General features: G+C 39.9%; 32 protein-coding genes and 2 pseudogenes. 28 read left to right on the top strand and 6 right to left on the bottom strand.

The window, feature by feature from the left end:
- From G5B12_RS14125 to G5B12_RS14075, 11 genes and pseudogenes are all read left to right on the top strand, one after another.
- Nucleotides 1-452, top strand: a pseudogene (locus G5B12_RS14125) (VirB4-like conjugal transfer ATPase, CD1110 family); the annotation flags it as partial.
- Complete coding sequence (gene srtB, locus G5B12_RS14120) at nt 418-1239, top strand: class B sortase (RefSeq protein ID WP_334297805.1); 822 nt, start codon at nt 418-420, stop codon at nt 1237-1239. The pseudogene G5B12_RS14125 and the gene srtB, both read left to right, overlap by 35 nt.
- Before the next feature lie 70 nt (nt 1240-1309).
- Complete coding sequence (locus G5B12_RS14115) at nt 1310-1675, top strand: hypothetical protein (RefSeq protein ID WP_147397701.1); 366 nt, start codon at nt 1310-1312, stop codon at nt 1673-1675.
- 5 nt (nt 1676-1680) lie between these two features.
- Nucleotides 1681-4110: a C40 family peptidase gene (locus G5B12_RS14110; protein WP_174088575.1), complete on the top strand. Its 2430-nt coding sequence runs from the start codon at nt 1681-1683 to the stop codon at nt 4108-4110.
- 16 nt (nt 4111-4126) lie between these two features.
- The gene (locus tag G5B12_RS14105; protein WP_029730842.1) at nt 4127-4462 is read left to right on the top strand and encodes a DUF4315 family protein; all 336 of its coding nucleotides are present in this window, start codon (nt 4127-4129) and stop codon (nt 4460-4462) included.
- On the top strand, nt 4452-5117 hold the full coding sequence (locus G5B12_RS14100) for a CD1107 family mobile element protein (RefSeq protein ID WP_117636429.1): 666 nt from the start codon (nt 4452-4454) through the stop codon (nt 5115-5117). The genes G5B12_RS14105 and G5B12_RS14100 overlap by 11 nt, the downstream gene beginning before the upstream one ends.
- Nucleotides 5118-5189: 72 nt before the next feature.
- The gene (locus G5B12_RS14095; protein WP_174088573.1) at nt 5190-7304 is read left to right on the top strand and encodes a type IA DNA topoisomerase; all 2115 of its coding nucleotides are present in this window, start codon (nt 5190-5192) and stop codon (nt 7302-7304) included.
- 27 nt (nt 7305-7331) lie between these two features.
- Nucleotides 7332-15785 (top strand): Eco57I restriction-modification methylase domain-containing protein, encoded by an 8454-nt coding sequence (locus G5B12_RS18110; RefSeq protein WP_174088571.1) that lies wholly within the window; start codon nt 7332-7334, stop codon nt 15783-15785.
- A 58-nt stretch (nt 15786-15843) separates the two neighbouring features.
- The gene (locus G5B12_RS14085; RefSeq protein ID WP_174088569.1) at nt 15844-20580 is read left to right on the top strand and encodes a DUF3849 domain-containing protein; all 4737 of its coding nucleotides are present in this window, start codon (nt 15844-15846) and stop codon (nt 20578-20580) included.
- A complete protein-coding gene (locus tag G5B12_RS14080; RefSeq protein WP_029730849.1) occupies nt 20577-20810 on the top strand; it encodes a transposon-transfer assisting family protein in 234 nt (77 codons plus the stop codon). Before G5B12_RS14085 ends, G5B12_RS14080 begins: the two co-directional genes overlap by 4 nt.
- Nucleotides 20807-21658, top strand: a complete 852-nt coding sequence (locus tag G5B12_RS14075) for a YodL domain-containing protein (RefSeq protein ID WP_117650084.1) — start codon at nt 20807-20809, stop codon at nt 21656-21658. Before G5B12_RS14080 ends, G5B12_RS14075 begins: the two co-directional genes overlap by 4 nt.
- Before the next feature lie 82 nt (nt 21659-21740).
- Here the strand turns inward: G5B12_RS14075 and G5B12_RS14070 are convergent, their stop codons facing one another.
- Nucleotides 21741-21941 (bottom strand): helix-turn-helix domain-containing protein, encoded by a 201-nt coding sequence (locus G5B12_RS14070; protein ID WP_029730851.1) that lies wholly within the window; start codon nt 21939-21941, stop codon nt 21741-21743.
- A gap of 100 nt (nt 21942-22041) precedes the next feature.
- Here G5B12_RS14070 and G5B12_RS14065 point away from each other — a divergent pair, with 100 nt between their 5' ends.
- A complete protein-coding gene (locus G5B12_RS14065; RefSeq protein WP_174088568.1) occupies nt 22042-22479 on the top strand; it encodes a hypothetical protein in 438 nt (145 codons plus the stop codon).
- Nucleotides 22480-22542: 63 nt separating this feature from the next.
- Here the strand turns inward: G5B12_RS14065 and G5B12_RS14060 are convergent, their stop codons facing one another.
- Both G5B12_RS14060 and G5B12_RS14055 read right to left on the bottom strand, forming a co-directional pair.
- Nucleotides 22543-24195 (bottom strand): relaxase/mobilization nuclease domain-containing protein, encoded by a 1653-nt coding sequence (locus G5B12_RS14060; RefSeq protein ID WP_174088566.1) that lies wholly within the window; start codon nt 24193-24195, stop codon nt 22543-22545.
- Nucleotides 24167-24556 (bottom strand): plasmid mobilization protein, encoded by a 390-nt coding sequence (locus tag G5B12_RS14055; RefSeq protein ID WP_029730854.1) that lies wholly within the window; start codon nt 24554-24556, stop codon nt 24167-24169. Before G5B12_RS14055 ends, G5B12_RS14060 begins: the two co-directional genes overlap by 29 nt.
- Before the next feature lie 362 nt (nt 24557-24918).
- Between G5B12_RS14055 and G5B12_RS14050 the strand changes: the two genes are divergently transcribed.
- The 7 genes from G5B12_RS14050 (at nt 24919) to G5B12_RS14020 (ending at nt 33571) form a co-directional block, all read left to right on the top strand.
- Nucleotides 24919-25179 carry a DUF6870 family protein gene (locus tag G5B12_RS14050; RefSeq protein WP_055282511.1) on the top strand — a complete coding sequence of 87 codons (261 nt, stop codon included), beginning with the start codon at nt 24919-24921 and terminating at the stop codon, nt 25177-25179.
- Nucleotides 25180-25353: 174 nt separating this feature from the next.
- Nucleotides 25354-27009 (top strand): recombinase family protein, encoded by a 1656-nt coding sequence (locus tag G5B12_RS14045; RefSeq protein ID WP_174088564.1) that lies wholly within the window; start codon nt 25354-25356, stop codon nt 27007-27009.
- Nucleotides 26997-28496 (top strand): recombinase family protein, encoded by a 1500-nt coding sequence (locus G5B12_RS14040; protein WP_174088562.1) that lies wholly within the window; start codon nt 26997-26999, stop codon nt 28494-28496. Before G5B12_RS14045 ends, G5B12_RS14040 begins: the two co-directional genes overlap by 13 nt.
- A gap of 2 nt (nt 28497-28498) precedes the next feature.
- Nucleotides 28499-30193 (top strand): recombinase family protein, encoded by a 1695-nt coding sequence (locus tag G5B12_RS14035; RefSeq protein WP_174088560.1) that lies wholly within the window; start codon nt 28499-28501, stop codon nt 30191-30193.
- Entirely contained in the window at nt 30186-31796 is a 1611-nt protein-coding gene (locus G5B12_RS14030; RefSeq protein WP_174088558.1) for a recombinase family protein, read from the top strand. The genes G5B12_RS14035 and G5B12_RS14030 overlap by 8 nt, the downstream gene beginning before the upstream one ends.
- Entirely contained in the window at nt 31793-32128 is a 336-nt protein-coding gene (locus tag G5B12_RS14025; RefSeq protein WP_021860386.1) for a DUF6050 family protein, read from the top strand. Before G5B12_RS14030 ends, G5B12_RS14025 begins: the two co-directional genes overlap by 4 nt.
- Nucleotides 32129-32251: 123 nt before the next feature.
- Nucleotides 32252-33571, top strand: coding sequence for a hypothetical protein (locus G5B12_RS14020; RefSeq protein WP_174088556.1), 1320 nt, complete (start codon nt 32252-32254; stop codon nt 33569-33571).
- A gap of 97 nt (nt 33572-33668) precedes the next feature.
- On the opposite strand, the gene G5B12_RS14015 is transcribed toward G5B12_RS14020, so the two are convergent.
- Entirely contained in the window at nt 33669-34292 is a 624-nt protein-coding gene (locus tag G5B12_RS14015; protein WP_174088554.1) for a helix-turn-helix domain-containing protein, read from the bottom strand.
- A 253-nt stretch (nt 34293-34545) separates the two neighbouring features.
- On the opposite strand from G5B12_RS14015, the gene G5B12_RS14010 reads away from it, so the two are divergent.
- From G5B12_RS14010 to G5B12_RS14000, 3 genes are all read left to right on the top strand, one after another.
- Nucleotides 34546-35481 (top strand): ParM/StbA family protein, encoded by a 936-nt coding sequence (locus tag G5B12_RS14010; RefSeq protein ID WP_021860389.1) that lies wholly within the window; start codon nt 34546-34548, stop codon nt 35479-35481.
- Between the two features lie 12 nt (nt 35482-35493).
- Entirely contained in the window at nt 35494-35847 is a 354-nt protein-coding gene (locus G5B12_RS14005; RefSeq protein ID WP_021860390.1) for a hypothetical protein, read from the top strand.
- 143 nt (nt 35848-35990) lie between these two features.
- A complete protein-coding gene (locus G5B12_RS14000; RefSeq protein WP_173772208.1) occupies nt 35991-36800 on the top strand; it encodes an HNH endonuclease in 810 nt (269 codons plus the stop codon).
- 112 nt (nt 36801-36912) lie between these two features.
- Here G5B12_RS14000 and G5B12_RS13995 read toward each other — a convergent pair whose 3' ends face one another.
- Nucleotides 36913-37266 (bottom strand): helix-turn-helix domain-containing protein, encoded by a 354-nt coding sequence (locus G5B12_RS13995; protein ID WP_021860392.1) that lies wholly within the window; start codon nt 37264-37266, stop codon nt 36913-36915.
- Nucleotides 37267-37444: 178 nt separating this feature from the next.
- Between G5B12_RS13995 and G5B12_RS13990 the strand changes: the two genes are divergently transcribed.
- The 6 genes and pseudogenes from G5B12_RS13990 (at nt 37445) to G5B12_RS13965 (ending at nt 42373) form a co-directional block, all read left to right on the top strand.
- Nucleotides 37445-38416 carry an AAA family ATPase gene (locus G5B12_RS13990; RefSeq protein ID WP_021860393.1) on the top strand — a complete coding sequence of 324 codons (972 nt, stop codon included), beginning with the start codon at nt 37445-37447 and terminating at the stop codon, nt 38414-38416.
- Nucleotides 38413-40266: a recombinase family protein gene (locus G5B12_RS13985; protein ID WP_049946457.1), complete on the top strand. Its 1854-nt coding sequence runs from the start codon at nt 38413-38415 to the stop codon at nt 40264-40266. Before G5B12_RS13990 ends, G5B12_RS13985 begins: the two co-directional genes overlap by 4 nt.
- Nucleotides 40259-40975: a hypothetical protein gene (locus G5B12_RS13980; protein ID WP_049946458.1), complete on the top strand. Its 717-nt coding sequence runs from the start codon at nt 40259-40261 to the stop codon at nt 40973-40975. The genes G5B12_RS13985 and G5B12_RS13980 overlap by 8 nt, the downstream gene beginning before the upstream one ends.
- Nucleotides 40976-41015: 40 nt before the next feature.
- On the top strand, nt 41016-41387 hold the full coding sequence (locus G5B12_RS13975; protein ID WP_114001415.1) for a hypothetical protein: 372 nt from the start codon (nt 41016-41018) through the stop codon (nt 41385-41387).
- A gap of 131 nt (nt 41388-41518) precedes the next feature.
- A pseudogene (locus G5B12_RS13970) lies at nt 41519-41776 on the top strand (sugar transferase); the annotation flags it as partial.
- Nucleotides 41777-42082: 306 nt separating this feature from the next.
- Nucleotides 42083-42373: a VanZ family protein gene (locus G5B12_RS13965; protein ID WP_330597733.1), complete on the top strand. Its 291-nt coding sequence runs from the start codon at nt 42083-42085 to the stop codon at nt 42371-42373.
- 170 nt (nt 42374-42543) lie between these two features.
- On the opposite strand, the gene G5B12_RS17310 is transcribed toward G5B12_RS13965, so the two are convergent.
- Nucleotides 42544-42727, bottom strand: a 184-nt coding sequence (locus G5B12_RS17310; protein ID WP_207719571.1) for a hypothetical protein, incomplete at its 5' end; no start/stop codon positions are given.

Raw genomic sequence — 42727 nt, 5'->3', positions numbered from 1 at the left:
CTTGCACGGTGTGGCTCGGGGCGAAAGGCGTGAAAGCGTCTGACCTATCGAGATTTCTCTTAAAAGAAGAACAGACAGCAGCCTACAGCGTGGAAATCTGGAAGCGATTCCGTAAATGGGGCGGTATTCCGACAGGAATTACCCAGAACATTAAGGATCTTTTAGCTTCCAGGGAAATCGAGAATATTTTTGAAAACTCTGATTTTATTCTGATGCTTAACCAGGCATCCGGGGACAGACAGATTCTTGCCAAACAGCTTAACATCTCTCCGCATCAGCTTTCCTATGTGACAAACAGTGGAGCAGGAGAAGGCTTGATTTTTTATGGAAATACAATTATTCCGTTTAAGGACAGATTTGATAATTCTCTTATGCTGTATGCGTTAATGTCATCGAAACCGGAAGATGTGGAAAAACGTGAAAAACTTGGCATCAAAGACAGGGACGATTAACAGGAGGAGTGGCAGAGTGAGGCGGTTTATAGCAGGAATATTGATGATTGTTTCGATTATTTTGCTTACTATCAGTATTTACTTTCTGATGGGAATGTTCATACAGGAAAGACAGGACAATCAGTTACAGCAAGAGTTGCAGGAACTTATGCAGGAGAAAGAGGACGAGCCGGGAGAAAATTCTTCCGGCGATTCTTTTATAGAAGTAGATGCTGGAATACTGGCATTGCATGAGGAAAATCCAGATTGTATTGGGTGGCTTACGATTGAGGGAACAAAGATAGACTACCCAGTTATGTACAGGCCCGGAGATAAGAATTATTATCTGCATCGGGATTTTAATGGGGACTACTCAGCAAATGGCTGTCTGTTTCTTGCTGAGGAATGTGTGCCGGGAGATTCAGACAACCTGATTATCTATGGGCATCATATGAACAGTGGGAAGATGTTTGCTGATCTTGAAAAATATAAAGACAAGGGATTTTATGAGGAGCATCCAACAATCCTGTTCCGTACCATATGGGGAAATGAACAGTATCAGATATTATCAGCATTTACAACACCGGTTTATACCGGAAATGACTTTAACTATTACAGTTTTATAAAAGCACAGAAAGGGGCAGGTTATGAGTACTTTATTAGAGAAATTAAGCGAAAAGCAATCTATGAAACCGGAATCACAGCAGAATATGGGGACAAGCTGCTTACATTGTCCACATGCGAATATTCACAGCGGAATGGGCGTATGGTCGTGGTTGCAAAAAAAATTCAGCAAAATGAAAGCTGAGAAAGAACCGGAAGAATTTGAATTTGGCTGCGAAGATCTGACGAAGGACTGGTTTGATGAGATAAGTGATATGGAAGAACCGGAAGAGAAAATTAAGTGCGATGAAAATGATTTTTTTGATAATGAGCAGGACAGTGTAGAGCCGGATTCTAAACCAGATAAAGCAAGAACAGGAGGTATCTGGGACTGGGACAGCGAAGACTACTGGGCTTATGGGGAATCTGAAAGATCACTTTTAGAAATGGCGCATAAGGATATGCTTTGCATTGCTGGTCTGTTAGAAGTAATGGATTCATTGGCTCTGCTTGCAGATACGCAGGGGCGAGAGTTACAGAGTGGTCTTTCTGATGTTTCAGTGAAATTAAAGGATAAGGCGATTGCCATTGAAAACAGATGGAACACGTTTCTGAACAAAAATTATGAAATCAGGAGATGATGACCATGCAGGAGCATGAATATAAAGCAAGGGATAAAACTGTCCAGAAGATGAGCCGGGATGGACTTCGGGAAGAAAATCTTCGCAGTAAAAAGGAGAAGCGAATTACCAGACGTGAGGCAGATGAGAAGAAAACAGCCGGACACAGGGAACAGGAGCTGGATTTTGGAAAGGCAAGAAAAGCTCATACTGCAGAAGAACCAGTAGAGGAAGGAACAGAGGGAAAACACAGGTTACAGTCAAGACACGCTTTTCTGGAACAGGAAAAAATTGCGGAAGCGGATGAAATGGAAAACTCAGAAATGAGTGAGGATAAGGCAGACGGGGAGAAATCTCCGTCTGTTTCACGTTCCAGACTTCGTAAAGAAAGTATCCGGGGACATCCGGGACAGGATGCCGAACGTGATTCTGAAACACCGGAACCAGACAGGCAGAGCCGAAAGAAAAAGATGGTCACAGCCTATGCAGCAAAAGAGCAGAAACGCTACCATGAAAAGTCAGAAGTTGATGAAAAATCAATGGAAGATTTTCGGGAAGAGATCAAAGGCAAGACGAAAAGGGAACAGACGCTAAAAGAACAGAAGAAATCAAAATCCCGTCTTTCCTTTGAAGATGAAGGCAAAGGTATGATTCCAGGCAGTGGAATGGCAAGAAAGGGTGCAACCGTTGTTTCTGAAACGGCATCTGCCTATGGTCAGAAAAAGATCAGAGAGGATACCGACGATAATGCGGCTCTTGATGCAGCAGAGCAAATGGAACTTGCGGGAGAAAGTCTTGCAAGAAAGTCAATTTACGTCCGGGAACGGTTAAAAGAGAACCGGCAGAGAAATAACCGGTTAAGGGAATCTGTGCTGGAAGAAATGGAAAAATCCCGCTTGCAGTTTGGAACTAGTGCTTCCAATGAGGCAAAAAAGGCGGTTCAGAAAGAAGCAGAGCAGAAAAAACAGTCTGCCTTAAAGAAATTACTGCAGAAAAAGCGTTACCAGAAACAGTATCAGGCTGCGAAACAGGGAAAGGCTGCGAAAGATGCAGTGTTTGTAAATGCACAGCGATTTACGGAGAAAGCCAAGGCAGCAGTCAAGGAGATTGTGGCGCAGAACCGGAATATCCTTCTGACGATAGGAGTTATGGTTCTGCTTTTTGCATTGATGGCAACGAGTCTGTCAAGTTGCGCTGCATTATTCCAGGGAGGTTCCAATGCCATTATTTCTACCAGTTATTCCAGTGAGGATGAAGATATTTATGCTGCGGAAAATGCTTATGTAGCATTGGAAAATGCACTGAATGAGCAGATCAATCAGATGAAGGCAAACCATTCCGACTATGATGAGTTCCAGTTCCAGATTGATGAGATTGGACACAACCCGTATCAGCTTATTTCTTACTTGACAGTCAAGTATGGCGGTTTTACCTATGCAGAGGTTGCGGATGAGATCCAGGAGATTTTTAAGGAACAGTATGGGTTGTATACGGACTCGACACGAGAAACTGTAACAGAAAAGAAAAAGGTCAGGGTTGGGGAATCACTGGGACAGGTGGTGACCAGCGGATATTGTAACTGTTCAATCTGTTGCGGGCAGTGGAGTGGTGGTCCGACTGCAAGTGGCGCATATCCACAGGCTAATCATACGATTGCAGTAGATGCTTCCAATCCATTTGTGCCAATGGGAACCCATGTCATTATGAACGGAGTGGAATATGTAGTAGAAGATACGGGAGCATTTGCAAAATATGGTGTTCAGTTTGATGTATATTATGGTGATCATGCTTCTGCATCAGCACATGGGCATCAGACCTGGGAAGCGTACATAGCAGACAGCAACGGAAGTCAGGAAGTAGAAGTAACAACGACAAGAGAAGTGAACCGTTTGGATGTAACACTCACGAACCATAATCTGGATGCAGTTTTAAGAAACCGTATGACAGATAAGGAACAGGAGCAGTATGACGCTTACAACAAATACTATGGAAATCGTGATTATCTGTTTGACCTTAACTCAATTCCGACAGGCGGGGCAGGCTTTGGATATGATATTCCGGCAGAAGCACTTTCTGATCCGCAGTTTGCCAAGATGATTCGGGAAGCAGAAAAATATCTGGGTTATCCGTATGTGTGGGGCGGTGCATCTCCATCTACCAGTTTTGATTGTTCCGGTTTCGTATGTTGGGTAATCAATAACTGCGGAAATGGCTGGAATGTAGGAAGAACAACGGCAGATGGGCTTCGGTCTTATTGCTCCTATGTATCTCCATCTGATGCAAAGCCGGGAGATCTGATCTTTTTCCAGGGAACTTATGATACGCCGGGAGCGAGCCATGTTGGAATTTATGTAGGAAATAATATGATGATCCATTGTGGAAACCCGATTCAGTATACGAGCATTGCAAGCTCTTACTGGCAGCAACACTTTATGGCATTTGGAAGGCTTCATTAGAAGGGAGTGATGGAATATGAACATGCGATTAAAAAAGGTTCTGGATGATATTCAGAAAACTGAAGATAAGATTCTGGAATTACAGGAATATGTAAAGAAACTAAAAATCCAGAAAAAGCAGATGGAGGATGCAGAAATTATCAAGGCGATTCGTTCCATGAAAATGGATAGTCGAGAGATGTTGACTTTTCTGGATGGGATTCAGAACGGAACAGTTACCATGCAGTTTGATGAGGAGGGCAATCTCTCTATGGATAGTTCCGAAACAGATGCAAAGAAAGAAGAGAGTCTGGAGAGAAATGTGGCAACCGGACAGGTAGAAGAAAGTGAGGATTTGGAAGATGAAGAATAAGGTAATGAAAAAAATTTTGATGGTCATGCTGTCAGCTACGATGCTGATTGGTTCTGCCAGTGTGACTGCTTTTGCACAGGCAAATGAAAATGCAGAGCAGACCGAAGCAACAGAGCAGGTCATAGAAGAACAGCCTGCAGAGCAGCCTGCCACAGAAGGAACACCGTTTTCTACACCGGGAAACGGACAGCTTGTGGATGATAAGGAGAATGACAGTACCAAGCAGTTTCTGACTGTACAGACAAAGAATGGAAATACCTTTTATATGGTCATTGACCGTTCCGGTACTTCTGAAAATGTGTACATGATGTCACTTGTGGATGAAAATGACCTGGCAGAGTTCTTAGATGAAACCAAAGAAACGGAAAAGAAAGAGGAATCTGCGGTTGTTCTTCCAGAAACGACTACAACACCAGAACCGGAAACTACAGCACAGCCGGAAACAGAGGCAAAGCAGGAATCTGGCATTAACAAGATGATTGGATGGATTGCTTTGGGAGCAGTTGCAACGCTGGCATTGGGTGGTCTTGGCATGTTCGCTTTTGGAAAATTGAGAAAGAAAAAAGAGGACGGCATTGTAGAGGAAGGGCTGGAATTTGCTGATGACAGTTACATCAATGAAGATGAAGAAAATGCAGAGAATCAGCAGAAATAACAAAAAATCATAAGGTATGGAGAAAGGGCAGTTCTTTTGGGACTGCCTTTTTGACAGGAACAGGAGGAAAATATGGCAAAATTTTTAGTGATTGCAGAGAAACCAAGTGTAGCACAGAGCCTTGCAAAGAATTTATCTGCATATCAGAGAGAGGACGGCTATCTGGAGGGGAACAGTTGCATTGTCAGTTGGTGCCTGGGACATCTGGCAGAATATGCACCACCAGAAATTTATGATGAAAAATATGAAAAATGGCAGTTTGAGGATTTACCGATCATCCCGGAAGTATGGAAAGTGCAGGTATCAGAGGATAAAAAGAAGCAGTTTGAAGTATTGCGCAGCTTAATGAATCGGGAAGATGTGGCGTATCTGGTCAATGGCTGTGACGCCGGGCGAGAGGGAGAACTGATTTTTAAAAGAGTTTATGATCTGGCAGGCTGTCAAAAACCAGTGAAGCGTCTGTGGATCAGTTCAATGGAAGATGAAGCAATTCAGAAAGGCTTCCAGACCTTAAAGGACGGGAAAGAATACGCAGGTCTTTGTAATGCTGCGGTGTGCAGAGCGCAGGCAGACTGGCTGATCGGAATGAACGCAACGAGAGCCTATACAACCAGATATTTTAAACGCCTGGTGGTCGGCAGGGTACAGACACCAACGCTTTCCATGCTGACAGAAAGAAAAGAGAAAATCGAGCATTTCAAGAAAGAAGCCTATTATAAGGTTTCTCTGTCAGATGGGAAACTTACAGTAACATCAGAAAATATCCAGTCTGAAGCAGAAGCAGACGAATTAAGAAAACTTTGTGATGGGGAAGAAGCAATGGTTACAAAAGTAAAAAAGGCGCAGAAACGAATTTCACCGCCGAAACTTTATGATCTGACCAGTCTGCAGAGAGAGGCGAACCGTTATTTTGGATACACCGCTCAGAAAACACTGGATATGCTGCAGGAACTGTATGAGGAAAAGATGGTTACATATCCGAGAACGGATAGCCAGTATGTAACGGAAGATATGAAAGAAACGGTAGAAACACTTGCAGATGAAATGACAGATTTTCTCCCATTTTTGAAATCTGAACAGTCTGGAGGAAATGCAGAGCGTGTAATCAATAATACAAAAGTATCAGACCACCATGCAATCCTGCTGACAAAAGAGGCAGTAGAAAAAGGTATGGGAGGACTTTCAGATGGAAAGAAAAATCTTATGATGCTGATTGGACAGCAGCTTGTACAGGCAACCGGAGAAGATTACCTTTATGAGCAGACTGAAATTTCTGTACAGTGCAAAGAACATGAATTTGCTACGAAAGGAAAGCTGCCTGTGCAGATGGGATTTAAAGAAGTGGAAGAAGCCTTTCGGAAATATTGTGTGAAGGATAAGAAATCTGATGAACCAGATAATAAGACAGGACTTCCAGAAGTGTATGAGGAGGGAATGATTCTTGTTTCTGTGAAAGCAGAGAAGAGTACCCATTACACTTCCCCACCGAAGATGTTTACCGAAGATACTCTGCTTGCTGCGATGGAAACAGCGGGAAATAAGGAATTTGATTCTGAAACAGAGAAAAAGGGACTTGGGACACCGGCAACCAGAGCTAATATTATTGAGAAACTGGTATCTTCCGGGTATGCAGAACGTAAAGGAAAACAGATTCTTCCTACGGCGGCAGGCTGTGAGCTGATTCATGTGATGCCGGAGAATCTGAAATCTGCAAGCCTGACAGCAGAATGGGAGAATCAGCTTCTGATGATGGAAAAGGGAAAAATTCGGGATGATGAATTTATGGATGGGATTGTATCTATGATTACTGAGATCCTTTCTGTATGCAGGGCGATTCCGGAAGAAGAACGAAGTCGTTTTCAGATTGCAAGGGAAGTAATCGGGAAATGTCCAATATGCGGTTCCGATGTATATGAGGGTAAGAGCAATTATTACTGTTCTGACAGAAGCTGTCCGTTTGCTTTATGGAAGTCAAATAGGTTTCTGGAAAGTATGAAAAAATCAATGGATAAAAAGATGGCTGTGGAGCTTCTGAAAAGGGGACGTACTCATGTAAAAGGACTGTATTCCAAGAAAAAAGACAGCAAATTTGATGCTGACCTTGTACTTGGGGTGGAAGATGGAAAAGCCAGATTCAGTCTGGAATTTCCTAAAAAGAAAACAAACAGCAACAAAAAGAAAAAATAAAGAACTGACGGAAGGAGGAATAAGGTTATGGCTCGATTGGAAGATATAAGAGGTCTTGCAGAAGCACATGCATCCAGTATCAGCAGTTCGCCCAGGGACTGGATGAACTATCTGGATACCGCAGCCAGATTATACCGATACCCATTTATGGATCAGCTTCTGATTCATGCACAGCGTCCACAGGCAACTGCCTGTGCGTCGCTGGAATTATGGAATCAAAAAATGTTTCGGTGGGTAAACAGAGGGGCAAAAGGAATTGCCCTTATAGATGAAACCACGCAGAAAACAAGACTTCGATATGTATTCGATGTTCAGGATACCCATATGGTAAATGGTGGAAGAACACCGTATCTGTGGAAACTACAGGAAGAACAGCAGGAAGAGGTATTGCTTCACCTGGAAGAAGTTTATGGATTGGAAGCGAAAGATACGAAAAATCTTTCTGACGCTTTGATGGCAACCGCTAGGTATATGGTGGAGGAAAATCTGGAGGAGTATCTGGATGGTCTGTTGTATGTGACAGAGGGAACCTATCTGGAAGAACTGGAGGAAGATACCATCCGCAGTGAGTTCCGAAGTCTGTTGACGGACAGCATTTATTATACTCTTGCTTCCAGATGCGGACTTGATCCAATGGAATGGCAGGAGGAAATGGATTTTGTACATATTACAGATTACAATCGCCTCTCTGTGCTGACATTCATTGGAAATGCCACAAGCAGAGCGAGTGAATCAGTTCTGGTGGATATTGGAAGATATGTACATCGCATTTCATTAGAAGAAATGAAAAAAGGTATTGAAAATTCAGAAGAAAGGAATTATAATAACTTTAACACGTTAATTCGTGAAAGCAAAGAAAACAACGATACTATTACAGAAAAAGAATATTCACAGGAAAATGAAGGAGGAAATGAGTATGGCACTGACATATCATCGAAAAGGGGATTATCTGTTTCCAAACCTGACAATTCAGGAAACAGAAGCACAGATCGGGAAATACGGAATGCTGCGGAGGACATTTCTGAAGGAGTACAAGAACAGCCTGTACCAGAGCCTGTTGCTGACCGGGAAATTGAACAGCCATCTGGAGGAGATCGAGAAAGCGGCACAGGAGAGATTGGAAGTACTGATGGAGAAACTGTTGGAGAAGAATCCGGCACCGTCGAAAGAGGAGAACCCGATGGCGTGGACAGCACATATGAACAGTCTGACGGCAACAGCGGAAGAGAGCATCTTGACGGAATTGGTATACAGTTAATTGAAGATACAAGTGAAGATCAGTTAAGTAAAGCAGAGGAAGAAATTGCCTCTGCTTTATCTTTGCCAGAACTTCCGTCTGTAAATGAACAGAAACGAGAAATTGAAAACAGAGTAGCTGCCCTTTATGCAGGAGAGATTGCCATTCCAAATGAAGTGGTCGATGAGGTTTTAAGAACCGGAGGAAACCGAAGCAAGAGCCAGCTTCGTATTATCTATAATTTTATGAGCGAACAGACACCGGAGGAATATACGGAGTTTGTGAAGCGGGAGTATGGGACTGGTGGAAAAGGCTTTGAAATCAATGGTATGGAGTATTCGGTCTGGTTTGATGAAACCGGATTGCAAATTGCAGTAGGACATACGGTTACGGATCAGATTCTGGATAAGGCGTTTTTATCCTGGGAAGATGTGAGTGGACGTATCCATCAGCTTTTGAAACAGGGTGAATATGCACCGCAGTCTGTACTCGATGTTGCAAGGGAGAACGCAGTAAAGGAACATGCCCAGGCACTTGCCTATATGAAAGCGGATATGGCAGAGGGTGTAGCGGAACTTGTTTTTGATGAAGAGGATTTACCATATCTTCGCAGTATTTATCCGGAAATAACAGATTATCTGGAAGAAAAGTTGTCAGATTCGCAGTGGCTGTCAGATATGAATGAGCGTCTGGAAGGACTGGCAATGGCTTATGAGGAAGATAGAAGCATTATGCGGTTCCGTACCTATAACCCAGTCAGAATATCCAGTCAGTTCCAGAAATTTGCAGCAGAAGTGGTTCCATACAGTGCCAGGGAGGAATTTGCATGGCAGGAACATAAGGTGTTTATTACTCAGGATGAAATAGACGCTTTTCTTGCCGGTGGAGGCCCTTATTCTGATGGCAGGCTTTCTACCTATTCGTTTTATCTTCTGAATGAAGATGATAAAGCGAGAACAGATTTTATTAAGGAAAAATACGGTACAGGTGGTTGTAGCCACGCTTTATGTGGTGCAGATAATTCCCATGCAGATTATGACGGAAAAGGGTTGAAACTGGAGAGAGGAACCTATGGGAATCCAGATACTTCGGTGTTGCTTCCCTGGGCAAAAGTGGCGAAAAGAGTCGGTTATCTGATTGATAATCAACAGTTTTTACATTCTGCTGATTATTCCCGTATGCCAGATTATGAAAGGGAACGAATTGCAGGGAAAGTGATCAGCTTTTATGCAAGACTGCCAGAAGAAATTGAGCGTCCATTTAAACAGGATTTCTTCAATGAAGAAGCAAAAAAAGAATTACCTGCTATGCTGAATGATTCGGAACAGGCACAGAAACTGTTACAGGCGATGGACGATGCACTGGCAATGCTGCCATTGGATTTTGAATCAGTAAATGAAACTTATGAGAAGAAATTACAGCTTTTAACAGAAGTACATCAGTATGTGGAGGGAAGCTATACGATTTTCCCGGCACAGGAAGTAGCAGAGCAGACGGAAGGCTTGACAGGATACCAGATGTCTTTATTTGACATTATGAGTAATTCTGAACCAGAGGAAATTACGGAAGAACCGGAAGTAGAAGAATCGGTTGCAGAAGTGGAAGAGATACAGAATGAAGAACCAGAGGCAGATTCGCATATATCCTTTGAAGAAGCAAAAGAATTGTGGGAAGATGGCTTTTATGAGGATGATTATGTATTAAAAAGTCGTGTAGGCGAACTGATCTATGACAGTATGGATACAGTTGGAAAATCTGTAGAGGATTTTTCCGAGGAACAGATGGCTGTTATCCGAAAGCTGGCTGAACAGGAGCGTATGTTAGAACCAGTACTGAATCCAGACTTTTCACCGGAACAGATACAGTTGGTTTCTGACATTTCAGAAAAAATCTGGAATGATAATGGCAGATGGCAGGAGGATATGATCGAGCCATATACAGATCATGTCATGAATCCAGAAGAAATTACCAGAGTACGACAGGAACTGGATTTACAAGAATCAGAATCTGAGCCGGAATCTGTAATTGTACAGGAACAGTGGGACGAGAATGTATTTGAATATCAGGGGTATCATTTTGAAGCAGTGGGGATTCTTCCGCAAGGTCTGGAAGGGAAAGAACTGGTAAACCAGACAAGAGGAAATACAGAATTGCACTTGACCACCTACGAGCGAGAAGATGATATTTTATATTCCTATGCAGGATTCTACGAAGCGAGTGGTTCATCAAAAGCTGATATTTTCCGGTGTATGGAAACCGGACGAAATTATATTCCAGGGGAGAACGAACTGTTTGGCTATGAGGGAGAATTTTTACCATATCTGCAGAATGAACAGGTGCAGGAACAGGAACCTCATAATTTCCATATTACAGACGATGACCTTGGTGCTGGCGGTCCGAAAGCAAAGTTTAAAGCAAATATGGAAGCTATCCGGCTGCTGAAAGAACTGGAACAGGAGCAGAGATTAGCAACACCGGAAGAACAGGAAGTGTTGTCAAGATATGTTGGATGGGGCGGTATTCCACAGGCTTTTGAAGAAAGAAACAGTGCCTGGGCAGAGGAATACACGCAGTTAAAAGGAGTCCTCACGCCAGAAGAATACAGTGCAGCAAGGGCATCAACGCTGAATGCTTTTTATACTTCTCCGACAGTTATCAAAGCAATGTATGAAGCACTTGGAAATATGGGACTGAAACAGGGAAATATCCTGGAACCGTCTTGTGGAGTAGGTAACTTTATGGGACTTTTACCGGAAAATATGAGTAATGCAAATATGTATGGTGTAGAGCTTGATCCGATTTCCGGGCAGATTGCAAAGCAGCTTTACCAGAAGAACAGGATTGCAGTACAGGGATTTGAGGAAACCAGTTACCCGGACAGCTTTTTTGACTGTGTAATCGGAAATGTACCGTTTGGGGCATACCAGGTCAGTGACCGCAAGTATGACCGATACCATTTTATGATCCATGACTATTTTATTGCAAAATCTTTAGACCTGGTACGTCCCGGAGGAGTGGTGGCAGTTGTCACATCAAGCGGTACGATGGATAAACAGAATCCGGAAGTCCGACAGTATTTTGCAAATCGGGCAGACCTGCTTGGGGCGATTCGCTTACCGAACAATGCTTTCCAGAGAAATGCCAATACCAGTGTGGTTGCGGATATTCTGTTTTTCCAGAAAAGGGACAGGGCTGCGATCACAGAGCCAGACTGGGTACAGTTAAAAACCACACCAGAAGGATATACGGTCAATTCTTATTTTGCTGACCATCCGGAAATGTTGCTTGGGGATTTTACAACAGAAAGTACCCAGTACGGAAAACAGGAAGTAACGGTAAAGGCAAAAGAGGGAGCAGATCTGGCTGAGCAGTTAAAAGAAGCGGTGAAGCATATCCAGGGAACTATTACAGAGCAGGAGATTTCGGATACGGAATTGGAAGAACAGGTAGTATCCATACCGGCAGATCCGAACATTAAGAACTTCAGCTTTGCACTTGTCGGAGAGGATATTTATTACAGGGAAAATTCTGTTATGAATAAGATGGAACTTCCCGTTGTGACAGGCGAACGTGTCAGAGGTATGGTTGCCATCCGGGATGCAACAAACAGGCTTCTGGAACGGCAGTTGGATGAATGCAGTGATGAAGAGGTTGCCAGCTTACAGGCTGAGTTGAATCAGGTTTATGACAGTTTTACTTCCAAGTATGGACTACTCAGCAGCAATGCAAATAAAAGAGCGTTCAGCATGGACAGCAGCTATTGCCTTTTGACTTCCCTTGAATTTCTGGATGAAAAGGGCGAGTTGAAGCGAAAAGCAGACATATTTACGAAAAGGACGATCCGCAGGGCAGAGCCGGTAACATCGGTAGATACTGCAAGTGAGGCATTGGCGGTATCTATCGGGGAAAAGGCGAAAGTGGATATTCCTTATATGATGGAGCTTACAGGGAAAACAGAGGAAGAGGTCACAGAGGAGCTTACGGGTGTTATCTTTAAGAATCCTCTTACGGATAAATGGGAGCCATCCGACGAGTATCTTTCCGGGAATGTCAGGGAGAAGCTGAACATTGCAAGACAGTTTGCAGAAAACCATTCAGAATATATGGTCAATGTGCAGGCGCTGGAACGGGTACAGCCAAAAGATCTGGATGCTTCTGAAATTGAAGCAAGGCTTGGCGCAACATGGATTTCTCCGGACTATATTACAGAGTTCATGGCAGAAACATTCCATACACCACGACACCATATCAATTATGAGCGTATTAAAGTGCAGTATGCGGAAGTGACTGGACAGTGGAATGTAAAGGGAAAGAATGTGGATAGCAGCAATAATCCACTTTCCACATCAACTTATGGAACACAGAGGGCAAATGCTTATCGCTTGTTGGAGGATGCACTGAATCTGCGTGACACAAAAATTTATGACACAATACATGATGCGGATGGGGAACACCGGGTACTGAACCGAAAAGAAACTACTCTGGCGCAGCAGAAGCAGGAACTGATCCGGGAGGAATTTAAAGAGTGGATTTTTAAGGATATGAGCCGACGGGAAACGCTCTGCAAAATTTATAATGAACGGTTTAACAGTGTAAGACCAAGAGAATATGATGGCAGTCATATCCAGTTTGTCGGAATGAATCCGGAAATTAAGCTGATGGAGCATCAGAAAAATGCAGTGGCACATATCCTTTATGGAAATAATACACTGCTCGCACACTGCGTAGGTGCAGGTAAGACATTCCAGATGATCGCAGCCGGTATGGAGAGCAAGCGTCTGGGACTGGCACAAAAGAGCCTTTATGTGGTTCCAAACCATTTGCTGGAACAGTGGGGAAGTGATTTTTTACGCTTATATCCGGGAGCAAATATTCTGGTGGCAACGAAGAAAGACTTTGAACCGGCAAACAGAAAACGGTTCTGTTCCAGAATCGCAACAGGAGATTATGATGCGGTCATTATTGGACACAGCCAGTTCGAGAAAATCCCGCTTTCCAGGGAAAGACAGATTGCATTGCTGGAAGATCAGATTGCAGATATTACATTTTCTATTGAATCAGCAAAGACGCAGGTCGGGGAGCAGTATACCGTTAAACAGATGGAAAAGACGAAGAAAACCCTGAAAGCAAAACTGGAAAAATTAAATGACCAGACACGAAAGGATGATGTTGTGACTTTTGAGCAGTTAGGCGTGGACAGGCTGTTTGTGGACGAGTCACATTATTACAAAAATCTTTTTTTATACACTAAAATGCGGAATGTGGCAGGCATTTCACAGACCGATGCACAGAAAAGTTCAGATATGTTTATGAAATGCAGGTACATGGATGAGATTACCGGGGGAAAAGGAATCACGTTTGCAACGGGAACACCCGTATCAAACAGTATGACCGAATTATACACCATTATGAGATACCTCCAGTATGATACTTTAATGAATATGGGAATGGGACATTTTGATTCGTGGGCAGCGACTTTTGGAGAAACAGTTACAGCAATCGAATTGTCACCGGAAGGGACGGGCTATCGTGCAAAAACACGATTTGCCCGTTTTTTTAATCTTCCGGAACTGATTTCCATATTTAAGGAAACAGCAGATATTCAGACTGCGGACATGTTGAATCTTCCTGTACCGGAAGCAGAATATATCAATGAAGTATTAAAACCGAGCGATGAGCAGAAAGAAATGGTGGAAGCATTTTCAGAACGTGCAGAGCAGGTTAGGGGAGGTGCGGTAGATCCAAGGGTAGATAACATGCTCAAAATCACCAATGATGGAAGAAAATGTGCATTAGACCAGAGGCTTTTAAATGATATGCTGCCAGATGCAGGGGAAAGCAAGGTAAATGCCTGCGTGGAGAATGCTTTCCAGGTATGGGAGGACGGAAAAGATACACAGGCTACCCAGCTGATTTTCTGTGACCTCAGCACACCGAAAACTGACGGAACATTCAATGTTTATGATGATGTGAGAAATAAGCTGGTGGAACGGGGAATCCCGAAAGAGCAGATCGCATTTATCCATGAGTACAATACGGAGGTGAAAAAAGCGGAGCTGTTTGCAAAGGTGCGGGCCGGGCAGGTAAGAATCCTGATGGGTTCCACTCCAAAACTCGGTGCTGGTACCAACGTCCAGGACAGACTACTTGCACTGCATCATCTGGACTGCCCTTGGAAACCGTCAGATCTGGAACAGCAGGAGGGACGTATTCTCAGGCAGGGAAACCAGAATGACAAGGTAAAAATCTTCCGGTATGTAACGGAAAATACGTTTGATTCGTACATGTGGCAGATTCTGGAAAACAAGCAGAAGTTTATTTCACAGATCATGACCAGTAAATCCCCGGTGCGTGCCTGTGAAGATGTAGATGATACAGCCCTGTCCTATGCAGAGATCAAAGCACTGGCAACAGGAAACGAGTACATCAAAGAAAAAATGGATCTGGATGTGCAGGTAAGTAAACTGAAACTTCTGAAAGCAAACCACACCAGTCAGATCTATCGTCTGGAATCGGATATTGCAAAGCGGTATCCGGTACAGATTGCAGCATTGAAGGAGAAAATTGCCGGTATGCGTGTGGATGCAGATGTGGTAAAAGAAGTAGATTTACAGGATAATGACCACTTTGCAATGACAGTCGGTGGAAAGCTGTATACCGATAAAAAGGAAGCGGGAGTTGCACTGATTTCAGCAGCATCCGGTTTGAAGTCCGTAAAATCAGCCGGGCAGATTGGGGAATATCATGGTTTTGCACTTTCTTCAGAATATAATTTTCTGTCGAATACTTATACCATGACGATCAAGGGAAAATGTTCTTATAAGATTGAGTTCGGAAAGGATACTCTGGGTAATATCCAGAGGATTCATAATGCACTTTCTGCAATCGAGAAAAAGCTGGCAGATACCGAGCAGAATCTGGAAACGGTACAACAGCAGTTAAAGACCGCACAGGAAGAGGTGCAGAAGCCATTCCCGAAAGAAGCGGAACTGAGTGAAAAAATGGAACGTCTGGCAGAACTAAATGCCATGCTGAACATGGATGAGAAAGGGGGAGAAAATCTTCTGGCAGACGAGGGAATCGGGGAAAACCCGGAAGTAAACGTGCCGGAGGAACGACAGGACAGAATTGCTGACAGTGTTCATAAAACATCTATTCTGGAAAGAATGAAAGAACAGAAACAGCAGGAGCAGACAGGCGAAAAACAGCAGAAACCAAAAAAGAAACATGAACAGGAGTTATAAAGGGTATCCCGTCAGAGTGACAGAGCTTTGGCGGGATTTTTCTATGGAGGATTTGATTATGGCAAACAGAGAAGAACAGTTAAAGCAGATTACAGAGCAGTTGGAACAGGGTGTTGCAGAAATATTCACATCAGAAAAATATACGGAATATCTGAACACAATGGCAAAGTTCCATAATTACAGTTTTAATAATACATTGTTGATCGCTATGCAGAAACCGGAAGCAACACTGGTAGCGGGGTATCAGGCATGGCAGAAGAAATTCAACCGACAGGTAAAAAGAGGGGAAAAAGGCATCCAGATTATTGCCCCGGCTCCGTTTAAAGAGAAACAGGAGATTGAAAAAACTGATCCGGAAACAGGCGAGATTGTGATTGGAAAAGATGGACAGCCGGAAACAGAAGTAGTAGAGCGTGTCATTACAAAATTCCGGGTTACGACAGTATTTGATGTCAGCCAGACCACAGGAGAACCGATTCCAGAGTTTGAGGTATCAGAACTGGAGGGAGATGTTTTGATCTACCATGATTTTATGGAATCATTAAAAATGGTTGCCCCGGTTCCTATCCGTTTTATTGAGATTGATGGGGAGGCGAAAGGCTTTTATCAGCTTGTCGATAAATATATTGCGATTCAGCCTGGCATGAGTGAGGCACAAACCATGAAAACAGCGGTGCATGAAACCGCACATGCAGTATTGCATGATCGTGATCAGATGGAAGCAGAGGGCATCGTAAAAGATCAGCTTACAAGGGAAGTAGAAGCAGAAAGTGTTGCCTATGTGGTATGTAATCATTTCGGACTGGACACATCGGAGTATTCTTTTTCCTATATTGCAAGCTGGTCTTCCGGTAAAAATATGAAAGAGCTTCGTGCTTCTATGGACACCATCCGTAAGACTTCTGCTGATATGATTGGACAGATTGAGGAAAAACTCAAAGAACTTCAGATAGAAAGAGCAGAGCAGGAAGCAGATGTTGTGGAGCAGACAGAAGAAATGAGTGCCATGCAGTATGCAGAACAGACTATTAATCGTCTGGAGCAGGAACGGACGATTTTCAGCAATGACCAGAGAAATCTTATCGTGAATTTTGCTTATAAACTGGATGACAGGGAAGCAACGGAAAAACTGGCAGAGAATCTTGCGGAATCTATTCTGGATGGAAACAGAGAAGCGGTACTAAATCTGATTGGAGAAGCGGAGGAACAGATTGACAATCTGCCGGATTCGATGATCGGGTTATCTGAACTGCATGAGGCTGGATTCTATTCGGAAAGTATGCTGCCGCTTACCAGGGAACGGGCAGTGGAGCTGCACCATGAGGGAGTAACGGTTTACGGACTGACCGGAGCAGTTGGCGGTCAGGAGCAGTCGCAAAGGGTTATGGATCTGGAACTGGATATTTTACAGCATGACGGATTATTCGGAGTGACAAAATTTGAATGGAAAAATTACCGGAGAAGTCAGGAAACGGTTATGACACCGGAAGAAAAAGCAAAGATCAAAGAAACGCTTCTTCTGGAAAGTGATGGAAAACGTTATGGTATTTATCAGATTAACAGTGGACAGGAAGAAAGAGGGTATCAGTTTTTAAGTCTGGAAACGGCAAAAGAAATGGGATTTACCGTAGATGGCAAAGACTATCAGATGGTTTACAGTGAAAGACTGAGAGATGCTACGACACTGGACAATCTCTTTGAGCGATTTAATATAGAGCGTCCAAACGATTTTACCGGGCATTCCATGTCAGTCAGTGACGTGATCATTATGAATCGGGGTGGCAGATTAACCGCATACTATGTGGATTCCTTTGGATTTACAGAACTGCCGGACTTTGTGGCACAGAGAGTTGAAATGTTAAATGCCAATTCTGTAAAAGCGTATCCGGATGTTTATATGGGAACTTTGGAAAATGCTATGCAGGAAAGAAATATAGACGCTTACCTGGATTCCAGAAAACTGAATATTGACTGTAAAAATGCAATCGAACAGGCAATCACTGAAAACTTTGATGGCATGAGCCTGACCCCGGATACTGCGACAGGGGTGATTGAAAAATATGGAGAAGAACGGGTTGCCTTTGTTCTGGCAAATACATTGAAACAGCTCTCCTATGATGGAAGATTTTCTGATGGCAATAAACGGTGGGCTGATGGTATTGATGTTCCAGAAAATATCAGCCGGGGAATAGATTTGAACAGGGATTACATTGTGAGCAGCCACCCTACAGTCTTGAATGGCTTCATTGATATGGCAAGAAACGAAATCCGCACCCGGAAACTGGAAGAGATGCTTGGCGTGAAAAATCAGCATATCACTGAAAATACAAGAGGGTATGAAGCAGACGGACATACAGGCACCTGGTATGCAGTGGATATGAAAACGTATCATGGTGAGCGATTCTTCCAGATGCGAAGTGAGGAATACGGTCAGGAAGTGGCAGATATTATTGTGTCGGAGAATGGAACACTGGTGGCAGAGGACATCTGGCATGGATTTGATGAAGGAGCCAGGGAAGCTATTTCAGAATATCTGGAAGAAAAAGGTGCAACAGTATATGACCTGATGAATATTTCGGACCAGGCAACAGTTATCTTAGCAGACGGGACAGTTATGAAAATAACGGAACAGCAGACGATCAGTAAAGATACATGGGAACCGACACTGACCGGACAGAATCTGCAGGGGGAAGAACAGAAATTTAGTTTCTTCGAGATACATAAAGTCAGAGAAAAAAATGGCATTGACCTGAAAATGCCAGAAAATCATTATATTGACCAATATTATGTGATCGAAGATCTGGCAGTAAAAGGTGGATTGAAGATTGAGCGATATAAGGATTTGGGAGCTGCCCTTGGAGCATATTACTCTCTGCCAAACCATAAAATGAAAGCTCTTGGAATTGAAAATACAGCACCGCTGCGAGGCAGTCTTGATTTTATCCAGTGCAAGAATGGAATAGATACGCTGATCTATGATTGTCAGAAAGTGGAGGGATGGCTGAATCCGCAGATATACAATACTTTTAAAGAGATAGGTAACAGTCTGGAAGTGCATGATACAGAGATAGCATACCAGATTGGAGAGCGGTATTTTACAATTCAGACAGTAGAAGATGGTTATGATTATACATTTTATGATAAGGATTATCTGGAACTGGATGGCGGCGTTTATGATGATCCGACTATTTCTATTACTGAAGCAATGGAGAATATTTTGGAAGAGGAAGGACTTTCGATAGAAGATGCAAGCGTGATGGATTATGAAGAAATGTATGCAGAAATTGAATATGCAGAAGAAGAGAGACTGGAGAAGATACAATTTGAACGTACTTGCCCAAAGGCTTTTTTTGATGGTTATGACAGGGAAGCGGCATTAAAAAGTTATGAGGGAATAACCGTACAATTTAAAATGTCTGGTATGTATTTAACAGTGCAACCGACGGAGGATGGCTATAAATACCTGGTTTATGATCAGGAACTTCATGAAATTTCAGGAGATGCTTGTGGAAATCCAGAAGATTCTATTCAGAAAGCAATGTATGCCAGCTTGAAAAATGAAGGATTGGAAGATGTTGAATGTGTAAAAGTTGATGACAGGGAGTTTCGGGATAAGGTAATCAGTCATTCTAAAGAAGTGCTGGCCAGTGGAGATGTTCGATTCACTTCGGAACTTGGCAGATGTGAAATAGCATTGAATGGGATGGACAGGGCAGAAATTGAATATGAAGTTTTATTTCATGCAAGAGCTGTTCTGGAAGAAATGGGACTGGAAAATGAAGTTACGCTGATCGGGGCGAGAGTGTATGGTTCCAGAAGCAGGGATGGTCTGTATTGTGAAGATTCTGATCTTGATGTGGTGCTTTCTTATCGAGGAAATCTTCGAGAAGATAGTTTTTTTGACAAATTGAATTCCTATGGTATGGCAATAGCAGGCATTAAAGTAGATATTAACCCAATTTCAGAAGAAAGGATTACTCTGGCAGAGTACATAAAGGAATCAGAAGCTTATCTTGATCAGCAGGAAATCAAGAAACTAGCAGTGGACTTGGATAATTTTAGTTACGAGTATGATACTTATGAATATAAGGATACTGTTGAAAATAGGGACGAACAGGTTGAGAAAATCACAGAAGATATTTTGCACAGGGAAACAGCTGGTTTAAAAGACTGGCTGACTGAGGTGTCAAAAGAATCGAATATAGACAGTGATGTAATTACTGCCCGGTCATTACTTTCACGTCTGGAAAATGCAGAAACACTCTCTATTTTTGCTAGACCGTTAGAGCAGGAGCAGACAGAAGCTACGATCACTTTTTATGTTGCAGAGTGCATGGAATTTCCAGTTATGGGTGAGTACCACGAAAATCTTACTTTGGAAGAAGCCTTACACATTTATGAAACCATTCCCGCTGAACGTATGAATGGGATAAAAGGTGTTGGATTTGAACTGCACGATGGAAGTGATTATGACGGACCGTATGATCTTATGCGACTTGGAAAAGTTGACAGGGAAGGTGTGGAGATGATTAAACACTATAAGGAAAGTCCATTAGTTCAGAAAGCAATGGATGATGTGGAAAAATATTTTGCCAGGAAGCAGGAACTTACAAAAAGAACAGAACAGGCAGTTGGAGATAAGCCTATACAGAAAGAAAATGTTTCACATCCAAAGAGCAGAAAAGAATCTGTTCTTCAGGCACTCCGGGAACGTCAGGCAAAAATAAAAGAGCAGGAACAGACTACAACGAAAGAAAAATCCAGAACACATAAGAAGGGAGAGGTGTCATTATGATGGTAAGATTTGAGGAAGATGAATATATTGCTGTTGCGATTTTTGATGCGGGTGACAGGATTCAGACAATGAATGCTATGGATGAAATTTTTTCCTATCTGGATGAAGATATGAAGTATCTGATATTTACAACAATCCAGAAGCTGTATTATCTTAGCGATGAAGGATACAAAGAGCTGGAAAGAACCGTAGAGATTTATAAAGCAGACTTGGAGGTGGATGGAGAATGAGTAGAAGTCAGTTTGCAGTTTATCAGTTAAAAAAGAAGCCGGAATTGAGAAACCTTCTTTTCCGTACCTATGAAGAACTTGCACAGGATCAGATTCCTGTGCAGGTGAAAAATTATGAACAGGTGTATCTTGGAACAATGAAACCGGGAGAAACGCCAGAGCAGATAAAAAAGGAGCTGGAGAAGAAACAACCACATAATTATAAAGGTCATGCAATCAGTACCAGTGACGTGATGATCTTGAATGATAATGGTATCACGACTGTTTACTATGTAAATAAAGATGCTTTTATAGAGATTTCTGATTTTATGAAAGTTGCATCTTCGGAAAACGGTGGACTTACGAAGGATACGGTTGGCTATGAAATAGAGGGAAAAGACGGATCATGGGAAGTAATAGATTATCTGCTGGTAGAAGGCAAGAATTATTTCCTTATGGAACATGAGCAGTATGGGAAAGATGTTGCGTATGTAGTCTTGAACCAGGACGGCAAAGTGATTGTAGATAGCACATATAATGGATTTGATGATGCGGTAAAACAGAAAATTCTTGATTCTCTGCATCCGCCAGTGCAGGAACAGACAGAAAATAGTAAACCGAAACTGGATAACTGGCAGAAGTATCTGGAAAATGGGGAATACCTGAGAAGTGCGGAAATTACAGAGGAAGCAAATTATAATATGATTGACGGACTTAGAAATAATTCTGCACCGAAAGATAAAAAGAAGCGTCCAAAAGAATCCGTTCTTGCGAAGCTGAATGAGAAAAAGGAAGAAGTTGCCAAGCGTAGTGGACAGAAAGCAATGCAGCAGATAATGGGACAAGACGTGGAGCGTACAAAAAAATAAAAATGAGAGGCTGGTCACAGTTGTGGCTGGCTTCTTTTTTTGCATAGAAAAAGACTGGCCAGTGCCGAATAATCAGTTAGGGCTAGTCTTTATAGTGCGTTGCAATATCTTCAATTTTACAATCCAGAATATTACAGAGAGTGTTGATGGTGTTCATACTGACACCTTCATTATTCTGCAAACGATGTATCAGGGACTTACTGAAATGATATTCTTTGTGAAGAGTGTATTTTGTGATACCTCTTTCCTGCATGGTAAGCCACAATTTATCATATTTAATCAACGGCTATCTCCACCTTTTTCTTGTCTTTCCCTCATTATAGGGTTAAGATAGAAAGTAACAAAGGTTCTGTTTTCGGAACCTATATCAAGGAGGAGATGGATTGAAAAAGCAGAGGATAAAAGGAATTGTACTGGTAGTTGTTTGTTTCATATGTGTATTGTGTATATGTAGTGGATTTTATAGAGTGCAGTCGAAGGAACTTTCGGAAATTCCTGATGCAGTCAATAGTACGAGATTTAACACTACGGAACATTTAACAGTTGTAGCAAATCAGGAGGAAATTGCTGATAAAAAGGAATTGGCAAAACAGATTATAAAAATGTGCAGGGAAAATTCTTTTCAGTCTATAAAGTTTTCTTATGATATGGTATGCCCGACAGAATTACAGATTAATGTATATAAGACAGAAAAAGACCTTAACGATAATAAGAAATTCTGTGAGATAGAATATTCGTCAGAGGAAGAAAATGAAGAATATGATATTATCCACAATCCTGAAAAATTTATATTACATGTAGATGGAGAAAAAGTAGAATAGAGAAATAGAGGTTTGCTTCCCTGGATTTAAGGAAGAACCTCTATTTTTATGAAAAAAAGTCGGTTATGATTTTTCTTGTGTATGCTCACGCTGGCGATTTTGAACTTGTGAGGTTCCAAGAATAATATCTACATTGGAACACACTGTACGGAGTTCCCGTTCATGTTCCCGCCGGGCATTAAAGTCTTCACGTTGCATCGTCTGTAATTCTGTTAAGCGATTCTTTTCCTCACGCAGCATTTTTAATGTAGGAAGTTTATTGCCCTGTGATTTTTCTTTGAGTATTCGGAGGGCAGATTCATAGAGTGTAAGTTCTGCCCGGTGATCATCATAAAATTTTTCTTTGTTCCGACTTTTGCGGTAATCAGAATATATAGATTTATTGGCAAGATATTGTCCGGTATAATGAATCTGTTCATTGACATTCTTCAAAGTATTCTCTGTGGATTTTAGTGTATTTCTTGCATTAGTGCTTTGAGCAGAGGCATCGGAAAGAGCTGCTTCTAAATCTGCCTTGGATTGAAAGCCATGTTCCTGTACATAGGCAACTGTCTGAGCCATCATTTTCAGGTTAGACAGTTTTACTTTTTGTGCATACGCCTGACTTTGTTGTGCTTTAATACAATGCTGCAAATCTGTTACCAACCGTAAATCAGATTTTATAAAGAGGAAAGTATGTGGAGCTTCTGTAGTTGTAGCAGTGTAGGCAGAAACTGTTGGAGTTGAAGAATTAACAACTTGAGAAATATCAGGAACCGGATTTTCAGTAATCTGTGAGGTAGAATTTTCTTGAAATATTTGCATAAGATGTTTTTCCTCATAAAGTGTACCAAGGCTTCTTCCAGTAATGTATTTACTGCGATTGGGATGCAGGTAGCTGTATCTGCCACGACTGACTTTGAATGTAATATTATATTTTTCAGACAGCAATCTGGAAAAATCTTCTTGTGATATTGCCTGTGAAGCAACTGTATCAATCGCATCACGAAGATATTGTTTCTCGGTTTGAAAAGTAGTCTGCCTAGGAGTCAGCCCTTTCTTTTCAAGCTCTGCATTGTGTTTATCAAGTTTTTTTTGTCCTCTGCGTTTTGCCCAGTACTCTTTTTCAGATAGTTTCCTTTCCGCAGGTGTTAGAAGGTCTACCTGGTTCAATCCATAGGCGGTACACATATCCATGACTTTTTGCTTCAAATAGATTCGGTATCTATCGGAAAGATGATGTTTATATCCAGCTTTTGAATCCCGGTCAAATTCCATATAGGGCTGAGGCTCAGTGTCATATTTGCGGATACTGTTGATTACGATATGCACATGAATATTGCCACTACCATTGTGACCGTCAGGGTGAGTACAGACAAGTGCCTGGTGTCCGGGAAAATTCTCTTTGGCATATTCTACGCCAAGCTGCTGCGCCAGTTCTCCGGTCAATCCATGTTCGTCCCGGTCTTTAGGATCGAAGCTGATGATATAGTGGTGGGATTTGATTTCGTTGTAAGACTGGTTCTTATGAAAATAAGCATTTGTTTCTTGACATTCCGCTGCAAAAGTAAATGGATCGCAGTTTATTCCATCAAGATAGTATTCTTCACGAATAAGCATATGACCGTTTTCATCAAGGATAGGCTTCTGTGTATATTCATCATGCTGAAAAATCAGATAGCGTTCAGCTTCTCCATAATCTGCATTTTTACTTGCGATATGTTTCAGTATTGCCATGAAAGTCACCTGCCATTTCCATTACCTTATATTTCATTTCATATAAATCTCGAAGTCGCTTATTTATTTCTCCACGCATTTCCTGAGAAAGAATCCCACCCTGATTAAAATATTTTGCAATCTGATTGAGGTTGCTGCCTATCTTTCCAAACTCTGCGAGCAGTTTCTTTATTTCTGGAACATCAGCAACTATTTCAATTTTGGTCTGTACTTTTCCTTTTAAAACTTGTGTTCGCACATAAGAAGCTAATGACATATTAGCTTGTTTGGCGGCAGTTTCGATAATTGAAAATTCTGTCTCAGTGAAACGAACGGTAATACGATGGTTACGATACATTTCTTCTTTTTTAGGTCTTGCCATATTTTTAATCCTCCAGTTGTTTTTGTAAGTAAAATTCACAGCAGACTGTGAAAGTTAAGTAATAAAAAATTATTACGCTGTGACCATGTAAATGGGAACCAATGAAACAATCATTGATTGTGCTTGAGGGTATGGGGAGCAAAATCCCCATCAAGTTGCCTGCTGTCAAAATCCGGGAAACGGGTTTCTGGCAGCCAGGGCGAAACTTGCTCTAAGAAAGAAATCCCTCTACTAATAAGGCTTTGGAAAGCCTGTTTACCAACCCTCAAAATGAAAAAAATAAAAAAACAGGAAATGCAGGTTGGTAAATAGCCTCTGCCGAGCTTTATAGGTAGAAGTAGTTTTTTCCGGGAGGTGTAAAAATGGCAGAGAAAGAATTACCAACACCAGAAGAAATGCAGGAGATGGCAGAGATAGATATTAGAACGGTAGACACAAGCAGTCTGGTAGATATAGAGCAGGTGCAGATACAAACAGAACTGCCACAGGAAGAACGGATTGCAGATTATATCAGGCAGATTAAAAATCCGTATTGCTATATCTCTCATGGAGTAGCGGTAAAAATAAGTTTTACTGGAAAATGTACACTGGAAGAAAGCCTGAACAGGTGTATCTCGTTGTGAAAATGAAGAAACACAGGATGGAAAGAAATTTAAAAAGAATGAAAAAAGGTATAGCAGTGAGCCAGAAGTTATGTTAATATGGTGTTGGGTCAAAATTTAAAAGCATTCAAGAAGCCATGAATTTCTTGGTTTACACTGCCGGACGGCATAGTAAATTAGGAGGTTGATGGCTTTATGTATTTCAATCAAAAGTCTATATTAGCTGCGGACTATCTCAGACTCTCCAGAGAAGACGGAGATAAATTGGAAAGTGATAGTATCCGCAATCAAAGAAGTCTGATTAACGATTTTGTAAAACAGCACCCAGAGATCACATTGGTCGATGAATATGTTGACGATGGTTACAGTGGAACAAATTTTGAACGTCCTGCATTTAAGCGATTGATTGAGGATGTGAAGAAAAAGAAAATCAACTGTATTATCGTCAAGGACTTATCCAGACTGGGAAGAAACTATATTGAAACAGGAAGATACCTGGAAAAGATATTCCCGTTTCTTGGAGTAAGGTTTATTGCAGTTACAGACCATTATGACAGTGCAGCAGAATCGGATGATGCAGACCAGATCATTGTTCCTTTTAAGAATCTGATAAATGATGCTTATTGCAGGGACATCTCAATTAAAATCCGAAGTCAGTTAGATGTAAAAAGAAAAAATGGACAGTTTATTGGCAGCTTTGCCGGGTATGGCTATCAGAAAGATCCAGAGAATAAAAATCATCTCATTATAGATGAATATGCAGCAGATATAGTCCGATATATTTTCAATCTGAAAATGGACGGTTACAGTTCTCAAAGGATTGCAGAGAAGCTGAATGAAATGGGAGTGCTTCCACCAATGGAATATAAACGAAGCTGTGGTATGAATTATAATAGTGGATTTCGTTCAGGAGCTAAGCCTACATGGGCGGTCACAACTGTAAATCGCATTTTGACAAATGAGTTATATACAGGAACAATGGTTCAGGGAAAGAATCGTAAAATCAACTATAAAGTAAAAGAGTGCAGACCAGTAGCAGAAGAAAACTGGATTCGTGTAGAGAAAACGCATGAAGCGATTATTGCAGAGGAAATATTTCAGTATGTACAGTCATTGATGGAACTGGATACCCGCACAGCACCAGAGGAAGAATCCGTATATATTTTTTCGGGATTTTTGCGATGTGGAGATTGCGGGCAGAACATGGTGAAGAGAAGCACAACAAAAAATAGAAAGCGGTATTATTACTACCATTGTTCTACATATAAAAACGGAGATGGATGTAGTTCACATCTGATTAGTGAAAAGACGGTTCATAAAGTTGTTTTGGATGCTATACAAAGGCAGATTGCCTTATTGGTAAATGCGGAGAATATCATTCAGAACAGTGGAATGAAAAATTATAAAAAAACAGAACTGGATTCACTGGAAAAGCAGTTGGTGGTTCTGCATGAGGAAGTAGAGAAGTATAAAGATTTAAAAACCCGGTTGTATCAGGATATGTTAGATAACATTGTGACGAGAGAAGAATACCATGAGTATAACCGGAGATTTACAGACAAGCTACATAATGCGGAAAAGGCAGAACGTGAATTAGAGCAGAGGAAAGAAAAGGCATCTGCGGAGGGAAAACGGGAACACCCTTGGATTGAGGATTTCAAGTGCTATCAGAATATTACACAGCTTGATCGTAAAGCGGTAGTTACTCTAATTGATAAAGTCATTGTGTATGGAAAAGACCGTCTGGAAATTTGCTTTAAGTATGCAGACGAAATACAGGAAATGACAGAAGCAGCTCAGAATATTCGGGAAATGGAAGAAAGGGAAGGTAGATTTAAATGCGGTGCGTAAGTTATACAAGGACTACATCGTGCAAAAATACAAAGAAAATTCCATCAGATATTATCCAACAGCAGAATGAACATATTCAGAACTATATACAATCACATGGTTGGAAGCTGGTAGCAAAATACAGTGACCGGAAAAAGGACGAAAATGAAAATATAGCTTTTGAAGAAATGACGGCAGATGGGATTAACCGTAAATTTGATATGGTGGTAGTAGATAGTGTTGACCGTTGCGGAAAATATATTTCCTGTGCGGAAGATGTACTGGTTAAAACATTCTTTCCGGCGGGACTTCACTTTGCGATAGTACAGAGCGATTTTTGCAGTATTGGAAAAAGCAGGGAAGAAATAGACGAGTATTTTAGAAAAGAGAAAATTGCGGTACAGGTAAAGAGTATGCGTGAATATGCGATTCGTGAACAGGTAGAGGGATATTATACAGTTCACGATGAAAAATATGGATACATACTTTCAGAAGATAGAAAAGAATTAATTGTCGAGGAAGAGGCTGCGAAGATTGTACGGGAGATATTTCAAATGACATTGGCAGAAATCTCTATAAAAAAGATAGTAGCCATTCTGAATGAGCGAGGAGAAGAATCTCCAATGGTACATAATGCGAGAGTGGGGCATAAGCACTGGCCGCATTATGAAAATAGGTGGAGCGAGGGCGCTTTGCGGAGGATTTTAGAATGTACAGCATATGATGGCTATTGGCAGAAAACAATCAACGGAGAAGTTTGTACGCTTTCAATAACACCAATACTAGATGAAGGAGTTTTTGATCAGGCTAGAAGACTTATTAAAAGTCGAACAACTACAGATAATATCATAGGTGGGAAGCCGGGGCCATATGTAAGAAAAATCTATGATGAAGCAACTGGAAAGCCGTTGTACCTGAGAAATTTCCGAAGTGGTGACGTTGCTTTTGTGTTCAATCCGCAGATGGGTGAATTACCAAAGAAAAGAAAAATTTATATAGAAGAAGCTAAGGTTACAGAGGCAGTAAAAAATGCAATTTCTCTGGAAATGGATATGGCTGAAAAAATGAAAGCATATTTGCAGACAGAAAAAATGCAACAGCTATTACAGAAAGAGACTCAGCAATATTCAGAAAAGGCATGGATGATATTTCAGGAAATGGAGCAGGTAGAGAAAGACCGTATTCCTTTATATGAAAAATTCCGGGACTATGAGATTGGTCAGACAGAATATCAGGAGAAAAAAGAAGAAATACAGGCGCAGTTGCAAATGTATGAAAACGATTTTGAAGGACTGATGGACAGGCTTGCAAATATGAAAAAGGCTTATAGCGAGGAAAATGAATGGATAAAAACATTTCAAAGGGAAGAGTTACCGGAGAAGTTGGAAAGTCAACATGTTAAAAAATGGGTAGATAAAATAATTGTTTCAGATTTAAGAGATGTGCATGTATACCTGACAATGCAGAACTGGAAGAATTATTTCCCAGAAGAATGGATGGAGGAATAGCAATGGCAAGGAAAAGCAGAAGAAATAAAAATGTTGAGGCTGTTAGTAATCAGATTATAGAAAACTGTGAGAATCTGATAGATACCGGAGCGTATATTCGATTATCTGTTGAAAATGGTGGAAATGAAACGGACGAAACTTTAGTTGTACAACAAATGCTGGTTGAAAAGTTCATAGAGGAGCATCCGGATTTAAAATTGGCAGGTACATATATAGACAATGGATTTAGCGGAACTAATTTTGAACGACCAGGCTTCTTGAAACTCATGGAAGATGTCCGGTCAGGAAAGATTCAGTGTATTGTTGTAAAAGACTTATCACGTTTTGGCAGGGACTATCTGGAAACAGGATATTATCTGGAAACGATTTTACCAAGGTTAAATGTAAGGTTTATCGCAATTACAGATGATTATGACAGTTCCAGAAAAGAGGACAGGGAAAACATCAGTGTTCCATTAAAAAATATGGTTAATGCCATGTATGCAAAAGATATGTCAAAAAAGATTCTGGCTGCAAAAGATGCACAGCGAAAAAAGGGAAATATTACTTTATCAAAAGTAGCATTTGGATATGTCCGTTCAGAGGATAGGCACAGACAGATTGTTGATGAAGAGGTTGCACCATTTGTAAGGATGATATTTCAGTGGTATATGATGGGAGTCAGCAAAAAGAAAATTGCAGATAGATTAAATCTCATGGGAATTGCAACACCTGGACAAAGAGAAAAAACTGGTGTATTGACTGTTCCGTTAGAACAGACAAAGTGGAGAACGGATACAGTAGATAAGATTGTGAATAACCCTACATATGTTGGAGATATTGTAACCGGAAAGTTGAAGCAGTCATTGTATAAAGGGATAAAGCAGTATAGAACTTCGCCGGAGGACTGGAATGTTCAGAGAGATATGCATACACCGATGATCGCAAGGGATGATTATGAAGAACTGCAGGAAAGGTCAAATAAAATAAAAAAGGTCACAAGAAACTGGCATTTAAAATATATGGAGGACAGAGAAAAATACAAAGACTGTTTTCCCGGTATGGTTCGATGTGGAGATTGTGGACGTCCAATGTATTGTGTCCGCTATACCCATAATTATAAGACAATGGAGAAAGTAGGAATTTATTATACCTGTTCTGCTCAAAATTATACGAATAATTATTGCAGTCAGAAGATAGAAGAAAATCTGCTGAAGATACTTGTAATGGATCAAATTCAGATTCTTATAAGAAGTATGTGTGACAGAAAAAAGCTGTTACAAAAATTGAAAAGTGATTCCAGTGAGAAAAATACTTTTTATGAAGCAGGTGCAAAAGTGCGAATGTTGGAAAGAAAAATAGCGCAGGCAGAAGAAAAGAACACTGTATTGTATGAGGACTATGTAGCTGGGATTGTAGAAAAAGAGGACTTCGATATGATGAAAGAGCGTTATATCCGGGAGTTACAAAATCTGAGGGATGATTTGCAAATTGCAAAACAGAATCAAAGAATGTTGGAGAAAAAAACTGATAGATATATGAATATGGTCAGCAACTTGGAGCAGTATCTTTCTGACAGGAGCTTCAATGAAGCACTGGTACAGGAACTTGTAGAATATGTGGAGATATATAAAAACGGAAGCATTCATGTGTGCTTCAAGTGTGATGATAAATATAAACAGATAACAGAATTGATAGAGGATGTTAAAAGTGCGTAAGAATGGATTGTATCTGAGGTTATCTATTGCAGATGGAGATTTGGGAAAAGACAATAAGGATGAAAGTAACAGTATTGATAACCAGAGAACGCTTCTTGTAAATTTTGTTCAGGACAGGGATGATCTGTCAGATGAATATATAGAGTATGTGGATGACGGTTATTCGGGAACTAATTTTGAACGTCCGGCGTTTAAACGCATGATAGAGGATGCGAAAACTGGGAAAATAGATACGATTATTGTAAAAGATTTTTCACGATTTGGCAGAGATTATATTGGTGTAGGAGATTATCTGGAGCAAGTACTTCCAATACTGGGAATCCGTTTTATCTCATTAAACAATAATTATGACAGCAATGATTATTTAGGAAAAACTATGGGAATGGATATGGCAATTCACAACTTGGTCAACAACCTTTATAGCAAAGACATTTCTAAAAAGCTTAAAAGTGCATTGAGAGTAAAATGGAGAAATGGTCAATGGACTGGTGGGAAGCCTCCATTCGGATATTTGCGAAATAAAGAAACTGGAGAATGGCTGATAGATCCGGTAGCTGGAAAGTATGTAAGAATGGTTTTTGATAAAGCAATTGAGGGATGTAATACTTCTCAGATTTCATATTACATGAATGAGCAAAAGATTCCTACGCCGGGAAGATATAATAAAGAGAATGGTCTTACGCATTATGGATATAATCAAAAAATGCCAGAGTCGGAAATTCTGTGGGATTGTGGCATGGTTCGAGCCATTCTTGGAAGATATGAATATACAGGAGCTTTAGTGCAGGGAAAACGACAAAGTATTGCGGTTGGCAGTAAAGTAACCAGAAAATCGAGGGATAAAGATGTGGTTATTACAAAAAATGTTCATCCGGCAATCGTGTCAGAGGAAGAATATGAAATAGCAAAGGCAACTATCGCATTTATGAAAAAACCAGATTACCGGGGTACAAGAAAGTTTGCATTGAAAGGAAAAGTCAGATGTGGGAATTGCAGACGATCAATGGTATTGATGGAATCCGGTGCTAATGACAGGGTATATTGTCCACATAAAAAGATGACAGGAAAATTTGCCAAGTGTTCAGACGAAATGGTTTCTGTTTCAATTATAGAAGGGCATGTATGGTATGCTTTAAAACGTGTCCTTTATGTATTGGATGCTATACAGTTGGATTTTGAGGAAAAGACAACTAATTTGGATAGTGTCAGAAGAAAAAAGATAAAACAGCTAGAGGCTGAGAATAATGTGTTAAAAAGTGAGAGAATACGTCAGTATGAATCGTATGCGGAAGGTATTATAACGAAAGAAAAGTATATGATGAAAAAAATGCAGATTACGGATCGAATGAATGGCATACAGGCAGAGATAGAAACACTCACACGTTTATCGGCGGAGGAAGAAGCATATAAAAGTAAAGTGGCATCTGCTGTTGAATTACTGGAAGGGGAAATGCAGCATGAGAAGATTACAAAAGAACTTGTAAATGCCACGATTGATACAGTTTATGTATATGATAAAAAGAGGATAGAGATAGTATTCAGTTTTGATGATGTTCTGATGAAAGCAATAGAAAAATACCAGAAAGGGGTAAAGGAAGCATGACATTTAAAAATTTTGTATGTAAAGGAATCTTAGTATTTGCAGGGTTGCTTCTGCTTGGATGGATTGGAAAATATATTTATATGGTGGATGGGGAAATTGACTGGTTCAGATTTATGCTGGTTTACGGAGTGCCAGTGGGAATCCCACATATGTTTATTATAATTCCCTGGCATTGGGATTTATCCGGTATCCTTGGAATGGCTGCTCTGTGCGTAATTGTAGGCGGGATATTTGGTTGTGTGATTGCAGCATGGCTTGGAATCCGGGCGGTATGGTATATGGTGGGATTTCCAATTAGCAAGATTGTGGCGATACATAAAAGGACTTGCTAAAAATAATAGTATGAAATATGACCACAGGTGTAAAGTGATATGCCTGTGGTTTTATTTTGCCATTTATATGATGCGGAAGATGTGATAAAATATCAATCAATAAATCAATGGGAGAAATGAGATATGTTAGATGATGAAAAATGCTTGTGTGGTTCAGGACGCTTGTATTCCATGTGTTGTAAACCGTTTAGTGGACAGGGAATAGAGAATTATAAAAAAGAAATCGACAGCAAAAATTATATTAAAGCGTATTATGTAGCTGTGGCGATGCTTTCTGATTATCTGGAAGATGTAAGAAAGCATACGAACAGAATATTGAAGGATAACTCTGTAATTGGAAGATTTGTGTTACATAAAGATGTAAATGCACTATCGGAGTTGGCAGATCGTATTTTTCACTGCATACCAAAAGGAAATACAGATAACTGGGGAGAACGATTTGAATTTATAAAAGGATTGGTGGATGCAGAGGACTGGAAGAATGAATGTGAATATTATCAGCTATTGTATTATGAACTGAATAATGATAAGGGAAAATTCTCAGAGCAGATTGAGGCTATTGTAAAAAATACAAAAGTGGATGTACATACAGACCAGAGAATGTTGGAACTGTTGCGGTCTGTCATTTTACCGTCAGGACAATTAACGGAGCTGCTTAAATTGGATGATATTTTGATTGAAAAGACGGATAGTTCCTTAATGAAATTGAAATATAAATTTGATAAGGCAATACAGCTTGCATTGGTTTCTGATAATACAAGTGCGAAAAAGATTGCAGATGAAGTGATGGCAGAACTGGAAAAAGAAGATTTATATACAGAAGATGAAGTGTATTCGCAGGATGTTATTGCAATGATGTATGAAATGTATCATAACTTTGATCCAGACGTAAAGTGGCTGGAAAAAGCATTGCATGTGCGTGAAAAAATGAACATTAAAAAGTTTACTGAAGCCGGAAAGGTAAAATATTATTCTGACATTGCCTATACATACTGGAAAATGGGAAATTATGAAGTTGCAGAACAGGATTTTTGCACAAGTCTTGAGTATGCAAAAACAGCATTTGCACAGATATATTTGTTGGATTGTTTGGTAGAACAAAAGAAAATCAAAAATCTGAAAGAGTATCTGGAGAGTGTGGAATTTGAAAATATGGGAGCCGATAGCATAGACTTTCTTATAATTGTAGGCAATGCAGCTATACAGCTTAATGATAACGACAGTATAGAACTGATCAAGCGTTATATCGAGGAAACAAATATAGAAGTTCCATATTACAAGTTTTACTTGAAGGAATTAGAGTTAGAATTAGAAAAGAAAAGTGGTAAAATCATGCGACTGCTTAATAAGCTAAGTCCATTGAAAAAGTATTTGATCCTGCAACCACAATTAAACGGAATTGGAATTAATGTAGAAAAAATACTGGAAGATCTAAAAAAATAGACTATACATGATGAGTGAGGGAAACGTTTTGTGACGCTTCCCTCAAATTTTTTTCTATAATCATTTTCTGTAATAGTGATAAGGAATCCTACGAAAATTATTTAGTGTCACGCAGACAGTCTTTTATGAGTTGAACAGATTTTAAGATCCATTCCATTTCTTGCGGTGTGCAATCAGATAACAGGTTTTGTATTTTCTGATAAGACGGATCTGAAAAAGTGGAATCCGGTATGTTATTAGTGGAATTACTCGCAGGAGCAGTCTTGTGAATTTCTGTATTGTCGTTAAGAAGCTGATTCTCTAATTCCTGAAGCGTTTGAGTATATTGTTTCCTTTCAGAGCCGGTCATTTTGTTTAAGAAAGAAACGTAAGTGCTGAGCTTCTGATTGATTATTGGATTTTTGAATGAAAGAGTAAGGGTGTCAGGAATGATATTTCCGTTTGTATCTTTCTGAGAATCAAAGTTTAAATCCAGTTGCTCGTTCATTTTAAATATAAGTGAGAGCAGATCGGAAACTGTATGAATATCAAAATCCATAAAAATATTGATACTAATGCCCAGAGCCTGTGATATTTTCAAGAGTTGCTCCGGCTTGGGCTTGCGTTCATCAGACTCGTATTTTTGCAAAGTGCTTATGCTTAAACCAGTAGCCTGTACAAGTTGTTCCTGAGTGAACCCATGCATAGTTCTAAAGTATTTGATTTTTTCGCCAACGGTCATTATCGCTACCTCCATAAAGGGATTATAACATATTTTTTACTGTTAAATACACAAAAATATATAAAAATGTATTGACACATATAAATGTATGGTATATATTAAAAACACATACAAAAGTAATATTTAAGTAGAATAAGACATACAAAAGTGATAGTAAGAATGAGTTAAGTGATACTTAAATAGAAGCAATTTTGGAACAAAAATATATGTTAGTGCAACTTAAAGTACAGTTAAAAAACAGGAGGAAAAAGCGATGGCAGAAATCATTTTTGGAATTGATCATGGAAATGGAAATATGAAGGGAGAGAATGTATGCTTCCCATGTGGACTTGTCAGATATGTGTCTGAACCGGGACGCTTTATGAATGAAGATATTTTGGAGTATCAGGGAACATATTATACCCTGTCAGATACAAAAATGCCGTTTAAAGCTGATAAGACAGTAGATGATGATTACTTTATTCTCACATTATATGCTCTTGCAATGGAAGCTCGTAATAAAGGAATTACATTAACGGGAAAAGATGTAGTGCTTGGCGTGGGATTGCCACCCGCAGATTACGGTCAGCAGGCAACTTCATTTAAGAAATATTTCTTAGATCATGCAAAACATGGAATCAGTTTTAAGATGAATGGAAAATCCGTTAATTTCTATTTAAAAGATGTATTTGTCAGCCCACAGAATTTTGCAGCAGTCATGTGTTTTAAGGCAAGTCTTTTGAAGAAATATAGAACGGTAAACTGTATTGATATTGGGGATGGAACAGTTGACCTTTTGGTAATCAGAAATGGAAAACCGGATTTATCAGTTCGTGTCAGTGATCGTTCCGGTATGGCTGTTCTACGGTCTGAAATATCCAATGCGATTCAACAGAACTATGGCATTCATTTGGATTCGTCAGATGTAGAACAGGTTTTAATGCAGGAAGAAACCATATTAGATGAAAAAATCATACTGGAAATTCAGCGAATGGCAGAAAACTGGTTACAGAGAATTATCAATAAACTACATACCCATGTAACCGACTTTAGAACAAATCCGGCGGTCTTTCTTGGTGGAGGAAGTCTTTTACTCAGAAAACAGATTGAAAATTCCCCGGAATTTAAATATGTGGAATTTATTGATGACGTCCGGGCGAATGCGATTGGATATGAAAAACTGACAACAGCACGTCTGCGGAGAGGGTAGGAGGTGCTGGTCATGGGACAGATTAAGGTTGTATTGATATTTAATGAAGATGATGAACGTCAGAGAGAAGCAGGAGAATACTTAAAAACCAAGAAAAGATGCAAGACAGCACTTGTGACAGAATTGGTTCAGGCGTGGATGAAGAATGGAGAAGCAGGAACAGGAACATACACAGGAGCAGTGAGCATAGACGCTATCAAAAAACAGTTACTTCAAGACAAGGAGTTTTTGTTAGAAATAGAAAAATCAATGGGCGGAACGAGTTGTCGAGAAGTCGAGGAAACAGAGCCAGAAGATAGTGATAATCTGGATATGGACGAGGATATGATGCTTGCAGGAATGTCAATATTTGAAAACGAAATTTAAAATGTATCGAAGTACCGCTGAACATAGAATAAGTCTGTTTGGCGGTATTTTTATGCTTTTTTGTTATAGTGGGATATGATAGAATAAGTTTAAATCCTTTGTAACTAAGGGGACCTTGGAATTATAGAAAGAGGAAGTTGCATATGAGAGAAGCTGATTTTTCAGAACGTATTAAGACAATTCTTTGTGAACGTGTTGGGGGCAGATGTTCAAATCCAAATTGTAGAAGGGAAACATTAGGTCCTCATAGAGAGGGAGATAAACGATTATCAATAGGTGAAGCCGCCCACATTTTAGGAGCATCACCAAAGGGCGCAAGATATGATGCGAGAATGACAAAAGAAGAAAGAGAATCTATAAATAATGGAATATGGTTATGTAGTGCTTGTCACACATTAATTGATAAAAATCCAGACGAATATCCAGTAGAAGAATTGCTAAAGTGGAAGATGATAGCGGAATATGAACAAGAACGACGTCTGAAGGGAGAAGATATAGTTTCTTTTCAAAGCCAGCAGATGGAAAGGAAAAAGGAAGCATTAAAGCAGGTCAAGTATGCAACTGATTGCTTCCATGATTTGTTGGAATATTCATATAAATATTGGAAAATGAATTTTGCACAATCTTTTTCTAATCCGATTGATTTACAAAATGAAATAGATGATCATCATTTTATGTATGAAGAAGAATTGCTTCACATAAATAAATATCTTGAAAAAAGGGATGATCTTTATGAGGCGCTAAATCAACATTCTCTTGAATTGGGAAAACAAGTAGTAGAATTGTTGAATGAATATATAAATTTGACAACATTCCAATATTATGATGATGGTATAGGAATGGCTAATAATTATTGGTCTTCATTTTTTAATATGATTTCTAAGAATATAGATAATTTAAGAAAGATTAAAAAGGAAACAGATGATATACTATATTCTATGTATTCAGCTTAAACTGACGGAATAAACTACAATATAAAATCGTAATGGACAACATCGCAAGGAAGCAAGACCGCAAAAGTATAAAAGAAGGGTGCAGAAATAATAAAGTTTCTGCGCCCTTAAATTATTTGCCTGGTTTGTAGTTGCGTAATGCAGTTTTGGTTGATTTTATAATTTCCAGTAAAAATTCTTTTTCCTGATTGCTACAATCAGAAGTAAGCTCTTTTATATCGGCATCAAATTTTGAAACCAGTACAGGCGTATTGTCATATAAAAGCTGATCTACAGTAGTATCAAGGCTTTGAGCAATGCCGAGCAATGTTGCAAGGCTTAATTTGGTATGTCCGTTTTCGATACTGCTGACATAGGTAGGGGCAACGTCGATCATATTTGAAAGTGTTTCCTGAGTCATTTTTTTTGACAGACGTGCAGTGCGGATCCTTTTACCGATAGCAAGATAATCAATTTCTACTTCCAAACCTGTCACCTCCTAGACTTTGACTATTAGTTAAGATTTATTGCGAAACTCCACACACATTTGATATTCCTTATTGTATTCCCAAAAAAGATATATTATAATGAAACATAAGTAGAAGTTTAATGCAATTATTCACATGTAGTAGAAAAAAGAGCAAAAGACACCGGGGGCATCAAATTTGGAAAGTATAAATACGGGTGTTGAATTTTATTCAAATGTGAAAGCCTCGGAGGTGGAATGGGTATGGTACCCATATATTCCCTGTGGGAAGATTACAATGTTGCAGGGAGATCCGGGAGAGGGTAAGTCAACACTGATTATTCATGTTGCAGCGATACTAACAAAAGGCGGATATTTGCCAGATGGACAGAAGATAAAAAAGCCAGAGATGGTAATATATCAGTGTTCAGAAGATGGAAAAGGAGATACGATAAAACCAAGGCTGGAACAGGCTGGGGCTGATTGTAGTAAGGTTGCATTCATAAAGGAAGATAATGATGAATTGACACTGGAAGATGAACGTATAAGAAATGCTATTATACAGATCAGTGCGAAAATGGTTGTGCTTGATCCGATACAGGCATTTATCGGTCACAATGGAAATATGACAAATGCAGTAAAAATGCGAGAAATCTTATCAAAGTTATCCAAGGTGGCAGCAGAAACTAATTGTGCAATAGTATTAGTTGGACACATGAACAAAAGTGGTGGTGGAAACCAATTATACAGAGGATTAGGCAGTATTGACATTGCGGCAGCAGCGAGAAGCATTCTTATGGTATCCAGAGATAAAGAAGAACCTTGGAAACGGTATATGTTTCCGGTAAAATCAAGCCTTGCACCAGAAGGAGAACCAATAGGGTTTGAACTGGATAAGAAAAAAGGGTTTCGATGGATTGGAAAATGCCAGATAAATGTGGAAGAGTTGCTTAATGTTGAGAAAAGCACAGGAAAGAAAGATATTGCTGTAGAATATCTGCAAAAACTGTTATCAGTAGAAGATTTAGCAAGTACCTATATTTATGAAAAAATGAAAGAGTATGGTATTGCAAAAAGAACGGTACAGGAAGCAAAGAAAATTGCTGAAATAAAAGCATATAAAAAAGGTAAAATCTGGTACTGGCATATGGAAGTGGGGGACAGCATATGAACGAACAGGAAAAACATGCTGCAAGCCAGGAAGAACGGAAAGAAAAGATTCGTGCAAGGTATAAGGGCGTGGATCGCAGCGAATTAGAGTTCATTCCTGCGAAACAGAAAGAAAAATTATTTGAAGATGCAGGCACCAAAAGGGTGTGTGCTTATTGCCGTGTGTCTACAGATGATGCCAATCAGACATCTTCATATGAACTGCAGAAAAATCATTATGAAGATATGATAAAGGAACATGCAGGGTGGACACTGGTTGGGATATATGCGGATGAGGGAATTTCCGGCACATCTTTACAGCATAGGGATGAATTTAATCGTATGATCGAGGATTGCAAAGTAGGGAAAATAGATTTAATAGTTACCAAAAGTGTATCACGATTTGCCAGAAATATTGTGGATTGTATTGCTAAAGTTCGTGAATTAGCAAATATGAAACCGCAGGTAGGCGTATTTTTTGAAACAGAGCATATTTACACCCTTGATAATACGAGCGAAATGATGCTTGCAGTGTTATCGGCAGCAGCACAGGAAGAATCACATACGAAAAGTGAAATTATGAATATTTCTATTGAACAACGGTTTTCAAGAGGAATATTTCTGACACCCAAACTCTTAGGTTATGATAAGGACGAGGATGGGAATTTAGTTATTAATGAGTCGGAAGCAGATACGGTTCGCTTGTGTTATTATCTGTTCCTGAGTGGCTTTCCTACTTCTGAAATTGCTGAAATTTTGATGGATTTAGGACGTAAAACTAAATTAGGAAATACAAAGTGGACAGGAAGTACAGTTGTAAATGTTCTACGCAATGAAAGGCATTGTGGGGATGTTTTATCAAGAAAAACTTTTACACCTAATTACCTGGATCATAAATCAAAGAAAAATAACCATGATCGGAACCAATATAGACAGACCGATCACCATGAAGCTATTGTGAGCCGGGAGATTTATAATGCAGCGCAAAAAATGCTGGATGCAAGCAAATATATGAAAAAAGGGTATCCATTGCCAACTTTACAGGTAGTGGATCAGGGAGCTTTAAAAGGCTTTGTGCCTGTAAATCGTGCATGGAATGGATTTTCGTCAGCAGATTATGAAAAGGCATCATTAAGTGCTTATTCTGAAAATAATAATGAAATTTGTGCAGAGAAAACGGAAAACCGAGGATTTGATTTAAGTGGTTACGAAATTGTGAGGGCGCAGTTCTTTTCAACAAGATTTGATCCGGCAGTAACGATTTCTTCGGGGAAAATTGTATTTAATACAGCTTGTTTGAAGAAATTTGAAGATGTAGAGTATGTAGAATTGCTTTTTAATTCTGTGGAAAAGTGTATTGCAGTTCGTCCATGCGAAAGAAGCAGCATAAATGCTATAAAATGGGGAACTATACGAGATGGACGATGGGCGGTGCTTCCAAAAAGCTGTAAAGGATTTTCAGAGCCATTATATGAGCTTATGGGATGGAATAAAGAATGCAAGTATAAATTGCGTGGACAGTTTTGTGGTAGTGCAGATGAGCAGGTAATGATTTTTGAGTTAGAAGAACCAGAAGTGCTTGTACAGGAGAAAAATGCAGAACAATCTGCGGAAGAAGTGGAGAAAAAGCCAGAAGAAGCTCAAAAGCCAGTAAAGAAGATACTTTATCCGGAAGCCTGGACATATAATTTTGGAGAGTCTACAAATAGAACAGTATTTTTACAGAGAGTGGCATATAGAGGAAACTGGGATATACTGCGCCCTGCAACAACTGTTGAAGGGATGGAGATTATAACCAGAGAAGTTCTTGATGATCTGTTGGAGTCAGCAGAGAAATTGATAGATAAAATGAGGTGTGCTAATTATGCATGATACAGCGGAGTATACGGACGAAAAAGAAATTGTTGATCAGAAAGCAATCGAGTTGGCAAAGGATTTTAGTTATGAGGGGTATCAGGTTGTCAGACGAGAACTGTTTGCTCATTTAAGGGAACCGGCTGTCGTGATCCGGAGAGATAGTGTGACATTTAATACAGCCTGCATCGCTGGTTTAGAGGATGCAGTTTACATACAGATACTTGTGAACCAGGATAATAAGAGAATGGTTGTCCGAAAATGTGAGGAAAATGATAAAGATGCACTTCGTTGGTGTGTGGCAAAGCCAGATAAGCGTAAAAGCAGAAAAATGACAAACAAAATCTTCTCTGCAATGATGTATGAAATGATGGGATGGAATCTGGATTGCCGATATAAGATTTTGGGACACAAGATTACTTTTGAAGATGAAACAATTTATGTGTTTGACTTGATGGAAACGGAGATATTCCTGGATATTAAAGGGAAAAGAGCGAAAAAAGACACAGAAAGTCAGACTACTATTGAAAATGCTAATAATATAGAAGAAACAGCATCAAGTGATACAGATACTGAATGTTCAGCAGAAGAAATAAAGAGAAAGAACCGTATACCATTTTATCCAAAGGAATGGAAAGATTCTTTTGGTTTACCAGTGGAAGAACATAGGAAAGCACTGGAAATAAATATGCTGGATGGTTATGCAGAATTTACAACAGGAAAATAGACAAAGGGGAAAGTCTGCCCTAAAGATGGGAGGTATCAGTGTGCAGGAACATAATATTGTGATACCAGGGATTTCGCTATGCCAAAAATGGGGGAAAATACGGATTTTTCATTCAACGATAGTGGCATTGGGCGAACCAAAGTACATACGATTTTTGTTTAACCCTGAAAAGCGGGGATTGGTGGTACAGGCATGTGCCAGAAAAGAAGCAGAGTGTTTTCGTGTGCCTAAATATAACCCGGAAAATTGGGAATTTAAGATCAGCAGTGTGCCAATGCTGCGAATGATATGGAAAACGTGCGAATGGGATACAGAAAAGACGTATCGTTTGACGGGTATATGCCATTCAGAGTACAATCTGGTGGAATTTGATATGAAGCAGGCAACGGTGCTGACAGTGGAAGAATTTTAAGAAAACAGCGTAAAATAGGGACTTCTGAGAGATCAGAGGTTCTTTTTTTGTGCTGTTTTTGAGGGTGATTGCATGGTGTGGTGATGAAAAATTTTCTCTGAAAAAAAGTTGTTTCTATCTTTACATCAGGAGGATCCATGAGCCTGGTTGGAACCCGACCGATTTTGCCTGATGAGTTGGAACAGTATGAACTTCACCACAGAGCCAGAATAGCCATCAAACCAGGCATTACCGGTATGTGGCAGGTTAGTGGCCGAAGTGATATTACAGATTTTGAAGAGATTGTCCGGCTGGACACAGAATATATTTCCCAGTGGAATATCGGACTGGATATAAAGATTTTGTTTAAGACTGTTTTGGCGGTTTTGAAGAGAGATGGAAGTTGTTGATGACATTTGGAACGGATGAGTAGTGTTTATAAAAGCTCTATATAATCCTGACATGTAGCTTGTTTTGCAAAAAATAAGCTACATGAAATATAATTAGATAAGTTATAAATATAAAATAGAATGATACAGCCCATTCCTTACTACCCGAAATGGTTTTTTTATGGGTTCTTTTTTGGTTGCAGTCGGAAAATGCTTGGCTGATTATGAAAGTAAAATAAGAAATATAAGGATTTTGAAATTAATCCTACCAGTCGCTATTATTGTTTTATATGTAGAGGGAATTTTAGTAAGTAAAATTGATAGTGAGTGTATGGCGAACAGAAGCTGACCACCGAGTGCATCGAGAACGTGATCATGATGATGCCTTTTTCAGCGGTAGTGATGTGGACATTCGGAGAGAAGATTGGAAACGGCTGGAAGAAGATACTGTGGCAAAGCGGGAAGATAGCATTTTACTTTTCGATAAGCATTGAGATGCTGCAATTATTGTTTCGTTTGGGAACATTCCAGCTATCAGACATATTCTACAACACAGTCGGCGGAGTGATAGGCGGATTGATGTTTTGTGCGGTGATGAAGGCAAGAAAACGTCTGTAAAAAGGGTTGAAATTGTGATATACTGGGAGCGGTAGCTCCCTACGCTGCTCTGATAATCACACACCTCTTCGTGGTGAGCAGCAGGCAACGATCTATTATGATTGGCGAAGATGTGAAGAATAAATTTGTCGCTTATTGTTTTATTTGGAACTTGGCTGAGTTGCATGAAGTTAAAATTCAAAACCAAAGGATTTGTCAAAGACATTGAGATTGATGGAGGTGCTGTGATGAACAGTCTGATTGTAACGTATATGTGGGTTCAGATGGGATTCCCTACGGGTGTATTTGGGGTTCGTAGCCAACTGGATTTGCATACTTCGCCATGACTTTTTTGTAGTTACCATCTGTCCGTGC

It is taken from the genome of Blautia sp. MSK.20.85 (genome assembly GCF_013317245.1).
Taxonomy (GTDB): domain Bacteria; phylum Bacillota; class Clostridia; order Lachnospirales; family Lachnospiraceae; genus Blautia_A.
The sequence above is the reverse complement of the archived record's forward strand: the minus strand, read 5'-3'. Positions and strand labels throughout refer to the sequence as shown.

Bases quoted from the DNA above. Each gene is read 5' to 3' on its own strand.
- G5B12_RS14115 (WP_147397701.1), top strand. From the start codon at position 1,310: ATGGAAGAACCGGAAGAGAAAATTAAGTGCGATGAAAATGATTTTTTT.
- G5B12_RS14110 (WP_174088575.1), top strand. From the start codon at position 1,681: ATGCAGGAGCATGAATATAAAGCAAGGGATAAAACTGTCCAGAAGATG.
- G5B12_RS14105 (WP_029730842.1), top strand. From the start codon at position 4,127: ATGAACATGCGATTAAAAAAGGTTCTGGATGATATTCAGAAAACTGAA.
- G5B12_RS14100 (WP_117636429.1), top strand. From the start codon at position 4,452: ATGAAGAATAAGGTAATGAAAAAAATTTTGATGGTCATGCTGTCAGCT.
- G5B12_RS14095 (WP_174088573.1), top strand. From the start codon at position 5,190: ATGGCAAAATTTTTAGTGATTGCAGAGAAACCAAGTGTAGCACAGAGC.
- G5B12_RS18110 (WP_174088571.1), top strand. From the start codon at position 7,332: ATGGCTCGATTGGAAGATATAAGAGGTCTTGCAGAAGCACATGCATCC.
- G5B12_RS14085 (WP_174088569.1), top strand. From the start codon at position 15,844: ATGGCAAACAGAGAAGAACAGTTAAAGCAGATTACAGAGCAGTTGGAA.
- G5B12_RS14080 (WP_029730849.1), top strand. From the start codon at position 20,577: ATGATGGTAAGATTTGAGGAAGATGAATATATTGCTGTTGCGATTTTT.
- G5B12_RS14075 (WP_117650084.1), top strand. From the start codon at position 20,807: ATGAGTAGAAGTCAGTTTGCAGTTTATCAGTTAAAAAAGAAGCCGGAA.
- G5B12_RS14060 (WP_174088566.1), bottom strand. From the start codon at position 24,195: ATGGCAATACTGAAACATATCGCAAGTAAAAATGCAGATTATGGAGAA.
- G5B12_RS14055 (WP_029730854.1), bottom strand. From the start codon at position 24,556: ATGGCAAGACCTAAAAAAGAAGAAATGTATCGTAACCATCGTATTACC.
- G5B12_RS14050 (WP_055282511.1), top strand. From the start codon at position 24,919: ATGGCAGAGAAAGAATTACCAACACCAGAAGAAATGCAGGAGATGGCA.
- G5B12_RS14045 (WP_174088564.1), top strand. From the start codon at position 25,354: ATGTATTTCAATCAAAAGTCTATATTAGCTGCGGACTATCTCAGACTC.
- G5B12_RS14040 (WP_174088562.1), top strand. From the start codon at position 26,997: ATGCGGTGCGTAAGTTATACAAGGACTACATCGTGCAAAAATACAAAG.
- G5B12_RS14035 (WP_174088560.1), top strand. From the start codon at position 28,499: ATGGCAAGGAAAAGCAGAAGAAATAAAAATGTTGAGGCTGTTAGTAAT.
- G5B12_RS14025 (WP_021860386.1), top strand. From the start codon at position 31,793: ATGACATTTAAAAATTTTGTATGTAAAGGAATCTTAGTATTTGCAGGG.
- G5B12_RS14020 (WP_174088556.1), top strand. From the start codon at position 32,252: ATGTTAGATGATGAAAAATGCTTGTGTGGTTCAGGACGCTTGTATTCC.
- G5B12_RS14015 (WP_174088554.1), bottom strand. From the start codon at position 34,292: ATGACCGTTGGCGAAAAAATCAAATACTTTAGAACTATGCATGGGTTC.
- G5B12_RS14010 (WP_021860389.1), top strand. From the start codon at position 34,546: ATGGCAGAAATCATTTTTGGAATTGATCATGGAAATGGAAATATGAAG.
- G5B12_RS14005 (WP_021860390.1), top strand. From the start codon at position 35,494: ATGGGACAGATTAAGGTTGTATTGATATTTAATGAAGATGATGAACGT.
- G5B12_RS14000 (WP_173772208.1), top strand. From the start codon at position 35,991: ATGAGAGAAGCTGATTTTTCAGAACGTATTAAGACAATTCTTTGTGAA.
- G5B12_RS13985 (WP_049946457.1), top strand. From the start codon at position 38,413: ATGAACGAACAGGAAAAACATGCTGCAAGCCAGGAAGAACGGAAAGAA.
- G5B12_RS13980 (WP_049946458.1), top strand. From the start codon at position 40,259: ATGCATGATACAGCGGAGTATACGGACGAAAAAGAAATTGTTGATCAG.